The 55,355-nt window shown below is 58.6% G+C and carries 55 protein-coding genes (1 of these 55 cut by a window edge); 21 read left to right on the forward strand and 34 right to left on the reverse strand.

Annotation, left to right across the window (positions count from 1 at the left end; all coding sequences use genetic code 11):
- A protein-coding gene (locus AC2FIB_RS12610) for a 2,4-dienoyl-CoA reductase FMN-binding domain-containing protein (RefSeq protein WP_496735000.1) crosses the window boundary here: on the reverse strand, positions 1–1,565 show its 5' portion. The gene continues 463 nt to the left of window position 1, outside the view; the window shows 1,565 of its 2,028 coding nt (coding positions 1–1,565); the start codon lies at positions 1,563–1,565; its stop codon lies beyond the left edge, outside the window.
- A gap of 138 nt (positions 1,566–1,703) precedes the next feature.
- On the opposite strand from AC2FIB_RS12610, the gene AC2FIB_RS12615 reads away from it, so the two are divergent.
- Entirely contained in the window at positions 1,704–2,198 is a 495-nt protein-coding gene (locus AC2FIB_RS12615) for an RNA pyrophosphohydrolase (RefSeq protein WP_496734998.1), read from the forward strand.
- On the opposite strand, the gene AC2FIB_RS12620 is transcribed toward AC2FIB_RS12615, so the two are convergent.
- Positions 2,195–2,839, reverse strand: a complete 645-nt coding sequence (locus tag AC2FIB_RS12620; RefSeq protein ID WP_496842198.1) for an NYN domain-containing protein — start codon at positions 2,837–2,839, stop codon at positions 2,195–2,197. The two genes, AC2FIB_RS12615 and AC2FIB_RS12620, sit on opposite strands and share 4 nt — an antisense overlap.
- Positions 2,840–3,024: 185 nt before the next feature.
- On the opposite strand from AC2FIB_RS12620, the gene sigZ reads away from it, so the two are divergent.
- The 4 genes from sigZ (at position 3,025) to AC2FIB_RS12640 (ending at position 6,621) form a co-directional block, all read left to right on the forward strand.
- Positions 3,025–3,564 carry an RNA polymerase sigma factor SigZ gene (gene sigZ / locus AC2FIB_RS12625; protein ID WP_496734994.1) on the forward strand — a complete coding sequence of 180 codons (540 nt, stop codon included), beginning with the start codon at positions 3,025–3,027 and terminating at the stop codon, positions 3,562–3,564.
- Positions 3,565–3,628: 64 nt separating this feature from the next.
- Positions 3,629–4,339 (forward strand): glutathione S-transferase family protein, encoded by a 711-nt coding sequence (locus AC2FIB_RS12630; RefSeq protein ID WP_496734992.1) that lies wholly within the window; start codon positions 3,629–3,631, stop codon positions 4,337–4,339.
- A gap of 72 nt (positions 4,340–4,411) precedes the next feature.
- Positions 4,412–5,785: a radical SAM protein gene (locus tag AC2FIB_RS12635; RefSeq protein ID WP_496734990.1), complete on the forward strand. Its 1,374-nt coding sequence runs from the start codon at positions 4,412–4,414 to the stop codon at positions 5,783–5,785.
- Positions 5,782–6,621 carry a DUF547 domain-containing protein gene (locus AC2FIB_RS12640; protein WP_496734989.1) on the forward strand — a complete coding sequence of 280 codons (840 nt, stop codon included), beginning with the start codon at positions 5,782–5,784 and terminating at the stop codon, positions 6,619–6,621. Before AC2FIB_RS12635 ends, AC2FIB_RS12640 begins: the two co-directional genes overlap by 4 nt.
- An 8-nt stretch (positions 6,622–6,629) precedes the next feature.
- Here the strand turns inward: AC2FIB_RS12640 and AC2FIB_RS12645 are convergent, their stop codons facing one another.
- Both AC2FIB_RS12645 and nth read right to left on the reverse strand, forming a co-directional pair.
- Positions 6,630–7,619 carry an adenosine kinase gene (locus tag AC2FIB_RS12645; protein ID WP_282170192.1) on the reverse strand — a complete coding sequence of 330 codons (990 nt, stop codon included), beginning with the start codon at positions 7,617–7,619 and terminating at the stop codon, positions 6,630–6,632.
- The gene (nth, locus tag AC2FIB_RS12650; protein WP_496734987.1) at positions 7,616–8,260 is read right to left on the reverse strand and encodes an endonuclease III; all 645 of its coding nucleotides are present in this window, start codon (positions 8,258–8,260) and stop codon (positions 7,616–7,618) included. The genes AC2FIB_RS12645 and nth overlap by 4 nt, the downstream gene beginning before the upstream one ends.
- 118 nt (positions 8,261–8,378) lie before the next feature.
- Here nth and AC2FIB_RS12655 point away from each other — a divergent pair, with 118 nt between their 5' ends.
- The 3 genes from AC2FIB_RS12655 (at position 8,379) to AC2FIB_RS12665 (ending at position 10,788) form a co-directional block, all read left to right on the forward strand.
- Positions 8,379–9,230: a methylated-DNA--[protein]-cysteine S-methyltransferase gene (locus tag AC2FIB_RS12655; protein ID WP_496734986.1), complete on the forward strand. Its 852-nt coding sequence runs from the start codon at positions 8,379–8,381 to the stop codon at positions 9,228–9,230.
- A gap of 51 nt (positions 9,231–9,281) precedes the next feature.
- Positions 9,282–10,175, forward strand: a complete 894-nt coding sequence (locus AC2FIB_RS12660) for a cation diffusion facilitator family transporter (protein WP_496734984.1) — start codon at positions 9,282–9,284, stop codon at positions 10,173–10,175.
- Between the two features lie 178 nt (positions 10,176–10,353).
- The gene (locus AC2FIB_RS12665; RefSeq protein WP_496734983.1) at positions 10,354–10,788 is read left to right on the forward strand and encodes a glyoxalase superfamily protein; all 435 of its coding nucleotides are present in this window, start codon (positions 10,354–10,356) and stop codon (positions 10,786–10,788) included.
- 58 nt (positions 10,789–10,846) lie between these two features.
- Here the strand turns inward: AC2FIB_RS12665 and AC2FIB_RS12670 are convergent, their stop codons facing one another.
- Positions 10,847–12,286, reverse strand: coding sequence for an aldehyde dehydrogenase family protein (locus tag AC2FIB_RS12670; protein ID WP_496734981.1), 1,440 nt, complete (start codon positions 12,284–12,286; stop codon positions 10,847–10,849).
- A 206-nt stretch (positions 12,287–12,492) separates the two neighbouring features.
- On the opposite strand from AC2FIB_RS12670, the gene AC2FIB_RS12675 reads away from it, so the two are divergent.
- Positions 12,493–13,143, forward strand: a complete 651-nt coding sequence (locus tag AC2FIB_RS12675) for a peroxiredoxin (protein WP_058274981.1) — start codon at positions 12,493–12,495, stop codon at positions 13,141–13,143.
- A gap of 56 nt (positions 13,144–13,199) precedes the next feature.
- Here the strand turns inward: AC2FIB_RS12675 and AC2FIB_RS12680 are convergent, their stop codons facing one another.
- The 4 genes from AC2FIB_RS12680 to AC2FIB_RS12695 form a co-directional block, all read right to left on the reverse strand.
- The gene (locus AC2FIB_RS12680; protein WP_496842200.1) at positions 13,200–13,934 is read right to left on the reverse strand and encodes a glycosyltransferase family 25 protein; all 735 of its coding nucleotides are present in this window, start codon (positions 13,932–13,934) and stop codon (positions 13,200–13,202) included.
- Positions 13,935–13,992: 58 nt separating this feature from the next.
- On the reverse strand, positions 13,993–14,682 hold the full coding sequence (locus AC2FIB_RS12685; protein ID WP_496734978.1) for an outer membrane protein: 690 nt from the start codon (positions 14,680–14,682) through the stop codon (positions 13,993–13,995).
- Between the two features lie 150 nt (positions 14,683–14,832).
- A complete protein-coding gene (locus AC2FIB_RS12690) occupies positions 14,833–15,354 on the reverse strand; it encodes a helix-turn-helix transcriptional regulator (RefSeq protein ID WP_496734976.1) in 522 nt (173 codons plus the stop codon).
- 23 nt (positions 15,355–15,377) lie between these two features.
- Positions 15,378–15,650: a PepSY domain-containing protein gene (locus AC2FIB_RS12695; RefSeq protein WP_282119574.1), complete on the reverse strand. Its 273-nt coding sequence runs from the start codon at positions 15,648–15,650 to the stop codon at positions 15,378–15,380.
- 235 nt (positions 15,651–15,885) lie between these two features.
- On the opposite strand from AC2FIB_RS12695, the gene AC2FIB_RS12700 reads away from it, so the two are divergent.
- Positions 15,886–16,521: a DUF1326 domain-containing protein gene (locus AC2FIB_RS12700; protein ID WP_496734973.1), complete on the forward strand. Its 636-nt coding sequence runs from the start codon at positions 15,886–15,888 to the stop codon at positions 16,519–16,521.
- A gap of 30 nt (positions 16,522–16,551) precedes the next feature.
- Here AC2FIB_RS12700 and AC2FIB_RS12705 read toward each other — a convergent pair whose 3' ends face one another.
- The 5 genes from AC2FIB_RS12705 to AC2FIB_RS12725 all read right to left on the reverse strand — a co-directional run bounded on the left by AC2FIB_RS12705 (position 16,552) and on the right by AC2FIB_RS12725 (position 20,800).
- The gene (locus AC2FIB_RS12705; protein WP_496734971.1) at positions 16,552–17,037 is read right to left on the reverse strand and encodes a PACE efflux transporter; all 486 of its coding nucleotides are present in this window, start codon (positions 17,035–17,037) and stop codon (positions 16,552–16,554) included.
- Positions 17,038–17,295: 258 nt separating this feature from the next.
- On the reverse strand, positions 17,296–19,446 hold the full coding sequence (pnp, locus tag AC2FIB_RS12710; protein WP_496842202.1) for a polyribonucleotide nucleotidyltransferase: 2,151 nt from the start codon (positions 19,444–19,446) through the stop codon (positions 17,296–17,298).
- A 232-nt stretch (positions 19,447–19,678) separates the two neighbouring features.
- Positions 19,679–20,047 carry a DUF1761 family protein gene (locus AC2FIB_RS12715; RefSeq protein ID WP_496734968.1) on the reverse strand — a complete coding sequence of 123 codons (369 nt, stop codon included), beginning with the start codon at positions 20,045–20,047 and terminating at the stop codon, positions 19,679–19,681.
- Positions 20,044–20,466 carry an SRPBCC family protein gene (locus tag AC2FIB_RS12720; protein ID WP_282152313.1) on the reverse strand — a complete coding sequence of 141 codons (423 nt, stop codon included), beginning with the start codon at positions 20,464–20,466 and terminating at the stop codon, positions 20,044–20,046. Before AC2FIB_RS12720 ends, AC2FIB_RS12715 begins: the two co-directional genes overlap by 4 nt.
- Positions 20,447–20,800: an ArsR/SmtB family transcription factor gene (locus AC2FIB_RS12725; RefSeq protein WP_496842203.1), complete on the reverse strand. Its 354-nt coding sequence runs from the start codon at positions 20,798–20,800 to the stop codon at positions 20,447–20,449. Before AC2FIB_RS12725 ends, AC2FIB_RS12720 begins: the two co-directional genes overlap by 20 nt.
- A gap of 292 nt (positions 20,801–21,092) precedes the next feature.
- Between AC2FIB_RS12725 and AC2FIB_RS12730 the strand changes: the two genes are divergently transcribed.
- A complete protein-coding gene (locus AC2FIB_RS12730; protein ID WP_496705618.1) occupies positions 21,093–22,694 on the forward strand; it encodes a BCCT family transporter in 1,602 nt (533 codons plus the stop codon).
- A 123-nt stretch (positions 22,695–22,817) separates the two neighbouring features.
- Here the strand turns inward: AC2FIB_RS12730 and AC2FIB_RS12735 are convergent, their stop codons facing one another.
- Genes AC2FIB_RS12735 through AC2FIB_RS12750 form a run of 4 tightly spaced genes read right to left on the reverse strand, consistent with a single transcriptional unit; the run spans position 22,818 to position 30,410 of the window.
- On the reverse strand, positions 22,818–24,143 hold the full coding sequence (locus AC2FIB_RS12735) for an aspartate aminotransferase family protein (protein WP_496842204.1): 1,326 nt from the start codon (positions 24,141–24,143) through the stop codon (positions 22,818–22,820).
- The gene (locus AC2FIB_RS12740) at positions 24,140–26,518 is read right to left on the reverse strand and encodes a GcvT family protein (RefSeq protein WP_496734962.1); all 2,379 of its coding nucleotides are present in this window, start codon (positions 26,516–26,518) and stop codon (positions 24,140–24,142) included. Before AC2FIB_RS12740 ends, AC2FIB_RS12735 begins: the two co-directional genes overlap by 4 nt.
- A complete protein-coding gene (locus tag AC2FIB_RS12745) occupies positions 26,515–28,881 on the reverse strand; it encodes a GcvT family protein (RefSeq protein WP_496842206.1) in 2,367 nt (788 codons plus the stop codon). The genes AC2FIB_RS12740 and AC2FIB_RS12745 overlap by 4 nt, the downstream gene beginning before the upstream one ends.
- The gene (locus tag AC2FIB_RS12750) at positions 28,881–30,410 is read right to left on the reverse strand and encodes a trimethylamine methyltransferase family protein (RefSeq protein WP_496734960.1); all 1,530 of its coding nucleotides are present in this window, start codon (positions 30,408–30,410) and stop codon (positions 28,881–28,883) included. The genes AC2FIB_RS12745 and AC2FIB_RS12750 overlap by 1 nt, the downstream gene beginning before the upstream one ends.
- Positions 30,411–30,490: 80 nt before the next feature.
- Here AC2FIB_RS12750 and AC2FIB_RS12755 point away from each other — a divergent pair, with 80 nt between their 5' ends.
- Entirely contained in the window at positions 30,491–31,459 is a 969-nt protein-coding gene (locus AC2FIB_RS12755; protein ID WP_496734959.1) for a LysR family transcriptional regulator, read from the forward strand.
- Between the two features lie 45 nt (positions 31,460–31,504).
- Here AC2FIB_RS12755 and AC2FIB_RS12760 read toward each other — a convergent pair whose 3' ends face one another.
- From AC2FIB_RS12760 to rbfA, 7 genes are all read right to left on the reverse strand, one after another.
- Positions 31,505–31,930 carry a VOC family protein gene (locus AC2FIB_RS12760; protein ID WP_496721048.1) on the reverse strand — a complete coding sequence of 142 codons (426 nt, stop codon included), beginning with the start codon at positions 31,928–31,930 and terminating at the stop codon, positions 31,505–31,507.
- 223 nt (positions 31,931–32,153) lie between these two features.
- Positions 32,154–32,423: a 30S ribosomal protein S15 gene (gene rpsO / locus AC2FIB_RS12765; protein WP_039543122.1), complete on the reverse strand. Its 270-nt coding sequence runs from the start codon at positions 32,421–32,423 to the stop codon at positions 32,154–32,156.
- A gap of 144 nt (positions 32,424–32,567) precedes the next feature.
- Complete coding sequence (locus AC2FIB_RS12770; RefSeq protein WP_496734957.1) at positions 32,568–33,575, reverse strand: calcium-binding protein; 1,008 nt, start codon at positions 33,573–33,575, stop codon at positions 32,568–32,570.
- 95 nt (positions 33,576–33,670) lie between these two features.
- Entirely contained in the window at positions 33,671–34,174 is a 504-nt protein-coding gene (locus tag AC2FIB_RS12775; protein WP_496734955.1) for a DUF1643 domain-containing protein, read from the reverse strand.
- Positions 34,175–34,195: 21 nt separating this feature from the next.
- Positions 34,196–35,101: a tRNA pseudouridine(55) synthase TruB gene (gene truB / locus AC2FIB_RS12780; RefSeq protein WP_496842209.1), complete on the reverse strand. Its 906-nt coding sequence runs from the start codon at positions 35,099–35,101 to the stop codon at positions 34,196–34,198.
- 60 nt (positions 35,102–35,161) lie between these two features.
- The gene (locus AC2FIB_RS12785; RefSeq protein ID WP_496734952.1) at positions 35,162–35,899 is read right to left on the reverse strand and encodes a phosphodiester glycosidase family protein; all 738 of its coding nucleotides are present in this window, start codon (positions 35,897–35,899) and stop codon (positions 35,162–35,164) included.
- Positions 35,896–36,291, reverse strand: coding sequence for a 30S ribosome-binding factor RbfA (rbfA, locus tag AC2FIB_RS12790; RefSeq protein WP_058274960.1), 396 nt, complete (start codon positions 36,289–36,291; stop codon positions 35,896–35,898). Before rbfA ends, AC2FIB_RS12785 begins: the two co-directional genes overlap by 4 nt.
- Positions 36,292–36,382: 91 nt before the next feature.
- Here rbfA and dapB point away from each other — a divergent pair, with 91 nt between their 5' ends.
- On the forward strand, positions 36,383–37,192 hold the full coding sequence (gene dapB / locus AC2FIB_RS12795) for a 4-hydroxy-tetrahydrodipicolinate reductase (protein WP_113790900.1): 810 nt from the start codon (positions 36,383–36,385) through the stop codon (positions 37,190–37,192).
- A 6-nt stretch (positions 37,193–37,198) separates the two neighbouring features.
- Here the strand turns inward: dapB and AC2FIB_RS12800 are convergent, their stop codons facing one another.
- From AC2FIB_RS12800 to tmpA, 4 genes are all read right to left on the reverse strand, one after another.
- A complete protein-coding gene (locus tag AC2FIB_RS12800; RefSeq protein WP_496734950.1) occupies positions 37,199–38,059 on the reverse strand; it encodes a hypothetical protein in 861 nt (286 codons plus the stop codon).
- A 98-nt stretch (positions 38,060–38,157) separates the two neighbouring features.
- Positions 38,158–38,826 carry an ureidoglycolate lyase gene (locus tag AC2FIB_RS12805; RefSeq protein WP_109313582.1) on the reverse strand — a complete coding sequence of 223 codons (669 nt, stop codon included), beginning with the start codon at positions 38,824–38,826 and terminating at the stop codon, positions 38,158–38,160.
- Positions 38,823–39,413, reverse strand: a complete 591-nt coding sequence (gene tmpB, locus AC2FIB_RS12810; protein ID WP_496734949.1) for a (R)-1-hydroxy-2-trimethylaminoethylphosphonate oxygenase — start codon at positions 39,411–39,413, stop codon at positions 38,823–38,825. The genes AC2FIB_RS12805 and tmpB overlap by 4 nt, the downstream gene beginning before the upstream one ends.
- A complete protein-coding gene (gene tmpA, locus AC2FIB_RS12815) occupies positions 39,410–40,546 on the reverse strand; it encodes a 2-trimethylaminoethylphosphonate dioxygenase (RefSeq protein ID WP_496734948.1) in 1,137 nt (378 codons plus the stop codon). Before tmpA ends, tmpB begins: the two co-directional genes overlap by 4 nt.
- A gap of 99 nt (positions 40,547–40,645) precedes the next feature.
- Here tmpA and AC2FIB_RS12820 point away from each other — a divergent pair, with 99 nt between their 5' ends.
- The gene (locus AC2FIB_RS12820; RefSeq protein ID WP_058274954.1) at positions 40,646–41,500 is read left to right on the forward strand and encodes a LysR family transcriptional regulator; all 855 of its coding nucleotides are present in this window, start codon (positions 40,646–40,648) and stop codon (positions 41,498–41,500) included.
- Between the two features lie 4 nt (positions 41,501–41,504).
- Here AC2FIB_RS12820 and AC2FIB_RS12825 read toward each other — a convergent pair whose 3' ends face one another.
- A complete protein-coding gene (locus tag AC2FIB_RS12825) occupies positions 41,505–41,687 on the reverse strand; it encodes a DUF1674 domain-containing protein (RefSeq protein WP_170550772.1) in 183 nt (60 codons plus the stop codon).
- Between the two features lie 89 nt (positions 41,688–41,776).
- Between AC2FIB_RS12825 and AC2FIB_RS12830 the strand changes: the two genes are divergently transcribed.
- The 7 genes from AC2FIB_RS12830 to AC2FIB_RS12860 all read left to right on the forward strand — a co-directional run bounded on the left by AC2FIB_RS12830 (position 41,777) and on the right by AC2FIB_RS12860 (position 50,237).
- Positions 41,777–43,033: an RsmB/NOP family class I SAM-dependent RNA methyltransferase gene (locus tag AC2FIB_RS12830; RefSeq protein WP_496842211.1), complete on the forward strand. Its 1,257-nt coding sequence runs from the start codon at positions 41,777–41,779 to the stop codon at positions 43,031–43,033.
- Positions 43,034–43,123: 90 nt separating this feature from the next.
- Complete coding sequence (locus tag AC2FIB_RS12835; RefSeq protein ID WP_496842212.1) at positions 43,124–44,863, forward strand: heparinase II/III family protein; 1,740 nt, start codon at positions 43,124–43,126, stop codon at positions 44,861–44,863.
- Between the two features lie 22 nt (positions 44,864–44,885).
- Positions 44,886–46,475 carry a bifunctional phosphoribosylaminoimidazolecarboxamide formyltransferase/IMP cyclohydrolase gene (purH, locus tag AC2FIB_RS12840; protein ID WP_496842213.1) on the forward strand — a complete coding sequence of 530 codons (1,590 nt, stop codon included), beginning with the start codon at positions 44,886–44,888 and terminating at the stop codon, positions 46,473–46,475.
- On the forward strand, positions 46,475–46,945 hold the full coding sequence (lspA, locus tag AC2FIB_RS12845) for a signal peptidase II (RefSeq protein WP_496734940.1): 471 nt from the start codon (positions 46,475–46,477) through the stop codon (positions 46,943–46,945). The genes purH and lspA overlap by 1 nt, the downstream gene beginning before the upstream one ends.
- Positions 46,946–46,995: 50 nt before the next feature.
- Positions 46,996–47,514 carry a DUF3035 domain-containing protein gene (locus AC2FIB_RS12850; protein ID WP_109313574.1) on the forward strand — a complete coding sequence of 173 codons (519 nt, stop codon included), beginning with the start codon at positions 46,996–46,998 and terminating at the stop codon, positions 47,512–47,514.
- Positions 47,515–47,595: 81 nt separating this feature from the next.
- The gene (locus AC2FIB_RS12855) at positions 47,596–48,936 is read left to right on the forward strand and encodes a M16 family metallopeptidase (RefSeq protein ID WP_496734938.1); all 1,341 of its coding nucleotides are present in this window, start codon (positions 47,596–47,598) and stop codon (positions 48,934–48,936) included.
- Complete coding sequence (locus tag AC2FIB_RS12860; RefSeq protein WP_496734936.1) at positions 48,933–50,237, forward strand: M16 family metallopeptidase; 1,305 nt, start codon at positions 48,933–48,935, stop codon at positions 50,235–50,237. The genes AC2FIB_RS12855 and AC2FIB_RS12860 overlap by 4 nt, the downstream gene beginning before the upstream one ends.
- A gap of 6 nt (positions 50,238–50,243) precedes the next feature.
- Here the strand turns inward: AC2FIB_RS12860 and AC2FIB_RS12865 are convergent, their stop codons facing one another.
- The 4 genes from AC2FIB_RS12865 to deoC all read right to left on the reverse strand — a co-directional run bounded on the left by AC2FIB_RS12865 (position 50,244) and on the right by deoC (position 55,246).
- Positions 50,244–50,975, reverse strand: coding sequence for a cyclic nucleotide-binding domain-containing protein (locus AC2FIB_RS12865; protein WP_496734934.1), 732 nt, complete (start codon positions 50,973–50,975; stop codon positions 50,244–50,246).
- 87 nt (positions 50,976–51,062) lie between these two features.
- A complete protein-coding gene (locus AC2FIB_RS12870; protein ID WP_282119546.1) occupies positions 51,063–51,878 on the reverse strand; it encodes an SDR family oxidoreductase in 816 nt (271 codons plus the stop codon).
- Between the two features lie 24 nt (positions 51,879–51,902).
- The gene (locus AC2FIB_RS12875; RefSeq protein WP_496734932.1) at positions 51,903–54,236 is read right to left on the reverse strand and encodes an aldehyde dehydrogenase family protein; all 2,334 of its coding nucleotides are present in this window, start codon (positions 54,234–54,236) and stop codon (positions 51,903–51,905) included.
- Positions 54,237–54,247: 11 nt separating this feature from the next.
- Positions 54,248–55,246 (reverse strand): deoxyribose-phosphate aldolase, encoded by a 999-nt coding sequence (gene deoC, locus AC2FIB_RS12880; RefSeq protein ID WP_496726335.1) that lies wholly within the window; start codon positions 55,244–55,246, stop codon positions 54,248–54,250.
- Positions 55,247–55,355: the final 109 nt, after the last annotated feature.

Below are 55,355 nucleotides of genomic sequence, written 5' to 3' on the forward strand. Positions count from 1 at the left end.
GTAACGCTGTGGCCGTCTTCCAGCAGGAATTCGGACACATCAAACCCGATGCCGCCGGCACCGATCACGGCGACTGACTTACCGACATCCGCCTTTTCGCGCAGTACGTCGATATAATTGATGACGTTGTCCCGATCCTGACCCGGGATTTTCGGATCGCGCGGAATGACACCGGTAGCGATAACCACCTCGTCAAAGCCGGTCAGGTCGTCAGCGCTGACTTCGCGGTTCAGCTCTACCTTCACACCCAGATCGGTCATCATGGTGCGGTACCAATCGACCAGTCCCCAGAACTCTTCTTTGCCCGGAACCTGCTTGGCCATGTTCAATTGGCCGCCAATCTCCGAGGCGCGATCGAACAGGGTCACGTCGTGTCCGCGCTGGGCTGCGGTCATCGCGGTGGATAATCCCGCGGGGCCGGCGCCGACAATGGCAATCGTCTTTGGCGCTTCAGCTGTGGTGATTTCCAATTCGGTCTCATGGCAGGCGCGTGGGTTCACAAGGCACGAGGTCAACTTGCCGCTAAAGGTGTGGTCCAGACACGCCTGGTTGCAGGCGATGCACGGCGCAATCTGTGCCGCGTTACCTGCAATTGCCTTGTTGACGAAATCTGCATCGGCGAGCATCGGACGGGCCAGAGACACCATGTCGGCGCAACCCGTCGACAGGACCTCTTCGGCGACCTCGGGTGTGTTGATCCGGTTCGAGGTGATTACCGGAATCGACACCTTACCCATCAGTTTTTTCGTTACCCAGGCAAAGGCCGCGCGCGGAACGCTGGTGGCGATGGTCGGAATGCGTGCTTCGTGCCAGCCGATGCCGGTGTTGATGATCGTGGCACCGGCCTCTTCGATACGCTGGGCCAGTTCAACGACCTCTTCATGGGTCGAGCCATTGGGGATCAGGTCGATCATCGACAGGCGATAGATGATAATGAAATCGGTGCCCACGGCTTCACGCGTGCGGCGAACGACTTCGATCGGCAGGCGCATACGGTTCTCATAGGACCCGCCCCAATGGTCGGTACGCTTGTTGGTGTGTTTCACAATGAACTGGTTGAGGAAATATCCCTCGGACCCCATGATCTCGACCCCGTCATAACCCGCTTTCCGGGCTAGAACGGCAGCGTTCACGATGTCGCTGATCTGTTTCTCGATACCTTCCTCGTCCAGCTCATTCGGCGGGAAGGGCGAGATCGGGGATTTCACCGGGCTGGGGGCCACACATTTCGGACCATAGGCATAGCGACCCGCATGCAGGATCTGCATGGCGATCTTGCCGCCCGCCTCATGAACGCGCTGGGTCACGATGGAGTGGTTCGCGACCTCTTTGTCATTTGTCATCATCGACGCGCCGGGCAGCACCGATCCTTCAAGGTTCGGACCAATCCCACCTGTCACCATCAGCGCGACGCCTCCGCGTGCCCGGTCAGCGTAAAACTCGGCCACTCGGTTCCAGTCGCCGGTTTCCTCAAGACCTGTGTGCATCGACCCCATCAGGACGCGGTTCTTCAAAGTGGTAAAGCCCAGATCCAGTGGGGCCAGCATATTTGGGTACGCAGTCATGGCGAACTCTCCCTCCCGATTTGTCGACGCTAGATTGACCTTCGCGTCAACGTTGTCACGCGAAACCTAACGTCACACCCTTTGCTGGCGCCTTGGGGCTTGATACAGACGTCTCAAAGCACATTCACGAGGCTGCACATGACCCCCGAAGAGATCGCCAAACTGCCCTATCGCCCCTGCGTGGGGCTTATGCTGATGAATACCGAGGGCAAGATTTTCGTCGGTCAGCGCAATGATCGCCACAAGGATGCATGGCAAATGCCTCAGGGCGGCGTGGACAAGGGCGAAGATCCACGGGATGCAGCTCTGCGTGAGCTGTGGGAAGAAACCGGCGTAACCTCGGACTTGGTCGAGATCGTGGCTGAGACGGACGGCTGGCTGCCTTATGATCTGCCACACGACATCGTGCCGAAAATCTGGAAGGGCCGTTATCGCGGGCAAGAGCAGAAATGGTACCTGCTGCGATTTACCGGCCAGGACGACCAGATCGACATCCAGACCGAGCACCCGGAATTCATCAAGTGGAAATGGCAGGAGCCCGGTCAGCTGATTGACGAGATCGTGCCGTTCAAACGTGAGGTTTACCGACAGGTGGTTGCCGCCTTTGCCGATTACTTGGGCTTTGGGCGCTAACCAAAGCCTTGGGGCTTGAAGCGAACGCGTGCGGCAGGTCCTTTGGGGTCCAGTTCGAACAAATCGTCGCGCGCGGTCAGGTATCCGCGCCAGTTCTTTTCGGGATACGTACTGATCTTGATATCGTGTAACCGACGCATACGCACGTTTAGATCGGCGATGGGTATGCCTTGCCCATTCTGGCTGCCCTGAGAAATTACAGTCTGGATTTTTCTGTCGAGGTCGGACGCCTCGGAGGCTCGGCTTTGCTGAAGCTCAACAAACACAGTGCAATTATCCCGAACGTGCTGTGGTGCTTTGGCTTCGCCAACGCCGACTGTCCTGACGCCGAATTCGCGTAGCCGCCGATGCAGGTGCGTAAAGTCGCCGTCCGAGCTGACGATCACCATGGCATCGATGCCCCGGTTCAAGACGAACTCGATTGCGTCGATACATAATAGAATATCTGAGGCGTTCTTGCCCGTGCCGCTATGGATCAGGTGATATTCGCTGGCCTCATGCCACGCCGAAGAAACCTGAGCATTCATATAAACCCGTGCGACGTCGATACGCCCATATTTCTGAGCGATCCGGCCAACGTCTTTTTTGTAAGTGGCGCTGATATTGTCGCCGTCCACCAAAACAGCTACGCGAAGTGTCATAAAAAATCCGGAATTAATTTAATTGGCGATGAGATACATCGACACTGAGGCAAATTTTTGGCGTTGTAGCTGGCAACCTCGCCTTGCCAAAATCGCGCCGGCAGACCTGCAAAATCGGTTCCTACAAACGTGCGGAGTACGAGCAGGTGGTTGCCGCCTTTGCCGATCACCTGTCATAAAGCGGCATGCAGATTGAAGACATCTGGCCCAAGTACCGCGCGCGCCTGAAGGCGTTTCTGCATTCGCGTGTGTCCAACACCGCGGATGTGGAAGACCTGTTGCAAGAGATCTCGGTCAAGGTCTTCACCGGTTTGCCCAACCTGAAAGACCCTGCCAAACTGCAGCCGTGGTTGTTTCAAACGGCCGAACGCACGATCATCGACCATTACCGAAAATCCGGCCGTGTCGAGGCGCATCCGGATGATCTTTGGTATCACCGGGATGATCCGGAAACGCGTCAGGATCTTGAGGGATGCGTCGAACCTTTCATTCGCGGATTGCCGCAGGAAACCGCGGACATGCTGATGGCAATCGACATCAATGGCGTGTCCCAACAGGATTATGCACAGGCGCAAGGGCTGGCCTATTCAACACTCAAATCCCGGGTTCAAAAGGGCCGGGCAGAGCTGCGAAAAGCGTTCGAAGATTGCTGCAATATCTCGGTGGATGTGCGGGGCAATATCTCAGACGTTCAGATAAAACCAAAATCCTGCAAAAAATGTTGATTTGATCGTCGTCTTTTTGGCGCGGGCTTCGTCTGACAGATGAAACCAGCAAAAGGAAAGACAAATGATCCGTATCATCAGTTTCAAAATCTGCCCCTTCGTTCAGCGCGTCACTGCGCTGTTTGAAGCCAAGCAGGTGCCCTATCAGATCGACTATATCAGCCTCAGCGACAAGCCGGACTGGTTTCTGCACCTGTCGCCGACAGGTCAGGTTCCGATTCTGGTGACCGAAGGTGGCACGGCACTGTTTGAGTCGGACGCGATTGCCGAATACCTCGACGAAGTGACCGCGCCGCTGCAGCCCGACCTGACACCGGAACAGCGCGCCCTGAGCCGCGCGTGGAGCTATCAGGCCAGCAAGCATTATCTGGTTCAGTGCAGCGCAATGCAAAGCGCGGATCAGGCGATCTTTGCGGATCGGACGACCAAGCTGAACGCCTCGTTCGCAAAGGCGGAAAAGCAGCTTGGGGACGGCCCGTTCTTTACGGGTGAGGCGCTGGGCAATGTTGATATGGCGTGGTTGCCGTTGCTTCATCGCGCTGCAATTGTGGCTGATCACAGCGGGCACGATATGTTGGCTGACTATCCCAAGGTGAAAGCGTGGCAACAAGCTCTGCTGGCAACTGGTATCCCTGAGAAAACCGTGTCCGAGGATTTTGCCACCAAGTTTGCGGACTTCTATCTAGCAGAGCGGACGTGGTTGGGGCGGGGTGCGAACCTGAACGAAGCACTTGCAACCGCTCCGTTGAAACAATCCGGCGGGTGCTGCGGGTGATTCACTCACTAAGCCGCACGTTGGCGTGAGGGGGCGTGGCCGCATCTGATCGACCTGTCTAGCTTGACGGGTATGAAGGACACGGCCCCAACTCTCTCTTCTGTAAAACCCGCCGGACGCAAGTTTACCGGCACCGACCGTCGCGCGCCTTTGCGCGGCGGTCTGCAAGGGTGCGGCGAATATGGCGCAGGGCAGACGGCAGGCCGGTTCTACCCCATCGCCTGCGTCGCGCTTGAGGTCACACAACGCTGCAATCTGGATTGCACACTGTGTTATCTCTCGGACCGGGCCGAGATGACCTATGACCCACCGCTGCCGGTTCTGTTTGCGCGTCTTGCAACGATCCACAGCCACTATGGCCCCGGTGTCTCGGTCCAGTTGACGGGGGGTGATCCGACCCTGCGCAAGGTGGAAGATCTTGAGGCGCTGTGCCGCGAAATTCGCCGCCTGGGCATTCGGTCGTGCCTGATGACCAACGGCATTCGCGCCAGCCGGGCGTTTCTGACGCGGCTTGCGGCGGCGGGGTTGGATGACGTGGCCTTTCACGTCGACATGACGCAGGAGCGCAAGGGGTTCAACAGCGAGACTGAGTTAAATGTGGTGCGCCGCGCCTATATCCGGCACACGCGTGGGCTGGGCCTGCGGGTGTTGTTCAATACAACCGTTTTCGGCGGCAACTTCGATGAATTGCCTGCGCTGGCGCGGTTCATGCGAGACTGCCCCGAGGTCGCCTTTGTGTCCTTTCAGATGCAAGCCGATACTGGGCGCGGGGTGTTGCGCGAGCGTCCCGACGCGATCACGCAGGACAGTGTCATGCGTGCCGTCGAGGTCGGATATGAAACGCCCCTGCATTTCGACACGGCTGCCGTAGGGCATTCGAAATGCAATCGCTATGCAAGTGTTGTGACTGCCGGTGGGCGCGCGGTTTCGGTTCTGTCCGCCAAACGCCTGACACAGAAAGTGATCGCCGCGCTAAGCCGGGCCGACCAATCAACCGACGGCCATATCGACACTCGTGACAGCGTCCGGCGTATGGCACGGCGCAACCCTCTATTGGCGCTGCGGGCGGGCTTGCATCTGCTGAGATGCGTGCTGCATTTGGGCAGAGGTTTATTGCGGGGACCTGTCCGTCGGCAGTCAGTGTTTATCCACAATTTTATGGCCGCCGATGCGCTCGAAGAAGACCGCTGTGCGTCTTGCGTCTTCATGGTCGCTACTGCGAACGGGCCGATGTCCATGTGCGTTCACAACGCGCAGCGTGACATGCATCTGGCCGCGCCAGACCGGGTTGACGGGCCGTCTGGACCAAGCTGGTGGAATGCCGCCGTTCCCCGCCTGTCGGGTGGACCCGATCTGCCGGATCTGAGCGATCCCGGGCTGGCCCCACTCAAGCGGCTCAAGGGGCAGTTGCGGGCCACGCGCCGGAACCAAAAGGACGTATCATGAGAAAACTTCTGATCCTGCTGTTGCTTCCGGTTTTGACCGCATGCGCAAGTGTCGAGCGTCTGGCCTTGCCCGCCCCCGAGGCATTGCCAGGACAGACCCTGACCAGATTTGCGTCCCCGCCGGGCGAAAAGGTTGATCACCGCGACTGGACAGCTTTCCTGCACCGTTATGTCGTAGCCGACGGGAAGGGCGTGAACCGGGTAACTTACGGGCAGGTGACACAGGCAGATCGCGCGCGCCTGGACGAATATCTGGTCGATCTGCAAGCCATTGACCCCGCGCGGCTGACACGTGATCAGCAACTGGCGTATTGGATAAACTTGTACAATGCGCTGACGGTGGATGTGGTTCTTGAAAACTATCCCGTTGCTTCGATCCGCGACATCAAGGATGGGCCATTATCGATTGGGCCGTGGAATCAACCTCTGGCGCGGGTGGCCGGGCAGGAGTTGACCCTCAATGACATCGAACACCGCATTATTCGGCCCACATTCGGCGAACCGCGCATCCACTATGCGCTGAACTGCGCCGCTGTGGGCTGCCCTAACCTGATGGATCGCGCCTGGCAGGCCGAGACATTGGAGCGCGATTTCGCCGCTGCCGAGCACGCCTATATCAACGATCCGCGTGGCGTGCAGTTCGACCAACGCGGCGGATTGATCCTGTCAAAGATCTTTATCTGGTTCCGCGAGGATTTCGGACCGAATGAAAAATCCGTGCTGGCCTACATCGCGACCGCAGCGGAACCCGAGCTGCGCGCCCGTCTTCAGCAGACGCCGCGTGTCAAAGCGTATCAGTATAACTGGGCTTTGAACGACGCGGCGGCTGGATCTTAATCAGCGGATTACAGCAACCCTTCGGCGCGCAGCAGGTCCTGCATGTTCGCCTCGGGGCGCGGGCCGATGTGACTGATGACCTCGCGGGCGCAGATATTGCCGATCTTGGCGCAGGCTTCGTGATCGCGGCCTGTGGCCATGCCAAACAGGAAGCCGGCGGCAAACTGATCGCCCGCACCGGTTGCGTCCACGGGCACGACTTTCTCGACCGGTACGTCGACGCGTTGCCCGTCGCTTAGGACAGTCACGCCGTCGCCGGAGCGGGTGCATACGACAAGCGGGCAGATCGCGGCGGTTTTGGCCAGCGCCTCTTCCAGATCGCCGGTTTCGAACAGGGATTTGATTTCGGCCTCGTTGCCGATGACGAAATCAAGTTCGTTTTCGATCAGCAGCAGGAAATCGACACGGTGGCGTTCCACACAGAAGGGGTCGGAAATGGCGATACCCGCCTTGCCGCCACCTTTGTGGCACGCGCGCGCGGCCTCTAGAAACGCAGCTTTGCCCTTTTCCTTGTCGAACAGATACCCCTCAAGGAACATGATCTGGCTGTTGCCTGCGACGTCATCCGATACGTCCTGCGACGACAGTTCCGAGGAAATCCCCAGATAGGTATTCATTGACCGTTCCCCATCGGGCGAGACAAAAATCATCGAGCGCGAGGTCGGCAGTTCGCCACCCGGAACCGGAGGGTTCACGAAATCAACGCCGTCCTCGTTCATCGCATCCGCGTAAAACCGGCCCAGAGCGTCATCATGAACCCGCCCGATAAACGCTGAATCCAGCCCCAGCGCACCTGCGCCGGCGATGGTGTTGGCGACCGAGCCACCCGGCGTCTGTACGCGGCCTTCCATCGAGGCATAGAGGACCTCGCCACGCTCCTGCTCGATCAGCTGCATGATGCCTTTTTCAATGCCCATCAACTCCAGGAAACTGTCGTCGGCTTGGGAAATCACGTCCACAACTGCGTTTCCGATGCCGGTCAGTTGGTAGGTTTTCATAGGTTCTTGTCCTCAAATTCGCAGAGATCGCGGATGATGCAGGTGCCGCACATGGGTTTGCGCGCCTTGCAGTGATAGCGGCCATGCAGGATTAGCCAGTGATGCGCATGCAGCTGAAAGTCGGTTGGGATATTGTCTTCGATGGCGCGTTCGACGGCGTCCACATTCTTACCGGGGCAAATGCCGGTGCGATTTCCAACACGGAAGATATGCGTGTCCACCGCCTGTGCCGGATAACGCCACCACATGTTCAGAACCACATTGGCCGTCTTGCGACCGACACCCGGTAGCGATTGCAATGCTGCACGGGAATTGGGTACCTCGCCGTCATAGTCGTCGACCAGAATACGGCTGAGCTTAATGACGTTCTTCGCCTTTTGCCGAAACAGACCGATGGTTTTGATGTGTTCAATCAGACCTTCTTCGCCCAGATCCAGCATCTTTTGCGGCGTGTCGGCGATCTTGAACAACGCACGGGTGGCCTTGTTCACACCGACATCGGTTGCCTGCGCAGACAGCGCCACGGCGACGACCAGAGTATAGACGTTGACATGCGCAAGCTCGCCCTTGGGTTCGGGGTCGGCTTCCTGAAAGCGCGTAAAGATCTCGCGGATCCGGTGATATCCGAGTTGTTTTGCCATCCGCGTCTTAATGCCGTTCGGGGCGCGTCGATACAAGTCCAAAGCTAATGCGCAAGTTCCGGGTCGCGAGGGCGTAACCTGCGCGCTATGGTTTGGTCAAGAATATGAGGTAATAGCCATGAACGTCCAGACACCGGAAAGCGGATACCACTACAACGTCATGCGCCGCGCGATCGACCTGATTGATCAGGGAGGCGAGGGCCTGAGCCTGGAAGAGCTAGCCCGCCAGATGGATATGAGCCCGGCGCATTTCCAGCGCCTGTTCTCGCGTTGGACCGGGGTGTCGCCGAAACGCTACCAGCAATATCTGACCCTGGGCCACGCCAAGGCATTGTTGCGGGAACGGTTTACCACGTTGGAAACCGCACACAACGTCGGCCTGTCCGGCAGTGGCCGTCTGCACGATTTGTTCCTGAAATGGGAATCCATGAGCCCCGGCGAATACGCGCGCAGGGGCGTCGGGCTGACCATCTATTGGGGCTGGTTCGAATGCCCCTTTGGCCCGGCACTGGTCATGGGAACCGATAAGGGTATCTGCGGCATGGCTTTTGGTGCTGAAACCGGTGAAGAGGCCGCGATGGAGGATATGATCTCACGCTGGCCCAAGGCCGAGTTCATAGAAGATCCAATGCGTCTGCGCCCTTGGGTTCTAAGTGCTTTTGGCGCGGCAAGCGACCGGTTGGAACCTACGCCGCTGTACCTCATTGGCTCGCCCCTGCAAATCAAGGTTTGGGAGGCGCTGATGCATATCCCGTCAGGCCAGGTCACTACCTACTCTGAGATTGCGCAACGTGTGGGATCGCCGCAAGCCGTGCGTGCCGTGGGAACCGCGGTTGGTCGCAACCCGGTTAGCTGGCTGATCCCATGCCACCGGGCGCTCCGCAAATCCGGTGGGCTGGGTGGCTATCACTGGGGCTTGCCGGTCAAACGCGCAATGCTGGCATTCGAGGCCGCTCAGGCCGACGCATAGTCACGCCAAAAACAAACTTTGCGCTGCTGCATCCTGTGATAGTGAGATTCTATGAAGCAGGACAGCAGGCAGATCACACAGACATTCGCGGCGTGGGCCATTCCGGTTTCGGTAGCGGTTTTGCTGCTGAAACTGCTGGCCTGGTGGGTGACTGGCTCGGTGGCTCTGCTATCGGATGCCCTGGAATCAGTGGTGAATGTGGCGGCTGCCCTGCTTGCATTTTTCGCGGTGCGTATATCTGGCATGCCGCCAGACAAAAAGCACCCGTTCGGGCATAAGAAGGCCGAGTACCTGTCGGCCGTGGTCGAAGGGACGCTGATTGTTCTGGCCGCGCTGCTGATCATTCGTGAAGCCGTTTTCGCATTGCCTGATCCGCATCTGGCCGGGGAACCGTTCCTGGGCATTGCCATAAATGTGGGCGCGACGTGCCTGAATGGTATCTGGGCGTTTCTGCTGTTGCGGGTTGGGCGACGAGAATCCTCACCGGCGTTGGAGGCGAGCGGAAAGCACATATTAACCGACATTATGACCTCGGTCGGTGTTGTTGTCGGGTTGCTGATAGCGATGGCGACAGGTTGGTTGATCCTTGATCCCATTATCGCGATTCTGGTGGCCGTCAATATTCTGTGGGAGGGGTGGAAGGTTATCCGCAGCTCGGTCGACGGGTTGATGGATGCTTCGCTGATCGACGGAGAATTGACGTCTGTCCGCGAAACAATCGAAGCCAATTTAGGCCCGGCGCTTGAGTATCATGATCTGCGCGGTCGCAGGTCAGCCAACATGATTTTCGTTGAGTTTCACCTTGTCGTCGACGGTGCCATGTCGGTCGCGGCCGCGCATGACATCTGCGACGATATCGAGGCGGCCCTGAACAGGAAGTTTCCGGGGTCAGTCTTTGTCATCCATCTGGAACCGGACAGCGAGTTGAAAAGTGCCAGAGCCTGATTGACAGACACATCCGCCAGTGCGAAATGTCGCCCTCAGGTTCGGGTCCCCTGCCGTTCGCAGCCATTTGGCATTGGTGAAACCCGGTTGATGAACATCTGTTGCCCTTTTCTGGCGCGCGGATGGTAATGCGAACTCCGTCCTGACTTGGCGCCCGTTTAAGGAAACGAGGCAAGAAATGACACGTTCAAACAATATTGCTCCACTTGAGGAGCTAAAAGCGCAGGCAAAACGACTGCGCGACAGGCTGCGCGGTGCGGGGGTTACGCTCTCGCATAGTGAATCGCTGGAATTGCTGGCGCATCAACATGGGGTGCGCGATTGGAATACGTTGCACGCCATGGCCGGAAATCGCATGCATTTGCGTGTTGGTGACCGGGTTGAAGGGTTCTATCTGGGTCAGCCGTTCAGGGCGGAGATCCGTGGTATGACCCTGTTGGGTGACGGGTCGCATCGGCGCGTTACCTTACACTTTGACACCCCCGTGGATGTCGTTCAATTCGACAGCTTCTCGGCCTATCGGCAACGCGTAACCGGTGAGATTGGTTGGGATGGCCGATCCACGCGACATACCTCGGACGGCCAACCGCAACTGATCGTGCGACCTAGGTAAAGAAAAAGGCGCGGCGGATAACCACCGCCGCGCCCTTTTGTTAAGTTCTAGTCTGGCGTCACTCTGCTGCCCAGCCACCCACGGCTTTGACCTCAAGGAAGTCCTCTAACCCCCACAAGCCGCCCTCGCGCCCGTTTCCGGACTGTTTCATGCCGCCAAACGGTGAACCTGCACTGCGCGACTGGCCATTCATTTCAACCATGCCGGACCGCAGTACCCGCGCCATTCGATTGGCCCGCGCGCCGTCTTGTGTCTGAACGTAATTGGTCAGGCCGTATGGCGTGTCGTTGGCAATCTCCACCGCCTCTTCTTCAGTGTCGAAGGGGATCATAGTCAGGACGGGGCCAAAGATCTCTTCGCGCGCGATGTTCATCTGGTTATTGGCGTCGGCAAAGACGGTCGGGCGTACATAATAGCCCTTGTTCAACCCCTCGGGACGCCCGGTGCCTCCCGTCACCAATCGGGCTCCTTCGTCGATACCTTTCTGGATCAGGTCTTGAATTTTGGTCCACTGAAGCTCGTTCACGACGGGACCGATGTGACGTCCTTCTTCCTGCGCGCTACCGACCGAAACCATGCTGGCCACCTCGGCCGCGGTTTCCACGGCCTGATCATAGATCGGGCGTTGAACCAGCATGCGGCTAGGCGCATTACAGCTTTGGCCGGTGTTGTTCATCATGTGCAGAACGCCGCGTTTGACAGCCTTTTCATCGGCATCGGCAAAGACCACGTTTGCGCCCTTACCGCCCAGCTCCAAGTGTACCTTCTTCAAAGTATCGGCAGCGCTTTTCGAGATCGCTGTGCCTGCGCGCGTCGAGCCGGTAAAGCTGACCATATCCACATCCGGATGCGCCGAAAGCTGGGAACCGACGCCCACGCCATCGCCGTTGACCAGATTGAACACACCGGCGGGGAAGCCGGCCTCATCCATCATCTCGGCAAAAATCATTGCGTTCAGCGGGCTTTGTTCGGAGGGTTTCAGAACCATGGTGCAGCCTGCAATCGCCGCCGCGCCAACCTTGAGCGTGACTTGGTTCATCGGCCAGTTCCATGGCGTGATCAGGGCGGCAACACCGACGGCCTCATAGATGATCCTGTCATTGGGCGCGTGATCGCCCAGCGGGCGGTCGAATTGGAACGCTTTGGCTGCGCGCACAAAGTTAGCAAGGTGATACATGCCCGCACCGGATTGCTGGGTGCGTGCCATGTCGATCGGCGCGCCCATCTCAAGCGACATCGCCTGTGCCAAATCCTCGGACCGGGATTGGTAAATCTCGATCAGTTTCTCGACCAGTGCGATGCGATCTTCGACCGGTGTGGCCATCCAGCCGGGCAGGGCGGCCTTTGCGGCAGCAACTGCGGCGTCGGTATCAGCTTGCGCGCCCAGTGAGATCACCGCGCAGGGTTCCTCGGTCGAGGGGTTGATCACCTCGAAATCATTCGCTGCAGATGGGGCGACCCATGTTCCGTCAATGTAGAAATTGCGTTTCTCGATCATCACGTATCCTCCTGATCCCGTGGCCCGGATGGCGGGAATTTGCGCCACTCTGGCACCGGCATATCGGTGTGGCAAGGCGCAATTTGATCAAATTAATTTCCTCAAAAATGAATACCCTTTCAAGCAGCTAATGGTTTAACAATGGCGCAGAGTTATTAGGTTTCCAGCAACCGACTCGGTTTGTTTCACAAAAAAGGAGATGCCCCATGGGTTTGCGCATCAATGACACCGTTCCGAATTTCACTGCAGAGACGGATCAGGGCACTGTTCAGTTCCATGACTGGATCGGTGACAGCTGGGCGATCCTGTTCTCACACCCCAAGGATTTCACGCCGGTCTGCACTACCGAGTTCTCGGCCGTTGCGCAGCTGAACGACGAATGGGCAGCCCGCAACACCAAGGTGATGGGCGTCTCAGTCGATGGCGTCGAGGACCACAAGAAGTGGAAGAAGGACATCGAGGCGTATGGCAACGCCAACCCCGGTTTTCCGATCATCGCTGATGACGGTCTGGCCGTGTCCAAGGCGTTCGACATGCTGCCCGCCGAGGCATACCTGCCCGATGGCCGTACGCCTGCCGACAGTGCAACCGTGCGTTCGGTGTTCATCATCGGCCCTGACAAACAGTTGAAACTGTCGATGACCTACCCGATGACCGTGGGCCGAAATTTTGCCGAAATCCTGCGCGCGCTGGATGGTCTGCAGATGAGTGCCAAGGGCGTGGCCACCCCCGCGAACTGGGTGCCGGGCGAAGACGTGATCATCCCGCCGGCCGTGTCGAATGATGAGGCAAAAGAAAAGTTCGGTGAGTTTGAAACCATCTTTCCGTATCTGCGTAAAACCAAAGCGCCCAGCTAAAGTAGCTCGGGCAGGGCGATAAGTTCTGCCCGATTCCAATCCGCCTTCAAGGGTGACTAAGCTGCGTATCGTTGAGGGTGCTGATACAGTTTCCGACGGTAGGCAGCGCGTTTGAACTCACGCGTTAGCTTGTCGGCCAGCGGCGGGCTTGCCTGTATGGTCGAACCGCCGATTTCTTGTGCGACTTCCTGATTGCCGCTTCCTTGCAAGGAAAGGATCGGCTGCCCAGTCACCCAGTGCATTTGCAGGAACGTGTCGACCGGTCGGTCAATCTGGTCGGTTACGGCAAGCAACCGCTCAGCCGCACGCCGCCCGACCACCTGGCAGACGCATTGCAAGCCAATGACTTTTGGCAGGATCAGACGCAATCCATTTTGCTTAATAAGCGTTCGTGCCGCATCCTCGCGTTGTTTCACGGGAATTCGGATATAGTGATCCGGGGTTGCAAGCGGATCCAGCATCTCTAACGCATAGGCCATACGACACGGATCTATGCGCAAATCATCCTCGGTAATGATAGCGCGGTCGATCTTTTCATCAACGAGCTTGCGCCAGATTCGCCGATGGCTCGCGAAAATTCCGATCTCCGCAGGGCGTAGCGGAAAAGGGTATCTGGGGCGATACAAATCGCCCGGAAACAATTGTACATCCGCGATTTGAGCGGGGTCCTTCCCATTGACGGCCTCGAAGAGTTCCGCGTTTGGCAGACTGGCACACAGCCTTTCGGCATTGGGTCGCCGCGCTGCGCTAGCTGTCATATGGATGACAAAAGTCCTCATGCCACAGTGCATAGAACACAGGGGCGGGAGGGGGAAGAGAAACCCGAAAGAAACACTTCCCCGTGATCCATCAGAAACCGTAACGCAGGCCGACATTGACGCTGAAGGCGTCGATGTCATCCTCGACAGTCCCCGTGGACGCGCCGTTCGGTGCCAGACGCGCCGAGGAAACGTCGAATGCGCGGGCATATCGGGTGTCCAGGGTCAGGGAGGTGTTTGGGCTGATCTCATAGGCTACACCGGCAATAATTTGCGCAGCAAAGGTGGTGTCGGTGTCGTTCAGTTCGACGCCCGGCCCGTAGACAAAGTCCAGATCAGAATAGGTGGCACCCAGACCCAGACCGACATAGGGCGTGAAGGCCCCTGCCTGTTTGAAATCGACCAGCACATTGGCGAACAGCGATGTCTGCGACACGTCACCCGAAATGTTGCCTTCTGCGCCGGGTCCGTTGCCTGAAAAATTGACGCCATCCACGTCGTTGTCGCGGTAGGACAGCTCCAGCTCGATCCGGGTGCCAAACTGATCGTTCGACCACTGCGGGATCTCTTTGCCGACCGCGATGCCCAGCCCATAGCCGCCATCGAAATCGGTATCCACTGACTGCGACGATCCATTGATTGTGCCGCTAAAGTCGCTGTCCTGCAGCTGGCTGTACCCGGCAAAGCCCTGAAGATAGAGACCATCCGACAGGCTCTGCGCGGCCAGCGCGGACGCGCTGATCGTCAAAGCTGTCGAGGCGAGAAGAAGACGCGTAACCATGACCATGTCCTTTGTTCCACATTTGTTATGGCGCACATGTGGGCAGTAGAGGCAGGAATGAAAGGCAACAGCCCTTCACTTCAATTCACAGGATATTGGGAACGTGTGAGTGAATAAGATCAGCACCGAGCTAAAACTTTGGTTCACGTTCTATGTGGTCGAATTCGGCTTTTCAGAACTGTTTGTCAGCAAAGGTTCGGAAAGCAGCTCATCAATGAAGTAGCTCAGCAATTGCACGCGTCCCGTGACTCCTGCCTTGCGATACACCGCGGCGCATTGCGCTTTGACCGTGCCTTCTTTGGTTTGCCGCAATGTCGCGATGTCCGCAATGGACAGACCCTTGATAGACAACAGGGCAACGTCGCGCTCGGCATCACTCAGGTTCCACTCAGTGAATTGAGAGACAATGAGTTGAGCAAACGCGCCCTGCGCGACATTCAGCTGTCGCTGCATGTCGCGCACACGCCTGTTCTGGGACCTGATCAGTGCAATCGTCGCGGCAAGGCCGCCGATCAATGCCAGCGCCAGAACCAGTTCGAAACTATGCAGGTGGCGAAAGCCCGCGCTTTCCCCACCAGTCCAGTCCAACATCGCGTCGGTCACGAAAAAGGCGGCGCAGACGGCCTGCACCACCAGAAGGAGCCAAAGCAATGACGTTTGTGAAAGCTTCATGAGGCTCCTGAGAGTTTGTCGGGTCAGTCATCGTCCTTTTCGAGTTCGATGGCAGTTACCACGCCGTCGGTCTCGGACAGGACAAGTTCAGTTTCTACGCCATCCTTGATGAGTTCAACCTCGATCTCACCGTCTTCGAATTCGATCTCTTCAATCTGGTATCCCTGCGCCTCTAGGGTCGTGCGGATATCAGCCTCACTGGTGCCCAGTTTGTCGCCCAGTCCGACATTGGCCAGTGCAAGAACCGGCGCTGTTGCAATCAATCCGGTCAGTGTCAGCAGTTTCAAGGTTTCCATTTTACATCTCCTTTTTGTGTCTCGGTGACGGGATGGAACTGGGGGCAAGCCGAGTGCGCTGCGATTGGCTTTTGGTTGAAACGCAGGGAATTGGACCAAGGTTTATCCCGGAAAATGCGGATTCAGGTCGCCTGGTTCTGCATTTGCCCGAATTGTGCTAGGGTTATGCGGGGGAAATCTACAGGCATTTAAACACGGCGTCGGGCGTTCAGACTGTGTAAAACAGGAGAAGACGATGGAATTCACAGATTGGTACGTTGAAGGCGAAGCATTCGGGAACTGCAATTGCGGCTATGCCTGCCCTTGCCAGTTCGAAGAATTACCAACCCATGGAAATTGCCGCGGCTTTGAGGTGCTTGAGGTTTCCAAAGGGCATTTTGGCGACACCGACCTTGCTGGCACAAAAGCTGCGCTGATCTACGCCTGGCCCGGCCCGATCTTTGAGGGCGGCGGCCAGATGCAGGTGATCATCGACCCAAGCGCCTCGGACGCGCAACGGGCCGCATTGGAAAAGGTCTTTCACGGTGAAGAGACCGAGGAAATGGCAACCCACTGGCATGTCTTCCGCACGATGTGCGACACCGTTCACGAGACCCTGTATGTGCCGATTGATTTTGAGATGGACATGGATGGGCGCACCGCCAAAGTCTCAATCGGTGAGGTGCTGAGCTCAACCGGCCGTCCCATCGAGGCCCCACATGGTGGTGGCCCGCATCGTGTACGGATCGACATTCCCGGTGGTATAGAATTCACCCTGGCCGAGATTGGCAGTGCATCGACCAAGGCAGATGCGGCGATCAAACTGGATTTGAACGACAGTTATGGGCAGTGGCATGTGATGAAACACGGGCCGTCTGGCGTGGCGCACTGACGTTCTGGGTATTTGACTTGTCAGCAAGGATCAGGCTGCAGGGGCTTCACCGGTCAGATGTTCGCTTTGGCCAGCTTCGTTCTTTTCCAAGCTTGGCTTAATCGGCCGCACGCGATCATAGATGATGTGGAACAGGTAGGTGTAAACCGTATAAGTCAGTGTCAGACCGACATTGAGCGCAAGCGCTGATCCCAGAGAATGCCCACCAACCATCATCAAAAGTGGGCAGGTGATCATGACTGCCGTAACCTCATGCAATGTGGCATGAAGAACGCGCACCGATTGGGGGCGTTTGCAGGCCAGCCGGGCCGTTTTGTCCCGCTCAATCAGATCAAAAATAGTATTGAAGAACGGGCACCAGATCATGATCACAATCGACAGCATGGCGATCATAGCGAACCCGTGCACCATCGATGCGCCGGTCAAATAAGCGTATACGGGTGAGACAAATGCGATCCCGATCAGCTCGAAGCTGCCGGTCTGGATGACGCGTTCCTTGAAGGTCCTCAGGGTCATGTCACGCCTTTCAAAACACAGGATCACGGTTCAGCCGAGCGGATTGCCCGGCTGCTGAAATACGGGTGGTCTTAAGGGATGGATTGCTTCCCTAGCGTAACCTTTCATGAAGAAATACATCTGACTGTGAACTCGCACACATTCAGATATTTATGGCAATAATTGACCGATCCGTCCTTGGCTGGGCGGTCATAGCTCGAAACGAAAAAAGGCCCCGGCGTTTCCACCGGGGCCTTGATCAATTGAAAGAAGAACAGATTACTCTGCGCTTTCCTCTTTCTTTTCTTTCTTCTCGGAAACGATCTCTTCGCCGGTTTCCTGATCGACCACTTTCATCGACAGGCGGACTTTGCCGCGGTCGTCAAAGCCCAGCAGCTTGACCTTTACTTCCTGACCTTCCTTCAGAACATCCGACGGATGGTTCAGGCGGCGGTTTTCGATCTGGGACACGTGGACCAGACCGTCGCGCTTGCCAAAGAAGTTCACGAAGGCACCGAAGTCGACGATCTTAACGACTTTACCGGTGTAAACTTGGCCTTCTTCCGGCTCGGCGACGATCGAGTGGATCATCTCATACGCCTTCTTGATCGATTCACCATCGGGCGAGGCGATCTTGATGACGCCGTCGTCGTTGATGTCGACCTTAGCGCCTGACACTTCGACGATTTCGCGGATGACCTTACCGCCCGAACCGATCACTTCACGGATCTTGTCGGTCGGGATGTTCATGGTCTCGATGCGCGGGGCGTGGACCGAGAAATCGTTGGTCTCGGACAGGGCTTTGCCCATCTCACCCAGGATGTGCATTCGGCCGTCCTTGGCTTGCGCCAGGGCTTTCTCCATGATCTCGGGCGTGATGCCTGCGACCTTGATGTCCATCTGCAGCGAGGTAATGCCGTTTTCGGTGCCCGCAACTTTGAAGTCCATGTCGCCCAGGTGGTCTTCGTCACCCAGAATGTCGGATAGGATGGCGTATTCGCCGTCATCTTCCAGGATCAGACCCATGGCCACACCGGCAACCGGTGCTTTCAGCGGAACGCCCGCATCCATCATCGACAGCGAACCGCCACAGACCGACGCCATCGAGGACGATCCGTTGGATTCAGTGATCTCCGACACGATACGGATCGTGTAGGGGAAGTCGGTCGCCGCCGGCAGAACCGCCTGCAGGGCGCGCCATGCCAGCTTGCCGTGGCCGATCTCACGACGGCCCGGGCCACCTACGCGGCCAACTTCACCAACCGAATACGGAGGGAAGTTGTAGTGCAGCAGGAAGTTCGATTTGAAATTGCCATGCAGCGCATCGATGAACTGCTCATCGTCGCCAGTGCCCAGCGTGGTTACAGCCAGCGCCTGCGTTTCACCGCGGGTGAACAGGGCGGAACCGTGGGTCCGGGGCAGCATCGAGGTTTCTGCAACGATCGAACGGATATCGGTGGTCGAACGACCGTCGATCCGCTTGCCGCCTTTGACGACGTCGCCACGCAGAATGCCAGCTTCCAGCTTTTTCATAGCCGAACCGAGGTTGCCGTCTTCCAGCTGCTCTTCGGTCAGCGCTGCTTTGATCGCTTCACGCGCAGCGGCAACAGCGGTGGTGCGCTCTTGCTTGTCGGTGATCGCGAAAGCGGCGCGCATCTGCTCTTCCCCAGCAGCTTTGACTGCGGCGGACAGCTCCGAGTAGTCGGGCGCCTGGAAGTCGAAGGGCTCTTTCGCGGCGTCTTCGGCCAGCGAGATGATCAGGTCGATGACCGGCTGAATCTGTTCATGTGCGAATTTGACCGCACCCAGCATTTCGGCCTCGGACAGCTCGTACGCTTCCGATTCAACCATCATTACGGCGTCTTTGGTGCCGGCAACAACCAGGTCCAGGCGCTGTTCAGGGTTCAGGCGCAGGTCCTGCATGTCATCGACGGTCGGGTTCAGAACGTATTCACCGTCCTCAAAACCAACGCGGGCACCGGCGATCGGACCCATGAACGGCGCGCCGGAAATAGTCAGCGCAGCCGAGGCAGCGATCATCGCAACCATGTCAGGGTCGTTGACCAGATCGTGGGACAGCACGGTGCACATCACCAGAACTTCGTTTTTGAAGCCGTCAACGAACAGCGGGCGGATCGGACGGTCGATCAGACGCGCGGTCAGCGTCTCTTTTTCGGTCGGGCGCGCCTCACGCTTGAAGAAGCCACCCGGAACCTTACCGGCGGCATAGTATTTTTCCTGATAGTGGACGGTCAGTGGGAAAAAGTCCTGACCCGGTTTTTGCGCCCGCGCAAAGGTCACGTTCGCCATGACGCTGGTTTCGCCCAGTGTCGCGATCACGCTGCCGTCGGCCTGACGGGCAACCTTGCCGGTTTCCAGTGTGAGCGTCTCTTCGCCCCACTGCATAGATTTTTTCGTTACATCAAACATATGCGTATCCTAGATGGGAGCACTCCCGCCCCTGCGGGTCTCCCGTTTTGCATGGCGGCCCCATTGCCGCCGATCCCATTTTAGCTTTCGTCTGAGTGCCGGGATCAGGGCACAACGTCTCAGATACCGCGCGCATACATGAGATTGGTGTAGAAGGAAAGGGGAACCGCGCAGGGCCGGTTTAGGACCGCGCAGCTTACGCCCGATCCATTTTGGACCGGGCCAGAGCCGTTCAAAAGAGTGCGTGCGCGAGGATCATCACCACGCCGCATCCCAAAGCATAGCCAGTGTCGACCATGATCGCGAACGCGCTTTTTTGCGCCCAGGCCCCGACCGAGGCCGTCTGCGCCGCCACTGCAAGGATGGCCAGAAGGGCAACGCCCAGGCTGTTGGTGGTTTCGGTGAGCGCGATCACGGTGGCCAGCAAGATCAGGAATACGATCTGCGCGGCCATCTGAGGCAATGGCGGCGCAGACGGCGGTGTCGGATCAATCCGCGTTCCTTCGGCCCAGCGTTTCTGGAATCCGACCGGCCCATAGACCAGCCATCCCAGCAGAAAGGCCGCGATCACCCCCGCTGCAAGGGCCAGCCAGTTGATCATAGCGCTGTCTCCAGCGCTGCAAGGATCGCAGTCCATCCGCCCTCATGATTGTCGCGGCTTTCCTGTGATGGGAATCGGACGTGATGCAGTCGCAATTCGGTCCCTGCATCGGTTGGCGTGAAATCCAGCGTCACGGTGGAATCATCCTGACTGTACGGAGAATTCCACGTAAATTGCAGCCGGTTCGGGCGGTCGATGACCTTGTATTCGCCCTCATGTGGCAAATCCCCGGCCTCGGGAGCGCGCATGATGATCTTGAACCGTCCTCCGACCTTTGCATCGGAATGCGCCTCGGGCACGGTCATACCCGGCCCCGGCAGCATGAATTTGGCCAGCATATCCGGGTTCAGCCAGGCGTCGAACACCTTTTCAGGTGGGTGTGGGATTGCGCGTGTAATTTCAAGCGACAGATCCGTCATCTTCTGGGTCCTCCAAAGCAGTTTCCAAAGCGTCCAGCCGAAGCGCCCAGATCGAACGCAAACCGGCAAACCATTCATCCACGGCTGACAAGGGATCCATTCGAACCTCGATCAAATGCTCGCGCCATTCCGTCCGGCGCCGCACCAGTTCGGCGTTTTCCAACACCTTGATGTGCTTGGATACCGAATTGAGGCTCATATCGAATTGCCGCGCGATGTCCGTCACCCGCAAGGGTCCCTGCTGCGCAAGCATCGTCAGGATCGCACGGCGGGTCGGGTCGGACGCGGCCTTCAGTACCGTGCTCAGATCAGGGCGACTCTCTCGTTCAACCATATGGATGAATTATGTCCTTCTTCTGCTTCAGTCAACCATTTGGGTGAATAACACGGATAAAGCCCCTTGGCCAGAAGTTGGGACCAATGGTCCCGGTGCCGCCCAAAGTTGTTAATCTAGCCAGATAAATTCACTAACGGGAATGCGTTTGGTGAAATTATGTCGTCAGTGTAAGCTGTTATCACGAAGCCCGCGGTCGAATTGACGGAGAAGCGCCAAGGGACAAAATCTCGTTTCCGTCCGCTGGTCGAATACCTTGGCGTTTGCACTTAGCGAACAGAAGGGCAGACGAATGGCACAAACCAAGAAAATGCTGGATCCGGACCCCCGGATTTACGACTTCGAGACCGAATACGAGCTTGGGCAAGACAACGTCCGGCCATTCGGTCTGGACATCCACAACCCGGTCTTTTTGATCTCGAGCATCCTGATCTTTGCGTTCGTTCTGATCGCTTTGGCCAACCAAGAGGGTACCGCGGCACTGTTTGGCTGGCTAAGACCATGGCTCACCAGCACGTTTGACTGGTTCCTGGTCCTGTCGGTCGACGCAATCACATTGTTCTGTCTTGTTCTGATCGTGCTGCCGGTTGGCAAGGTGCGGATCGGTGGCAAGGACGCAAAGCCCGACTATTCCTATGCCGGATGGATTGCGATGATGTTCGCGGCTGGTATCGGCATCGGGCTGTTGTTCTTTGGAGTGATGGAGCCCGTCTATTACAATTTTGCCGAAGACGGCAACGCGGTACCACTGGGCATCGACATCGCCGTTCCGGGCAATGAATATGCTGGAGTCGTCGGTACAATCCATCACTGGGGGCTGGAAGGCTGGGCGGTCTACGCCGCTGTTGGTCTAAGCCTGGCCATCTTTGCCTATAACCTTGATCTGCCCCTAACTTTGCGTTCGGCTTTCTATCCGATCCTGGGCGAACGTGTCTGGGGTTGGTGGGGCCATATCATCGATACTCTGGCGGTGTTTGCGACGCTCTTTGGCCTGACCACCTCGTTGGGTCTTGGTGCGCAGCAGGTTGCGGCGGGGTTGAACGAGGTGTTTGGCATCGAACCCAGCCCAACCGTCACAGTCCTGCTGATCATCGGTATCACGTTGATTGCGTTGGGTTCGGTCCTGATGGGGATGGATGCTGGCGTCAAACGGTTGAGTGAAATCAACATGATCATGGCCGTCGGCCTGTTTATCTTCGTGATTGTTGTTACTGGCGTCGGCACGGCCATCGCACGGTATTTCAACGTGATGGTGGATTATGTGTACCACCTGCCGGCGCTGTCGAACCCGTTCGGACGCGAAGACACCAGTTACTTCCACGGCTGGACGACCTTCTATTGGGCCTGGTGGATCGCATGGTCGCCTTTTGTGGGCATGTTCATCGCCCGCATCTCAAAAGGTCGTACAGTGCGCGAGTTCATCCTTTGCGCCCTGCTGGCACCGACGGCTGTTTGTGCCTTGTGGATGTCGACCTTTGGCGGTGCCGCCATCGACATGTTGAACGCAGGTGGAGCCGAAGGTGTACGTGCCACAGTGATCGACAGCTACGCCCCTGAAGGTGCGCTGTTCGGATTCCTCAAGGAGCTGCCGCTTTACGGTATTGTTGCGCCAATCGCCCTGGTTCTGATTGTGGTGTTCTTTGTTACCTCGTCGGATTCTGGTTCGCTGGTGATCGATACGATTACTGCGGGTGGCAAGATGGACGCACCGGTGGTTCAGCGGGTGTTCTGGTGCACTTTGGAAGGTCTGGTCGCCATTGCGCTGTTGCTTGGCGGGGGCCTCTCTGCACTGCAAGGTGCTGCGGTTTCCACAGGTATCCCGTTCACCTTGGTGGTTCTGATCATGTGCTACTGCTTGTGGCTAGCGCTGAAATCAGAAAAAGCCAAGATGTAGGGGCTTGATCTGATACATTCCGGACGCCCGCCTTTTGGCGGGCGTTCTTTTGTCGCCGGACAACCGAAAAAGCCCGGATACTTCGCGGACAAAAAGCAAGGCGAAGGCTAAAGGCCCTGTAGCTTAGACTTCCGCGACACTCACTGCAGTTTCGAGCGCTTGATCAAGACTGTTCGCCACTTGATCCACGTTGTCCAACGACAAACACAACGGTGGCACCATCCGCAGGCATTGTTGAAACGGACCGGATTTCGACAAAATAATTCCTTGTGCGCGGCAGGCTTCGAAAACTTCTGTGGTCATGTCCTTGTCCGGCGTTTTGCTATCCCGGTCTTTCACGAATTCCAGCGCAAGCATAAGGCCTTTCCCGCGAACATCGCCGATGACCTTATACTTGTCTTTCAAGCCATGCAGCCTTTCCAGCAAGGCGGCCCCTACAACGCGGGCGTTTTCCTGCAACCCTTCGTCCCGCATGACAGCAAGAACCGCACGGGCTGCGGCAGCCGAGGTCGGGTTAGCCCCATAGGTGTGGAACATGAACCTTTCCGCCATCGGTTCCGCAATATTTTTCTTGGCCACAACCGCCCCGATCGGGAAGCCATTTCCAAGACCTTTTGCCATGACGACGATGTCGGGCACGACGCCGTCCGCTTCGAACCCCCAGAAGTTTTCGCCAGTGCGGCCAAAGCCGGATTGCACCTCATCCGCGATGTAAAGACCTCCTGCCGCGCGCACGCGTTCGGCTGCGCCGGACATATATCCGGGCGGCATTTCAATAATGCCGCCATAGCCCTGCACGCTTTCTACGAAAATACCCGCCACCTGACCGGAAGTGGCTGTGGCGATGGTGCGGTTGATCTCGTCCAAATAGGGCTGGGCCCCTTGTCCAAAGATACCGCGATATTGGTTGGGTTCCGGCACGAAGGCCACGTTGCCGGGCATGCCCGGGTGGCGCCAGCCCGAGATACCGGTGATCGATTGCGCTGCAGCCGTTGGCCCGTGATAAGCGGTGCGCAAGGCAAGCAAATCCAGATTGCCGGTATAATTGCGCGCCATGGTCATCGCCAGATCAACCGCCTCGGACCCTGAGTTGGTCAGATGTACCACCCAGTCATGTCCTTTGGGCATCGTCGCGGCCAATTCTTCGGCCAGATGCGCAGGTGTCGGGTGATAGAACATTGTCGTGCAATGGGTCAGCTCTTGCGCTTGCGCGGCCGCCGCTGCCACCACGCGCGGATGCGAATGTCCGACCGAGATACAGACATTCATGCCCAGCAGATCGGTGTATTTCCGACCATCCGTATCCCAAAGGTATTGTCCCTGACCTTTCTTGAAAACGATAGGTTCGCGAAACGGTGTGAACCGCGTTAGTGAGGCCGCATAGTACTGGTCCCGTCGCGCGGCTGTGTTCGAGAAGTCCCAATCGGTGTGAAGGGCGTGGTCGGTCATTTGGAACCTCCGGTTTTCAGGCGTGAGTTTTCGGGGTCAAAGGGGGCCTCAGGCAGGATCGTTGCCGCACGATGTTGACCCAGGATTGAAATGGTCAGCCCCTCGCGCGCGGCAGGGTCGCGCAGATAGGCCAGGGCCAGAACTTTACCGGTCCGGTGGCCATAGGCACCCGAGGTGGCAATGCCGACCGGGAAACCGTCTTTCCAGATCGTGTGCGCGTAGAAAGGATCTATCTCACCGGCCTCGACCTCAAGCAGCACCATGTCCCATTCGTTGTCACGGGCCAGTTCTTCGCGTAGGTCCTTGCGGACAAACGGGGTCAGACCTGCCTCAAATGGGCTGCGTTCGGTCGTCAGATCACTGCCCCAACTGCGATAGCCTTTTTCAAGACGCATGGAGTTTGCAGCATAGGCTCCGTAGAATCTCAGACCATGAAGTTTGGCGATCTCTTCAAGCGTCATGAAAAGTTGCACGGCATGTTCTTTAGCCACGTGCAGTTCCCAACCGCATTCGCCCAGATAGGACACTCGCAAGGCGCGCAGGGAAATCCCGCCTACATAGGTCTCTTGCGCGGTGAGCCAGGGCATATGGTTCAACTCGGGCAACACATCGGCGGATTTGGGTCCCATGACGCCGATAACTGCCAGATCCTCAGACACGTTTCGAACGGTGACGTCAAAGCCTTTGGCAACCTGTGTCAGAAGATCCTGGTCGATCTGCTCGGCCGCGGCGGCGCTGGTCAGATAGGCGTGATCCTCGGCCAAGCGTGTGACGGTGAACTCTGACAATACGCCGCCTTTGGGTGTCAGCGCATGGGTCAGGCCGATCCGGCCCGGCTGGATGGCGCGGTTTGCGCCCAATGCTTGTAGGAAGGCCGCGATATCGGGGCCGGTGACGTCGAATTTCGAAAATACCGACAGGTCGCCCATGGCGACGCGGTTGTGCGCGGCCTCGACCTCTTGCGCCACGGGTTCGAACCAATTGGCGCGGCGGAAGGTTTCATCGGCGATTGCTCCGGGCGTGTTTGAGAACCAATTTGGACGCTCCCACCCATAAGCCGCGCCCATCACCGCGCCACGCTTAATCATCAGGTCGTGCAGCGGAGACAGCCGCAGGCCGCGCCCTGCGGGCCGTTCCTCATGCGGATAGTGCACTCCAAATTGCAGGCCGAAACACTCGACGGCTTTGGCAACCCGATAATCGCGATCTGCCCAGGACCCAAAGCGGCGCGAGTCCACGGCCAGCGCATCCATCGGCGGCGCGCCGTGGGTCATCCAATGCGCAAGGAACCAGCCCGCGCCGCCGCCTTCCATGACGCCCATCGACGAGCCGGTCAAAAGCCACGCGTTTTGAAGCCCATGCGCAGGCCCGATCAGCGGATTGGCGTCGGGCGTGAACGTGATCGGGCCGTTGATCACCGATTTTACACCACCGGTTTCCAGCGCCGGAATCCGATCCATCGCGGCCATGATGATATGTTCCACACTGTCCAGATCCGGCGGCATCAGATCCGCGCCAAACTCCGGTGGCACACCATCGACCGACCAGACCTTGGCGTCTTTTTCATACGGCCCAAGGATCAGCCCATCGCGTTCCTGCCGCACATACCAGCTTTCTTCAGGGTCGCGAATGATCGGCAGCTCTGGCAATCCCTCTTTGATCCGAGATGACACGGCCTCCACCGTGTCCGTCACCAGATATTGGTGCAGCACCGGAACAGACGGGATGTTGAGGCCCATCATATGCCCGATTTCCCAACCCCAGGTGCCTGCAGCGTTGACTACGTGAGTGGTTTCGATGATCTCTTTCGCAGTCTCAATCCGCCAATGGTCCTGCTGACGCTCAATCGCGGTGACTGCGCAATTGCGTATGATCCGAGCCCCGCCACGCCGGGCAACCTCAGCCATTGCGTGGGTCGCCAGCGTAGGGTCTACATGGCCGTCATCAGGTTCATAAATCCCGCCGATCAGCCCATCCAGTTTGGCCAGAGGGAAGAGCTCGGCGATCCTGTCGGGCGTCAGCACCTCCAGCGGGTAGCCGGTGAATTCAGACAGACCGGCCACATGGCGAAACTCGTCCATCCGGTCGGGGTTGCGTGTGATCCGCATCGCACCCGAGCGGTGAAAGCCGCAATCGCGTCCAGTTTCCTGAGGCAAGATATCGCGATAGAGCCGGACAGATGTGGCACGCAATTCCTGAATGGTGGGATTATGCGCGAAATGGGTACACAGGCCTGCCGCATGCCAGGTCGAGCCGTGGGTCAGGTCGTTTTTTTCGACCAACACCACATCAGACCAGCCCGCCTTGATCAGATGATACAGTAGTGACACGCCCATCGCACCGCCACCGATGATGACAACCTGCGCCTTGATCATGCGCGCATCCTTTCGCCTGAGGGATCAAAGGGCGGTCGGAGCAATGGCTGCGCCAGATAGTCCTGCCCGGCAACCCGAACCGTGAATTTTCGATGGCATGTCTGGGTCAACGTCTCGCCCGGTTGGACCGCGACCATGGCGAAACACAGGTTCAGCCCCGTACGCGGACCGCGCCCGCCCGAGGTTGTCAGCCCCACATGGGTGCCATGCTCGAACACCGGTTCGTCATGCAGCATCAGGGCATTGCCGAGAACTTGCAGAAGGATCAGGCGTTTTTGCAGACCATTGGCCTTTTGCTGTTCCAATGGGGATTTGCCGAGAAAATCCTTGGACCAATCAATGGTGAACCCCAGACCGGCTTCCAGCGGAGTGATCTTGGGGCCAAGTTCATGCCCCCAGTGCTTGAAGCCCTTCTCTAACCGGCAGGCATCCACCGCATAGTGGCCCAACGGGCGTGCGCCTGCCCCGTGCAGTGCAGCGAACAGTTGCGGGGTTTGACCGTTGAGCACGGTCAATTCCCAGCCCAATTCTCCTACAAAACTAACGCGCGTGGCGCGGCAAGTAATGCCTGCCATTTTGGCGGTGGCGGCATGGCCAAATGCCATTTCTGGAAGGCTGCCAAGACCCTGTAGCAGCGTCCGGCTGCCACCTCCCATTACACCGATTGTGCAGAATGCTTCGGTCAAATCCTTTACAGACACATCGCCCTTCAAATGCCTGCGCAGGAACATCCGATCGCGCATCCGCGTGGCGGCACCTGAGGTCAGATAAAACGCATCCCTACCCAACCGCGTGATGGTCACATCCATTTCGATCCCACCGCGCGCGTTAAGTATCTGCGTATAGACAGCCCGACCAAAGGGCACGTCCAACTGCGCGGTCGTCAGGAGGTTCAATGCCTTCAGAGCATCCGGCCCGGTGATTTCCAGTTTGGTAAACGGGCTTAGGTCAATCAGCGCAGTGCCCTGATCCAAGGCTGCCGCTTCGGCCTCAACCAGCGGCCACCACCCCTGATCTGTTGTCGAATAGGGCTGTGCCGGTCCGTAATACAGTCCGCGTTCCCAACCAGCCGTCAGGCCAAAATGCGCCCCAGCCTCAGCCCAGCAATCGTGCAGTGCTGTGGTGCGCAGACCTCGGCCGGCGTTGGGCTGTTTGTATGGCCAATGCAAAGCGAAAAGATCCACGACGGCCTCGTCCATGCGCTCGGCCATATGTTCAGCGCTGGCTGTTTGCGGGTCGACCCGGACGACATCGACCTCCCACATGTCCATCGGGGGGTGGCCGTCGACCATCCAATCCGCCAGCGCCCGCCCAATCCCCGCCGAAGACATGACCCCGACCGAGTTCATACCCGCAGCCACAAACAATCCATCGACCGAGGTTTCACCAACAAGCGGCCTTGTGTCCGCGGTAAAGCTTTCCGGGCCATTCATGAAGTGTTGAATGCCGACCTTTTCAAGGCTGGGGCACAGCTCTAATGCGGCCTCCATGAAAGGGGCAAATTGATCCCAATCCTCGGCCAGTTCAAGAAAGGGTCGGTCGCCTTCGGGGCCGTATGCGTCCCAGCATTTGGCGTTGGGTTCAAAGCCGCCGATCACAAGCTTGCCCGCATCGCCCTTGATGTAGATGCCCCGGTCCAGATCGCGGATCACCGGAAACGGGTTGGGCAGGTCGGGCACGGGTTCGGTCACCACATACATGTGCTCTACCGACTGCAAGGGCAACGCTACGCCAACGCTGGCGGCCAGCTCGCGCGACCAAGCGCCAGTGGCAATGACGACCTGATCAGCGTCCAGCTCCGTCCCATCGGTCAGGGTTACACCCGTGATCCGCTGACCCTTTTTCCGCAGGAACTGAACCCCGGTATGTTCGCGGATTGAAACGCCACGATCCCGTGCACCTTTGGCGTATGCCATGCACAAATCGACCGGATTCACATTGGCGTCTTCCGGCACATGCAGCGCACCGACATGGTTCCTCAGATCAAGGTGTGACAGGGGCACGTCCGACGCTGCGATCACCCGCGGCGTCAGGCCCAGCGTCTGGCCCAGATCCGCAATCCGGCGCAGCTCGTCCATGCGGGCAGGGTCGCGGGCCAGCCAATAGCCAGAGGTTTGGCGATATCCAGTGTACATGCCAGTCTCGGCCTCAAGGATCGGAAAAACCTCAAGTGCGGCCATTGCCAACCGGGTCATGTTTGGCGTTGCACGCAGCGGACCGACAATCCCCGCCGCATGCCAGGACGTGCCCGAGGTCAGCTGATTGCGCTCCAGAACAGTGACGTCATTCGAACCGCGTTTGGCCAGGTGGTAGGCCAGGCTGAGGCCAATAGCGCCACCACCGATGATCAAGATACGGTTCATCAGAAGTAATCCTGATCTGGCTTCTCGGCCTTACGCTGCGCGATATAGTCCTGCAGCGCGGCGTTGATGTCGGGGTCGAGACCGGGGTCTTGATACGCGTCAAGCCGCTCTTTCCAGATTGCATTGGAGCGGGCTGCGGCATCTAACTCTCCGGCCGCGTGCCATTGTTCGAATGAATTGTCATCCGGGGTCCAGGGCCGGAACAATGCGGACATGAAATTGGCCTGCGTATGCTCAGACCCTAAGAAGTGCCGCCCCGGGCCGGTCGCGGCAATTGCCTCCATCGCCTGAGCGTTCTCGCTCATGTCGATGCCATCGAAGAACCGTCCGACTTTGCCGCACAGATCATGATCCAAGATCGTTTTTTCGAACGAGGTCACCAATCCACCTTCGAGCCATCCAGTTGCATGGTTGATCAGATTGGCACCCGCGAACATCGACATCATCAGGCCCCATGTGGCCTCTTGCTGGCTCTGGGCGTCCGGAACTTTTGAGGCGCTGAGCGTGCCAACCGTGTGCAGCGGCACCCCCAGCCTGCGGGCAAGCTGCCCGGCAGCCAAAACCATCAAGCCAGCCTCGGGCGTGCCAAAGGTGGGTGCGCCGGACTTCATCGACATGGTCGAGGCAAAACTGCCCATCATGCAGGGCGCCCCGGGGTTTATCAGTTGGGTCAGCGTCATCGCTGCCATGGTCTCGGCCAACACCTGAGCCAACGTTCCAGCCACGGTGGACGGCGACATGGCCCCGGTCAGAACCCAAGGAGTGCAAGCGACCGGTTGCCCGGCCCGGGCATAGGTTTTCAACGCGCCCGACATGTGACTGTCCATCACCAACGGCGCATTTGTATTCGAGACACAATACAAGACGGCGTTTTCCGCCACGAAGTCTTCGCCGAACACAATCCGTGCCATGTCGATTGCGTGGCCCGCGCGTTCGGCCCCGATAAAGGCCCCCATAAAGGCGCGGTCAGAATGGCGAATATGACCATAAAGCATGTCGAGATGGCGTTTATTGGCCGGTAAATCCACCGGTTCGCAAACCACGCCGCCCGAATGGTGCAGCCAGGGCAGGCTGTGATGCAGCTTGACCAGATCGACGAAGTCCTGATGCGAGGCATAGCGCCGCCCGCGGTCCAGATCGTGCACAAAGGGCGGACCCCAGGCCGGGCATAGCACGCTGGCGTTGCCGCCCAGCTGAACGTTGTTGGCCGGGTTTCGGGCATGTTGAACGAACTGAGCCGGCGCTGTTGCCATGATCGTTTTTCGGCAGAACCCCGGCGCGAACCGCACACGCGAGCCGTCTACGTCACAGCCTGCATCGGCAAAAATGCCCAGAATTTCTGGGTCGTCCTGAAACTCCATCCCGGTTTCGGCAAGGATTGTATCAGCATTGGCCTCGATCTGTTCCAACCCTGCCTCGCTGAGGACATTGAAGGTCGAAAGCTTGCGCAGAATAAACGGCGCGCGCGCCTCGGGAAGAGTGCGAGGTCCAGCGGCCCTGCGGCGTCGAGATGAGAGCGAACGTGTCATGGCCAAAGCGTTGACCGAGTGCTTGACGTAAACCAAGAAAATTCCAACAGTATAACGATTATTTATACTAAGGATGAGCAATGCTGGATCATCGTAAACTCTCACCAAGTCTGATGCGTTCACTTGAGGTTTTCGTCGCCGTTGCGGAAACGGGACAAATGCGGGCTGGCGCAAAACTTCTGAATCTGTCGCAGCCAGCAGCGTCCCAGCACGTCACGGCGCTGGAAAAGGCATTCGGCACTGTGCTTTTGGATCGCAGTACGCGACCGGCGCGGCTGACCTATGCGGGTGCGCGTTTGCACGGAAGGGCGCAGAAAATTCTGGATGCACTTTCCGACATGGAAACGGAACTGCGCCACGTTGGCCAGAAATCCCTGACCTTGCTGCGGGTCGGCATTCAAGCCTCGATCGCCACGACGCTGACGCCCTCTTTGGTCGATTTCGCGCAGCGTGAGTTCAATGTCGAAGATATTACCCTGCATGCCGGCCAAAGCGGCAACCATGAACACCTGCTGCGGACGAAACAAGCGGACCTCGCGATCACATCTAACCCGTTTCTGGATATGGATGGTCTGGAGCGTCATCACGTTCTGACCGAACGATACCTTCTGGTCCTGCCAGAAACATATGACGGCCCGACGGACAGCCTGGAGGCGATCCAAACGCGGCTTCCTTTGGTTCGGTTCGGGGATACAACCAACGCGGGCCGCCAGATTGCGCAGCATCTGCGCCGATTGCGGTTTGAGCCCGACAAGGTCATCCAGGCGGACCGCTCCAGCATGGTTACGTCCTGTGTTTCCGCAGGCCAGGGGTTCAGCCTTTTGACGCCGACATTGCTGATTGATGGTCTGGTTGAGAATATGAGTCTGCAGTTGAAAGATCTTCCGGTCTCGGGCCTTTCACGCACTTTGACAGTTGTCGCCAGAAAGGAAGAGCTTCAGAGTTTTCCGGAGGCGCTTGCAGACATGTCCAGGCAGAAATTGGTGCAGCGCATCACCGGCCACATGGGCGACATCGGAGCCAAAAGCGTAGAGTACGATATGGATTAGCGCGCCGTCACAAGCTGAACAGCGCGGGGAGCTTCAGGCTCAGGTTCAGCCTAAAGTCGCTACCTGTTGGTGAACTTCGACAACATTGCCTTCGGGGTCGCGAAAGAACACTTGGTGCCACTCTTTCGAAAAGGCTGTGCCATAGTCCGAATAAGGAACCGCGTTTTCATCAAGTATCCTCAAGACCGCGGCAAGATCATCCGTTCGGAACGCAATGTGTCCGCGGCTCACTGGATTGATGACCTGATCATTTTTGAAAGCGACGTCAAAGTCCCGTTCCGCAAGGTGCATCTGCATGCTGCCGTCCGTTGCAAAGCGGATCTGGCCGTCATAACCCGAGTCTTCGGTTGCTTCAGAGCGCGGGAAATTCTGCTGCGGAATATCACCCAAACCCAAGACGTTTGTATAAAAGTCGTGTAGGCGGTCAACGTCGTCTGCCACCAGGTTAATATGATGAAATTCCAGCTTCATTTGGTTCCATTTACTTGTCGTCACACACTGGATGTGTGCTTAGGGGACTGAGGTATTGAGCAGCTGTTGATCAGGTCCCGGGATAGTGCCGACAGAGTTTGTGAACTGCAAGCCGGATTGAGCCCCACCATACCGCTACTCCGAGCGCGCGTTCCCTGATTCAACAAAAAACGCCCGCCAATTAGGGCGGGCGTCTAAAATCCAAAAGCGGCAGAAACCGGTATTAGCGGCGGATGCCCAGCTTTTTGATCAGATCCTGATAGCGCGCTTCTTCTTTGCCCTTCAGGTAGTCCAGCAGCTTACGGCGCTGGGCGACCATTTTCAGCAGACCACGACGACCGTGGTTGTCTTTTTTGTGGGTCTTGAAGTGCTCGGTCAGGGTGGTGATGCGCGAGGTCAGGATGGCAACCTGGACTTCTGGCGAACCGGTGTCGCCGTCCTTGGTGCCGAATTCTTTCATGACGCGTGCTTTTTCAGCGGCAGTAATCGACATCGGGGTCTCCTTTAAAAGGTTAGAGTTGATGGCGCAGGCCGGGATGTCGTCCAGCACAGGCCCATGGAGAAAACCGCACCGATTCCGATGCGGATGGGCGCGTATAAGCGGATTTCAGGCAAATGGCAAAGGGATTCTATTGCTTCAACTCAGCGCATTGAGCTGCGACAGTTCCTGACCGTTGATCAATTGGATATCGTCCAGGGTCAACCCTTTGGCACCCAGCAGTTGGGCGACGTCTTGTCCGTCGACCATGACACGGGTCAGGTTTTCGTTTTCAGTGTCTGTTTCAATGTTGATCTCCGGATCTTCCTCGCCTTCCCACGAGATCAACAGCTTGTCTTGCCCGGGCTCAAAATCCATGACCTTGACGGCGTCGTCGTCATCCTCGGGGTTCAGGTGGATGCTGTCAGCGCCTTCGCCTCCGGTCACGATATCACCGCTATGGGCAACAATTGCGTCGTCGCCGGCACCGCCATTCAGAAAATCCACGGAGTCCTCGTTTTCGCCATCCTCACCAGTCAGAACATCGTCACCGTCGCCGCCAAACAAGACGTCTTCACCTGCGCCACCAGCAAGCTCATCGTCGCCATAGCCCCCATGCAGCGCATCCTCGCCCGCGCCTCCGGTCAGCGTGTCGTTATCCTGACCGCCGTACAAATCGTCATCCCCATCGCCACCGTCCAGCCTGTCGTCGCCGAAATGACCAAAAAGCTTGTCGTCGCCATCATCACCGGACAGGACGTCATCGTTACCTTCGCCATGCAAAACATCATCGCCTTCGCCGCCCTGGATTGTATCAACGCCATCGCCGCCATGCAGGGTGTCATCGCCCATGCCCCCCAGCACAGTGTCGTCGCCACCATAGCCGTTGATCTGGTCGTCGCCATCTTGCCCGGTCAGAATGTTTGTGTCGTTGTCCCCGGCCACAACCAAATCGCCTTCGAATTCCGAGACTGTGGTCCCGGTCGAGGCCTCTTCGACTTCGTCGATGTTTTCACCAATCTCAAGATAACTGCCGTCAGAGACCTCTTGCGGTTCATCTTCGATAATCTCGTCTTCTTCGGTGTCGTCGTCAGCCTCGATAATACCGCCCATCGCATAGGCTGCTCCGCCCATTGCGGCCAGGCTCAGCAATCCGAACAGAAACATGGCAACCCTCCGAGAACGCACCGCTCCGAGGATGAAATATCCCATGTGATCAGTTAGTTGGTCAAAGCCAAGCTGAACTTGTGGTTAACCGTTGGTCACCAAGGTTCGGGCTGTTGGGTATAGGCGATGTAAAGCGGGTGTTTGGGATGCCCACCCTTGGTCAGCCCCAGATGAAACAGCGGCTGCCTAGTGTCGCGCAGAAGGGATTCAACTGCCGGGCCGCGGTCCAGATGCGCACCATGGGTGCCCCATGCGGCGATGACCTGATCGGCCCATTGAACACCATCCAATATGGCCGCGTCGTTCTCGGGTCCTACCGGGTCGGCAGCAGCGCGCATCTTGCGCGGGTCGGTGTCGCGCCATGCGAAGATGTTGGTTACCTGAAACGCTCCGAACTCCAGCGCCCGCGCGCGGCGTTCGCAACGTTCCACCGTTGGGTCGTTCTGAACCTCGGTCGCGGTTGACGGGTTCAGCATCACAAACAGCGCTTTGCGCCCCGCAGGATCCCAGATACGGGTCAGGCTATAGCGATATTTCTCGCAATCGGAATAGATGGCGGTTGAGGGCGCGTCGCCCTTAGTGTGCGTTCGGGTAATCATGCCCTTCGCCTAGCACGTGGCTTAGGTAACGAACACCCGGCTGGGGTGCAATTCGCCCGATTTGTAGATCCCCACCGCCACGGCCTTGCCGTCCAGCGAAGCCCAGGCTTCATCGCCGTATTCCACGTCCGAGGCCAGAACCATGCCCGGATTTCCGTTGCGCAGGCGGGTTGCGCCTTCGGGTGTGCATTTCAATTCAGGCAGATCGGCGAGACCGGTTTCCAGCGGGTGCATGTAGTCGTCCAGTGCGGTTGTCTTGGCCATTTCATCGATCTGTTCGATGCTCAACCCGTCTTCAACCTCGAACGGGCCGGACCAGACGCGGCGAAGAACTTTGACATGGCCGTGGCATCCCAGCGCCGCGCCCAGATCACGCGCGATCGAGCGGACATATCCACCCTTGCCGCAAGTCATTTCTAGCACAACGTGGTCTTCGTCGGGGCGGTCGACCAGAATCAACTCTTCCACCCAAAGTGGGCGGGCGGATAGCTCTACTTCCTCGCCATCGCGCGCCAGTTTATAAGCACGTTGCCCGTCAATCTTCACGGCCGAGAATTTGGGCGGGACCTGCATGATATCGCCCAGAAACGGGGTCAACGCCTGTTTGATGTCGTCATCCGAAGGGCGCGCATCGCTTTGTGCGATCACTTCGCCCTCGGCATCGTCGGTATTGGTTGCCTGACCCAAACGGACGGTGAAGGTGTAGGCTTTCAGCGCATCGGTGATGTAGGGAACGGTCTTGGTCGCCTCACCCAAAGCCACGGCCAGAACGCCTGTTGCTTCGGGGTCAAGCGTGCCTGCATGGCCCGCTTTCTTTGCATCCATCGCCCACCTAACCTTGTTGACCACAGCGGTCGAGGTCATGCCCGCGGGCTTGTCCACCACCAGCCAACCGGAAATGTCGCGACCCTTGCGTTTGCGTCCCATTCTACACCCTGAATCTTACCGAGGCGCGCGACCTAACGGATCGTTCTGCCACTGTCAATTTCAGGGCGTATCTTCGACCACACCTACAATAGGGCCAAGCGAAAACCCGACATCCGACCGATTTCCGGCGCGTTCATACATACGAGAGATATTGCCGTCGAAGAACAGGGCATTCGGCGTTTCAAGGACATCGCGGAACAGGCTGCCGAACTCGTGAAAGGTGACATAGTCATCCGAGATCGCGAATACTGCCCGTGCCCCATCCGCGCTGGTACCAACGCCGTTGCGCACATAGCGCGAGGTCGAATCGGGCAGGAAGCGCGGGTGCAGTTCACCATCTATGACCAGCATCGGGCCGGATTGCGTGGCGAAACGGCACTGCGGGGCCTGATCCACATAATCCAATGTCTCAAACACGTCGGCGCGGCCTTCGCGGATGCAAAACACTCCGTTCGGCAACAAACCGAAATTGCCCGGCCCGGCATTGGGGATCACGCGCATCTGTTCCTGACCGTCTTCGACGTAATGCCCGACTGGCGAGCGGTCGTCATGATACATGCCCGCGTTCATAGCAAATGCCAGACGCTTTCCCTGTGGGGCTAGGGTCTCGTTCACAGATGAGAAATGGCCCAACACCTTACCGTCTTCATCATTGAGGAAAAGGCGCAACTCTTCGCTGGCGGCATCCACCTCGCAGATGGTGTACCGCTTGTCCTCATGGGTCACCTTCTCGCATGTGACCGCTGAGGCCTGCGCGGCCCAGAAGACCGCGCCCAAAATGACAAATGCGCGGATCACTCGTCCAGATCGCGGCGCACCGCGTCCTGATCGAACATGCGGCGCGTGTCATCCATTCGGTCAAAGGTGTCATCCAGCCGAAACCGCAGATCAGGTGAGAATTTCAGACCGACCTTCTTGCCGACCGCCCGCCGCAATTCACCCTTGTTGCGGGCCAGCAGCGCGATCACATCCTCCTGCCCCTTGCCGCCCAAGGGCAACACATAGGCGGTGGCGATCTTCAGATCGGGCGAGGTGCGCACCTCACCGACGGTGATTGACATGCGGTTCAGGTCGGGGTCGTGGACATCTCCGCGCGCCAGAACCTCGGACAGGGTGCGGCGGATCAGTTCGCCGACACGAAGCTGTCGTTGGGACGGGCCGGGGCCATCGTGGAATTTGTTCTTTGCCATATCCCCGATCTAAGCCCAAAGCAGGGCTTTGCCAAGCGGGCGCGAACGGGGTAGGAGGCTTTGAGCCGAATTCAACAAAAGGACCAACGCAATGACCCATATTCCGGGGATTGTCATCACAGGGGCTTCGGGCCGTATGGGGCAGATGCTGATCAAAACCGTGACGGACAGCGATCAGGCGCGTTTGGTCGGTGTGGTTGAGCGGACGGGCCATGACTGGATCGGTCAGGATGTGGGCGAGGCGATGGGCGGTCAGGCGCTGGGCGTCACCGTCACAGACGACCCGCTAGAGGCGTTTTCGCAGGCGCAGGCGGTGATTGACTTTACTGCGCCCGAGGCGACGCTGGAGTTTGCCGCACTGGCCGCGCAGGCACGGTGCGTCCACGTGATTGGTACCACTGGCATGTCGGATGAGCAGATCGCAGCGCTGGAACCGGCCTCTCGCCATGCGGTCATCGTGCGGGCGGGAAATATGAGCCTTGGCGTCAACCTGCTGGTGCAGCTGACCAAAAAGGTCGCCGCAGCGCTGGATGAAGATTTCGACATCGAGATCATCGAAGGGCACCATCACCACAAAGTCGACGCGCCCTCGGGTACTGCACTGATGCTGGGCGAGGCCGCCGCCGAAGGGCGCGGGGTTGATCTGGCCGATGTGTCCGATCGGGGCCGCGACGGAATTACCGGCGCGCGCAAGCGGGGCGATATCGGGTTCCATGCCATTCGCGGCGGTGACATCGTGGGCGAACACGACGTGCTGTTCGCAGCCCCCGGAGAACGCATCGTCCTGCGCCATCTGGCCACTGACCGCGCCATCTTTGCCCGCGGCGCTTTGAAGGCGGCCCTGTGGGGACAGGGCAAGGCGCCCGGCCAATACGACATGGTGGATGTATTGGGGCTGTAAGGGATTTTACCTGAACGCGGCGATTCCCGGCGGTTCTGAATGTCCCAAGCCGATATGCGCGAACAGAGCATCCAAACGCTGGTCCCATGTCGGGAACTGACCTGTCAACGCATAGGTCAGACGCTCTGCTCCGATTGATATGCCTAACGGTGCGGCCTCGCCGCCGATGATGATCTCTCCGATTTCGGTCCAGTTGGCAGATGGTGGATAGGACTCGGGTGCGGGTTCAGTTTGATTGCCGACGCGGTAATAAACGCCCATCGTGACCAAATAATCCTCGCCAAACGGATCTGGATAGAAATAACCTGAGGCGTCGCGGGCGGCCAATGCCTCGGCCTCATCGCGCAGCAGGACCTTTTGCGAAAACGGCAAGTTCATCCCATCCAGAACCGGGCGCACGTCATCGGCCTGAGGCACGCTGACAAAAGCAATGCGGGATGGGTCAAGGCTGAACTCTTCAGTCAGAAGACGCACCATAAGTTCCGTGGTGTCACGCCCGCTGACCGCGCCTTCTGGATGGCAGCCAACCTCGTGAAACAGGGGCAGGACATCGGGGCGGTTTTTTTCTTCCACATCTGCGACGCGAGCCAGCGGTTGTATGACGAAAGCGTTTGGTTGCAATTTCTTTTGCTCGAAATCGTGCCGCAGCCCGCCATTATAGTCGACGTTCCCGGTGACAATCGAAAAAGGCTGTGACTCGGAAAACCCGAGCTTGGCGAACGCGGCTTTGAGATCAGCCAGTGTTTCGGCGAACTTTGCCTCGAACGCATCATTCTGGCCAGTTGCGCCGACAGCAAATCGCGGTAGCGCCGCACTCGCAGTGGCTGCGGTGCCTAGTTGTACCAATTTCCGACGGTTCAATCCCATCTGCGCCTCCCTTATGCACACACAGGGTGAGTATCGCAGAAGTTTGCGGTAAAGGTTAAGGGAATCTGAAAAGCGCCGCCCGGAAGAGACAGGTTTGGCTACAGATCGCGTATCTTGTCCGCGCGCAAGGGGCAGGCAAGGTAAACGCCGAACTCTTTGCCGATATCGGCGCTGACCCGGGCGTGCACCCGGCCCTGTCGATCAAGGAAGCGCTGGTTGTCTTCGACGGGGAATATCCCTTCGTGCCAGATGCCGGGATGAATATAGAGGCCACGCGTGCCGTCACACCAGAATGCGACCACTTTTTCTGGCGTCAGGTTGTCGCCGGGCAGGGCGACAGGCACGATGAAGGGCTTGTTGTCCAGCGGCCAGAACATCTGCCCGCCATCGGGGTGGTAGTTCATGTGCCACAGTAGAACCTGATCGCGCGGTGCCGTCTGCAGGTCGGTCTGCGCCTGTTGTGGATCAGCGGACCAACCCAGAACATAGTGGCCTTTGACGGCCTCGTTCTCACCATAAAGCACGTCACCCTGCCAATCGCATTTGAACGTGCCTTCGACCCAGCCGCCCTCGTCGCCGGTGCCTTCGTCAATCTGGCGCCAGCCCTGCTGGGGCCAGCGAGCGATTTCAATCTCGAAGGTATCGGGGTCATCAACCAGACAGCCATAGCCTTTGACCGACGTGTCCGTGGCCCGGATCAGCGGAACCTCGTGCCAGGGAAGGGACGGTTTTGAACTGGCCTCGAAGATATATTCCGGCGCGCTCATGATGTGCCCAGATGCCTGTCGACCATGCGCTGTACCATCGGTGCGAAATGGGTGAAATCCGGCGTTTCCATGTCAGCCCGCTTGCCTGCCTCGTCCAGATAGCGCACCTGAATGATTTCTTTCAGGTTCGGATTACTCTCGAACTCTGCGACCTCCTCAGCGCTCATCGGCCCGCCCTGCAATTCCAGCGTATGGACCGAAGCGGTGGACAGGCGGTTGAAATATTCAGGCTTGGTGGCGCAGAGATACCGCTTGGCTGCCACGTGATAGCGGCAGCAATCGGTGATGACCGAGGGGAAGAACTGTTCCAGCACCTCAGCGCCTGCATCCTCGTGGTGGCGATCCTCGGTGTCATCCGGGTGATAGGTGCCGAACTCGGAGGTGAAATGACCGATATCGTGCAGCAATGCGCCGACGATGATTTCCTCGGGCTGGCCGTTCTGCTCAGCGATCGTTGCACCTTGAAGCATGTGTTCGGCCATGGTGACGGGCTCACCCAGATATTCCTCACCGCCGCGGCGGTCGAAGATATCGCCGATGAAAGCCACGATATTGTCCTGGCTCAGGGTCGAGAAATCGGGCTTCATTCTGCGGCCTCCGGTTGGCTCATTTCCATCGCGGCCAATGTGGACAGCAACCCGTCCTTGTCGGCGTAACAGCCCTGCAACCAGCGTGAGCCCGCACCGGAATAGCCCAGACGCGCGTGCAGCACGCGTGTGTTGTCGACGATGAAACTCTCGCCTGGTTCCAGTTTGAACGACACGCCCATGGCGGGGTCATCGATGATCTCGCCCAATTGGCGATAGGCGGCGTAATAGGCCTCCATCTGGTCGAACGGCACGTCGACGAACGGCGCGGATGAGCGGTTGTTGAACCGGATACCGACCAATTCACCATCCGGTGACAGCTCAATCATCGGGCGGCGTGACCGTAGGCAGATACCGTCCGAGCCCTTGTATTCGAACCGGGCGGGATAGCCTGCAAGCAAGGCAAAGCCTTCCGGGTTCTGTTCGCGCAGCTTTTCAGCGGCGCGGAAGCCGTCAACCACGATGGAATCACCACCCTCGGCGCTGTTTTCCAGACAATAGAGGATTTGCAGCGTCGGAACCGGATCACGATAGGGGTTGTCGGTATGCGCCTGCAGACCAAGGCCGGTATAGGCGAGGTTGGTCGGGTTCACCTCGGTCCGGACCTCGAAATAGGGGCCATAGTTGGTTTCGCGCACATAGCCGAACAGATCAGCGACTTTCAGCAAGGATTCCGGTTCGGTCGGGCCGCCGGTCAGCTTGGCAAAGCCGTATTCGGCCACCGCGCCCAGCCAGCCGCGTTTGGCGCTGGGATTGACGTGGACCTCATCCCAATCAGCGCTGGGCGCGTCGATGCCGCGTTCCCAGGTGGTGATGCCGGGGGCTGTCCGACCGGCAGGAAGGCTGTGATCGCGGTCATAGCTGTGCGCGGCCAGCCAGTCGGCGGGAAAGGTGACGGTCTTGCCTTCTGGCTGAAAGGTGACTGTCAGATCACCATTTCTGATTTCGGCGGCACTAACCGAAATGTCTGAGGGGATATCACCGATGGTGATCAGACGTTGGCCATTGCCGGGCGCGCGCGTTTCGGGGTCCAGCGCGTTGTCGCGTAGCCAGATGGCGTGAAAGCGAGCCTTTGTGCCGGTGTCGAATTCTACGGTCACAACCGAGGCGTCATGGGTGGCAGAGCGCAGCATGGGGGGTCTCCTGTTCAGCGCGGGCTTTGGTTGAGGAGATACGCCTCTTGTGGCATTACGACAATTAATCCTTCTTTCTGCTGAGGCTTGGAAAAACTTATGGCTAAGAAAAAGATCGGGTTGCCGCCCTTGGATTGGCTGCGCGTTTTCGAGGCGGCGGGGCGTCTGGGCGGGTTTTCGGCAGCGGCGAGGGAATTTGGTCTGACACAAGCGGCGGTAAGCCAGCGGATCGGTAACCTAGAGGCCTGGCTAGGGCGCACGTTGTTTGTGCGTGAGGCGCGTGGCGTGTCATTGACTGTCGAAGGGGAAAGCTATCTGCCACTGGTGCAAGACAGTTTGCAGGCGCTTGAACGCAATACCGAGGATCTGTTTGGAAAATCCCCGCGCGAATTGCGGGTGGCCGGTTTGTCATCGCACATCCATGCGCTTGTGGTGCCAAGTCTTGCCCGGTTTCAGGAGGTGCAGCCGAAGGTGCGTGTCCTGACCGATTCCGTGGCGCGGCGGTCGTCGCTGGATGAAGAGCGGACATGGCTGCAAATCCGCTATGGTCGCGGTGCCTGGCCCGGGCGGGATTCCGAATTGATCGCAGCCGAAGTGTTGGTGCCGATGGCGGCTCCGGGTGTTGAATGGGGCGCGCCTTTGATTGATCTGCGCGGAGAACGGCCGGGGTGGCGAGACTGGGCGCGAAAGGCTGAGCAGGGCGATGTGACGACGTCGACCATTAGCTTCGATTCAATGGAACACGCGTTGTCCGCGGCACGTCAGGGCATGGGCGTAGCGTTGGGGTCGGTGCCACTGGCCAAGGCGGATCTACAGGACGGGCGGTTGCGCCGGTTGCACCTGCCCGAGCTGAAAACGAAAGATGGGTATTGGCTGACATGGCCGGAAGAACGGGCGAAATCAAAGAAGCAGCGCGCTCTGATAGCGGATTTTCTGGAAGCTCTGCGGGGATAGGCGATCAGAAATCGATCGCGATGCCTTTCTTCTCCCAATCGCCATAGCGGGCCGGGTCAGGACCGTCGCGACCGCCCAGTTCCTTTGGCATCTCTTTCGCTTTGGCCTCTGCCTTGCGACGGCGCTCTTCGGCTTCGGCCAAGGCGCGCTGGGCGGCAGGCGGCAGGTCTTTGCGGTCGTCACTCATGACTTCGGGTTCCTTTCCGTGCATGGGCTTGATATACGCCCGCGTCCGCCATTGGCAATGCGGGCGAGGATTTATTCAAAGGCGATTCCATGTCCGACAACGCAACAGCCGCCCGACGCAGCGCAATCTATCTGCTGGATCAGATACTGGGCGAAGGACGCCTGCTGTCCGAATGTCTGGCCGCCGGTGCGCTGGACCGGTTGGCCCCTGAAGATCGCGCGCGGGCGCAACGTCTGACGCTGGAAACCTTGCGCGGGTTGGAGCGTGCGGATCGTCTGCTGGAAAACCACCTGAACCGTACCCCCGCTTTGACTGTGCATAATGCCCTGCGCCTTGGCGCGGTCGAGCTGTGCCACGGTGAAGCGGCACATGGTGTGGTGAATTCAATGGTCGACATTGTAGGGCGTTCACGCAAGCACGGACGGCTGAAAGGCCTGGTGAATGCCGTGTTGCGTAAAGTGGCCGCCGAAGGGCCCGAAGCATGGCCCAAAATGCGCGTGCCGCGTTTGCCCGAATGGCTGCGTGATCCGCTGATCATGGCCTGGGGGGAGGATGCAATCGCGGGAATGGAAAAGGTGCAATTTGCCGGCGCACCGCTTGACCTGACTGTGAAGCCGGGTGCCAGTGGACCGGGTGAAGTCCTGCCGACCGGTTCGACGCGGCTGCATGATGCCGGTCAGGTCACTGCCCTTCCGGGCTATGGCAAAGGTGATTGGTGGGTGCAGGACGCGGCGGCCGCTATTCCAGTGTGCATACTTGCCCCGAAATTGGGCGAAAAGATCCTCGACCTTTGCGCCGCTCCGGGTGGAAAAACACTGCAACTAGCGGCGGCTGGGGCCGATGTTACGGCGCTCGACGTTTCGGAAACGCGATTGGCGCGGGTGCATGAGAACCTCAAACGCACCGGGCTGAAAGCCACTGTCGTCGCGGGCGACGCGCTTGAACATCAGGGCCAGTATGACGCCATCCTTTTGGACGCGCCGTGTTCTGCCACGGGAACGATCCGCAGGCACCCTGACTTGCCTTTTGCCAAAGACGGATCGGAATTCGGTGAGCTGATCGAGCTGCAGGCCCGGATGCTGGCCCACGCCTGGAGCTTGCTGAAACCTGGCGGGCGGCTGGTCTATTGCACTTGTTCTCTCCTGCCGGATGAGGGCGAGGTGCAGGTCGAAGAAGCGCTGGACCAACACCCCGATATGTCGGTGGATCGGGAGGCTTTGACCATTGCCGGAATCGAGTCCGAATGGATCACCGAGGAAGGCGGCCTGCGTCTGCGGCCCGATTACTGGGCTGATCTTGGTGGAATGGATGGGTTCTACATCGCACGCTTGAACAAATCGGCGTAGAAGCACGCTTTTCGATGACTTGACGATCGCCCCGGTCTATCGTTGGGTCTCAGGCGCCAGCAGAGCGCAAGGGGCAGAGTAACGAGCGTCATGTCGAAGACAGATACCATGACCAATCAGTGGACACGGTTTCAGAACCGTCTCTATGCACGCATCAGCCAGCGTCGCAAAGCGGTCTCGGGGTTTGTTGGCGAGCCGGAACCACGCACGGTCGGCTCATTTGCGCGCGGGCGTCAGTTGGTCGCCGGAAATCTGCTGTTCGCAGGCTATCTGGTCGAAGCTCAGGATACCGAGCTGTGGGATGTGACCGCGCCCAGTACCGGGTTTGACAATGAACGCCACGGCTTTGCCTGGCTCGACGATCTGGCGGCTGTTGGCGATATGCGCGCGCGTGAAAAGGCCCAGCGGTGGGTCTGGGGCTGGATTAACGCGCATGGCCGCGGTCAGGGGCCGGGCTGGGCACCTGATCTGACCGGTCGGCGCGTCATACGCTGGATTAACCATGCGATTTTCCTGTTGCGCGGCGCAGATGAACATCAAAGCAGGATGTTTTTTCGTTCGTTGGCCCAACAGACATGGTTTTTGTCCAAGCGCTGGAAGGCAGCGACTCCCGGTCTTCCCCGGTTTGAGGCGCTTGCCGGGCTGGTGCAGGCTGGTCTGGCGCTGGAGGGGTTGGAGCAAATGGCTGATCCTGCCCTTCGTGCTTTGGCACGCGAGTGTGACAGTCAGGTAGACGAACAGGGCGGTATCCCAACCCGCAACCCCGAAGAGCTGCTTGAGGTCTTTATGCTGCTTTCATGGACCTCGGCCGCGCTCAGCGCGTTGGGCCGGGGCACGCCCGGGGCGCAGGCAAGTGCCATCAAACGCATGGCCCCCACCTTGCGCAGCCTGCGCCATGCGGACGGAGCTTTGGCCCGGTTTCACGGCGGTGGGCGCGGTGTCGAAGGGCGTTTGGATCAGGCACTGGCGCAAAGCGGTGTCAGGCCACATCACACCACGGGGCTGTCCATGGGATTTGCCCGACTTTATGCGGCCAGAACCAGCGTGATTGTGGATGCCGCCACTCCACCCAAGGGGGCGGCGTCATACAACGCCCATGCTTCGACCCTCGCTTTCGAACTGACGTCGGGCCGCAGACCACTGGTGGTCAATTGCGGATCGGGCGAAAGCTTTGGGACGGAATGGCGGCGTGCGGGTCGGGCGACGCCGTCGCATTCGACACTGTGCCTTGATGGGTATTCAAGCGCTCGGCTGGCGCCACCGACGCAGGGAGCCGAACGCGAGGCACTGGTGGATGCGCCGCATGAGGTTCCCATTGATTTCGAGGATGCCTTTGAAGGCACGCGATTCATGGCCGGGCATGACGGGTATACCAAGGTCTTCGGATTGACACATGCGCGTACCTTTGAGCTGCGCTTTGATGGGCGTGAGCTGGCTTGCGAGGATATTCTGCTGACGGCCACCGACAAGGCGAAGCGCCAATTTGACAAGGCGATGGACGCCTCGGGCCTGAAGGGCATCGCCTTTGACATCCGGTTTCACCTGCATCCGGACGTGGATGCGGCACTGGATCTGGGGGGCGCTGCGGTGTCGATGGCGCTGAAAAGTGGTGAGATCTGGGTTTTCCGCCATGACGGCGTCGGAAAATTGTCTGTAGAACCAAGCGTTTATTTGGAAAGCGGGCGTTTAAAACCACGCGCGACAAAACAGATCGTTCTATCTGGCCGCGCAATGGAGTATGCGACGCGCATCCGGTGGACGCTGAGCAAGGCCCAGGACACAGCCTATGCCGTGCGGGATATACACCGGGACGAGCCCGAGTTTGACTGACGCCAAAAGGACCTTTGACCCCATGACCGATCTTCACCCCGTGCGCCGCGCGTTGCTTTCCGTTTCCGACAAGACCGGGCTGATCGAGCTGGGAAAGGCACTGGCCGAGCGTGGGGTCGAGTTGCTGTCGACCGGCGGTACAGCCAAAGCACTGCGCGATGCAGGGCTTGCGGTGAAGGATGTCAGCGAGATTACCGGCTTCCCTGAGATGCTGGATGGCCGCGTGAAAACGCTGCATCCGATGGTGCATGGCGGGTTGCTGGCCCTGCGCGACAATGACAGCCACGTGGCGGCGATGGAGGAACATGGCATCGGCGCGATCGACCTGCTGGTGGTGAACCTCTATCCGTTCGAGGCCACGGTAGCCAAAGGTGCGGGTTACGACGAATGCATCGAAAACATCGATATCGGTGGCCCGGCGATGATCCGCGCGGCCTCGAAAAACCACGCTTTTGTGAATGTGGTTGTGGATGTTCAGGATTACGACGCACTGCTGGCTGAGCTGGCGGCTAACGATGGTCAGACTTCCTATGCGTTCCGTCAGAACCTGGCGCAGACAGCCTATGCTCGTACCGCCGCCTATGACGCGGCCGTGTCGAATTGGATGGCCGATGCGCTGGTCGCCGAGGCCCCGCGCCGTCGCGCCTTTGCCGGAGAATTGAAGCAGACCTTGCGTTATGGCGAAAACAGCCACCAACAGGCGGTCTTCTACACCGATGGCACCAACCGCCCCGGTGTCGCGACAGCGGTGCAGCATCAGGGCAAGGAACTGAGCTACAACAACATCAACGACACAGACGCGGCATTTGAACTGGTGGCCGAATTCGATCCGGCGCAAGGCGCAGCCTGCGCGATCATCAAGCATGCCAACCCCTGCGGTGTTGCCAAGGGCGCGACATTGATCGAGGCCTATAAGGCCGCGTTTGATTGTGACCGCACTTCGGCCTTTGGCGGGATCATTGCGCTGAACCAGCCGCTGGATGCCGAAACCGCGCAGGAAATCACCGGAATTTTCACCGAAGTTGTGATCGCTCCGGGTGCGTCGGATGAGGCCAAGGCAATCTTTGCCGCCAAAAAGAACCTGCGTCTGCTGACAACCGATGGCCTGCCAGACGTGACCACAGGTGGCAAAACCGCCCGTCAGGTAGCCGGTGGCCTTCTGGTGCAGGATAAGGACAACGGATTTGTTGGCCTGGATGACCTGAAGGTCGTCACTAAGAAATCCCCGACCGAGGAACAGATGCGCGATCTTCTGTTTGCGTGGAAAGTGGCGAAACACGTCAAATCCAATGCCATCGTCTATGTCAAAGACGGAGCAACCGTGGGTGTGGGTGCCGGGCAGATGAGCCGCCTGGACTCGGCGATGATTGCAGCGAAGAAAGCCGAGCGTATGGCTGATGTTCTGGGCTTGGCCCAACCACTGACAATCGGTTCCGCCGTGGCGTCGGATGCGTTTTTCCCGTTCCCGGACGGTCTGATGGAAGCGGCCGAGGCCGGCGCGACCTGTGTTATCCAGCCCGGTGGTTCGATGCGCGATGAAGAGGTGATCGCAACCGCGGATGAGGCCGGGTTGGCCATGGTCTTTACCGGCATGCGCCACTTCCGCCACTGATGCGCTTTCGTCTGCTTCTCTGGGCCGCACTGGCTGCGTTACTGATCGACCAGATCAGCAAGTATCTGGTCGTTCACGTTATGCGTGTGGCTGATGGGAACATTGATGTTCTGCCGCCTCTGCTGGTGTTCAAATACGGTGAGAATCGGGGCATCAATTTCGGCTTGTTTCAGGGCAATACCGATGCTGCCCGATGGGCGTTGATCGGTATTTCCATGGTCATCGCAATCGGTGTGCTGATCTGGCTTATGCGCACAGCGCCGTCAAAACTGATGCTGGTTTGCGGCGGATTGCTGATTGGCGGGGCGTTGGGCAACGTCGTGGATCGCCTGCTTTATGGTTATGTTCTGGATTTCCTGAACATGTCCTGTTGCGGCATCAACAACCCTTTCGTGTTCAACCTTGCTGATGTGTTCATTTTTGCGGGAGCGATTGGTCTGGTGCTGTTCGAAGGCAAAAAGGCCTCGTGACGTGCCATTTGAAATGCGATAAAAGCGCCTGAAACAGGCTGGAGACTCTGATGCGGCTGCCGCGTTCCATATTTGCTTTGACATTGGCCTTTGCGGCTGCGGGCTGTTCCGATATCGGATTGCGCCACTTGGAAGCGCCCGGGCAGGGGCCGGACGAATTCTCGGTCCTGCCTGTCAAACCACTGACTCAGCCCAAGGATTACGCTTTTCTGCCTGCGCCCACGCTGGGTGGTGAGAACCTGACCGATCCAAACCCTAAGGCCGAAGCTGTCGTTGCCCTTGGGGGGAACGAATCTTCGCTGAACGCAAATACGGCCATCCCGTCCACGGACGCCGCCCTTGTGACGGCCTCAAGCCGGTATGGGGTTCCGGCGAATGCCCGGCAGGTGGTTGATGCCGAGGATGCAGAATTCCGCAGAAAGCAGAGCCGCCTGACGCGCTTGCGCTTGTTCAACGTTGATCGGTATTCGCAGGTCTACCGCCGCGAAACGTTGAACCCCGACCGTCAGAATGAGGCAGCACGCCAAGCCGGGATCGAAACACCATCGGCGCCACCGGTAGATGAATAATCTTTAACTTTTCGTCATTGGCCTTGAACCCGCGTGGCGCCACCGTAGTTTGAACAGCATAAATCAAACGGAGGACGCCCTATGGTTCGGGCCCTGGCATTGTCGGCAGCCCTGATGGCCGCAACCCCTCTTGCTGCAAGCGAGGGGCACGAAGCGGTCACGACCTTTACGTTGGACAACGGCATGGATGTCGTCGTGATCGAGGATCACCGCGCGCCTGTTGTGCAGCATATGGTCTGGTATCGCGCAGGGTCAGCAGATGAGCCCGTGGGATCATCGGGCGTGGCGCATTTCCTGGAACACCTGCTGTTTAAAGGCACTGACACTTTGGCCCCGGGCGAATTTTCGGCCACTGTTGCGGCCAATGGCGGCACCGACAACGCGTTCACTTCGTATGATTATACCGCGTATTTCCAACGCGTTGCCGCCGACCGGCTGGAACTGATGATGCGGATGGAAGCGGATCGGATGCGCAATATTCGCCTGAGCGAAAATGATATTGTCACCGAACGCGACGTGATCCTTGAGGAACGCAACCAGCGCACCGACAACAGCCCGCGCGCCCTGTTTGGCGAACAGATGAGCGCGTCGCAGTATCTGAACCATCGCTACGGCGTGCCAATCATCGGCTGGCGCCACGAGATGGAAACGCTGGACATGGAGGACGCGCTGTCCTTCTACCAGACCCACTACGCGCCCAATAACGCCATTCTGGTCGTCACCGGTGATGTCGAACCTGACGAGGTCAAATCGCTGGCCGAGCAGTATTACGGCGTGATCCCCGCCAACCCTGAACTGCCCGAACGGGTCCGGTCGCAGGAACCGCCGCAAACGGCAGAACGCCGTCTGACATACAAAGACGCGCGCGTGTCGCAGCCCTATGTGCAGCGCAGCTATCTGGCACCCGAGCGTGATCCGGGCGAACAGGAGAAAGCAGCCGCTCTGTTTTTGTTGGCAGAACTGTTGGGCGGAAGCACAACATCCTACCTGAACGAAAAGCTGCAGTTCGAGCAGCAGAAGGTTGTCTACACCGGGGCGTTCTATCGGGGTGTTTCGCTGGATGATACGACCTTCGATCTGATCGTCGTCCCGGCAGCAGGCGTTTCCCTGCAAGAGGCCGAAGATGCAATGGATCAGGTGGTTGCCGACTTCATCGCTGAGGGTGTGAACGAAGAAGACCTCGATCGGATCAAGATGCAGCTGCGGGCGTCGCAGACCTATGCGCGCGACAATGTGGATGGGATTGGCAACCGCTATGGCCGCGCGCTGACCAGCGGCCTGGCAGTTGAGGACGTGCAGGCTTGGCCCGATATTCTGCAAGCCGTCACTGGGGATGAGATCATCGCCGCTGCCCGCGAGGTAATACAACCGGAAACATCGGTCACCGGATGGTTGATGCGCGATGACGAGGTGACGCAATGAAACGGATATTCGCAACCCTGATCGCGTTTGTTGTCGCTCTGCCCGCGTGGGCCGATATCGAGATCGAAGAGGTTACTTCTCCTGGTGGTATCACCGCCTGGCTGGTCGAGGATCACTCGATCCCCTTCACCGCGCTGGAGCTGCGTTTTCGCGGCGGCACATCGCTGGATGACGCGGACAAACGCGGTGCGGTCTACCTGATGAGCGGCCTGATTGAGGAAGGCGCAGGCGACATGGATGCCCGCACCTATGCGCGTGAGCTGGAATCGCTGGCGGCCTCGTTCCGGTACAATGCAACTGATGACACAGTGTCGATCACCGCGCAGTTCCTGACTGAAAACCGGGACGACGTGATCGACCTGCTGCGCACCACAATTCACGAACCCCGCTTTGATCAGGATGCGGTGGATCGGGTAAAGGCGCAGGTACTGTCCGGCCTTAAATCCGATCAAACCGACCCGAATGACATTGCGGGTCGTAACTTTGCGCGCATGGCCTATGGCGATCACCCCTATGGCACAGAAGGCAAAGGCACGATCGAAAGCGTGACAGCCCTGACGCGCGAAGACGTGGTCACAGCGTATCAGGATGTCTTTGCCAAAGACCGGATGTATATAGGCGCGGTGGGTGACATCACCCCCGAAGAATTGGGCGCGTTGCTGGATAAACTGCTGGCCGACCTACCGGAAACAGGCAAGCCGATCCCTGAACGTGCCGATGTGTCCATTCCTGGTGGCGTGAGCGTGGTCGAGTTCGACACGCCGCAATCTGTGGCCCTGTTCGGACATGCGGGCATTGACCGCGATGATCCCGATTTCTTTGCCGCCTTTATCCTGAACCACATCCTTGGCGGGGGCGGGTTTGAAAGCCGCCTGATGCAGGAGGTAAGAGAGAAGCGCGGCTTGACCTATGGCGTCGGCACTTACCTGGTGCCCAAGGATCTGGCCTCGGTCTATCTGGGATCCGTGTCATCCAGCAATGATCGCATTGCCGAAGCGGTCGAAGTGATCCGTGACGAGTGGGCACGGGCCGCATCCGAAGGTGTGACCCAGAAAGAACTGGACGATGCCAAAACCTACCTGACGGGCGCTTACCCGCTGAGGTTTGACGGCAATGGCCAGATTGCGGGGATCATGGTCGGGATGCAGATGGAAGACCTGCCCATCGACTATATCGCCACCCGCAACGACAAGGTGAATGCGATCACGCTGGAAGAGATCAACCGGGTCGCCAGCGAATTGCTGGACCCTGACGGGCTTCATTTCACCATTGTCGGCAAGCCCGAGGGTCTGGACGGCTAAACCCGTTCAGGCCGCGACGGGCCGTTTCTGTGCCCGAAGCGTATGCTTGTTGCTGCTCAGAAGCTTTTGCCGCGCGTGCCTGAAATGCGCGGCTTTAAGCGCGTCGTCGATATGCCGGTTGCGGCGTAGCAGGCGCGACAGACGGAAATTGTCGAACACCAGGCAGGTTGTCGGCTCTGAGGCGATGACGGTGGCCGTTGCGGGTAGGCCAAGGCCGAATGTCAGCTCTCCCAGTGTCTCGTCCGAGCCGCAAATATTGATGACCTGACCATTTTGAAGGATGGTTGTTCGCCCGCTCAGGACATAGCCAAGGAAATCTGTTGTTCTGGCTTCTTCGATCAGAATGTCGCCTTTGGCGAACTCCTGAACCGACGCAGTGTTCAATAGCTTTCGGGCATGATGCGGTTTCAGTGACCCAAGATGGTGCGAGATGAACTGGCGCTCGGCTGCGGAAAAGCGAATGAGATGCCGCGAAAGGTATCCGCGCAGCAATCCGATGACCGAGATCGCGATATAGGCCATCTGTATGATCGAACCGGCAAGATTGAATTCTTCAACCATGCTGATCAGAACGCAGGTTGCAGCAACGATAACCAGAACCGGGTAGAGCACGCCATTGCCGCGGACTATGCCGATTTGCAGTAAAAAGTAGTTCAGAATGTAAAGGCCAGCCCCGGCCACGCCGATCATGGTGGCCAATTCGACAAACTCGGTAAATTCAAATGGACTATTCAGCATGTAAAGACCCACCCTCGCAATGAATGGGTCTTACGCTGTGCCAATTAAGTGAAACCGTAAATGAACAACCTCACAGGTTAATGGGTTTTATGAGCGTGCTTTCGCCTGCGCGCGCAACATTTGCCCCATCATCTGTCCGAACTTGCCAGAACCACGCTGGTACAACGCGCCATCGACGGCCAGAACCGTGCCGCTGATATAGCTGGCCAGATCAGAGCTGAGGAACATACAGGCGTTCGCCACGTCCTGCGGCTGACCCCAACGGCCCAGGGGGACGTCCTTACGCAATGCTTCTCCGGCATCCGGCGTGGGGGCCAAACGCTTGGCCCCTTCAGTGCCTTCGATAAAGCCCGGCACGACCGAGTTCACGCGGATACCCTCGACACCCCATTCCATCGACAGGGTGCGGGTGATCTGATCAACGCCCGCCTTGGCGGCACAGACATGGGCCTGGCCTTCGTAAGGCAGGTAGGATTGCGGGGCCGAGATGTTGATGATGCTGGCACCCGGACGCTTGAGGAAAGGATAGGCCCCCTTCATCACGTGGATCGTGCCCATCAGGTCGATATCGATCACGGTCTTGAAAGCATTGACCGACATCTCTGCCGCGAGCGCCGGAAAATTACCTGCTGCGCCCGACACCAAAACGTCGAAGTCACCGAATGCATCGTAGAACTGTTTGAGGCCCTCAGCGACTGCCTCCGGGTCACGTACATCGAACGCCACACCGATGGCGTCTTGGGCCCCCGCAGCTTTCAGCGCAGCAACGGTGTCATCGACCTTTTCCTGCGACCGGCTGGCGACCGCCAGTTTGGCACCCGAGGCCGCAAAGGCCTCGGCAATGCCGCGATTGATACCGCTGGTTCCGCCGATGACGACGACGGTTTTTCCTGAAAAGTCCATGTAGGCCTCCCTTGGCGGGGAGCCCTACTCGCCGTAGGGCACCCAGATGTTTTTGACTTCGGTCGCAGCCTGCAGGAAGCGGCGGGAATGGTCCACGCCCCAATCGATTGCCGTCGCGTTATTCACCCAGGTCCGTTTCAGGTTCCCGGCCGAGACGACCTCGATCTCTTTTGAAAGATCGGTGGACGAGAAGGACCAGACTGCATCGACGTTCAGGTGCGAAGCCAGCGGTTTCGCCAGTTCCGCGTGGCTGCCGGTCAGGATGTTGACCACACCAGCAGGCACGTCTGAGGTTTCGAGAATCTGGTAGAAATCAGTCGCTGCCAGAGGGTAGGGCTCTGAGGCCACCAGGACTGTCCGGTTCCCCATCGCAATCGCCGGGGCCATGGCCGAGACCAGACCCAACAGAGGTGCCTCATCCGCGCACAGCGCGCCGATGACACCCACGGATTCCTTCATGGCTATCGCCACGCCACGGATCGGAACGCCGTGCACCTGACCGTCATATTTGTCGGCCCATGCGGCAGCGGTGAACAGGCGCTGGATCGAGGCTTCGACCTCTTTCGCGCCGTCCTTTTTGCCGGTCATTGCGTCGATGCGAGCGGCAAACTCGTCGGCGCGAGCCGAGAGGTTTTCGCCGATGTAATACAGGATCTGTGCCCGCAGATGGCCGGTGGTCTTGGACCAACCTTTGGCCCCTGCCGCAGCTTCAACCGCATTGCGGACGTCCTTGCGATTGGCGAGGCCCACGTGGCCCAACAGCCCGGATTTACCCCAGACGGGTTTCGAATAGCCGCTATCGGGCCGTGCCTGCTTGCCTCCGACATACATCTTGGCGGTACGGTCAATCGGATCGACCGGAGCGCCATCACCAGTGCCTACTTCGACCTTCGCCAACGGCTTAGCTTTGCCTTTGGGCTTGGTGTACGCGGTCAAGCCTTCCCAGCCGCCTTCACGGCCAAAGCCGCTTTCGCGCACACCGCCGAAACCAGCAGCCGCGTCGAACAGGTTGGTGGCATTCACCCAAACCACGCCCGCGACCAGCTTGGGCGCGATATCCAGTGCAAGGTTAACATTCTCGGTCCACACGGTCGCGGCCAGCCCGTAACGGGTGTTGTTGGCCAGCTCCACCGCCTCTTCCGGCGTGCGGAAAGTTGAGGACACCAGAACCGGGCCAAAGATTTCTTCCTGCATCAGTGGGTCGGAAGTTTCGAGACCCGAGATCAGTGTGGGTGGGTAATAACATCCGTTCGCAGGCAGATCGCACGCGGCTTGGTGCACGTGACCGGCGGTGTTGCTTTCGACCATGCTTTTGATGGTTTGCAGTTGGACCGGGTCTACAACCGCGCCCACATCAATGCATTTATCCAGCGGATCGCCGATGCGCAGCGAGTCCATCCGTGCGCGCAGTTTGTCGTGGAAACGGTCCGCGATGCCTTCTTGGACCAGCAAGCGGGACCCTGCGCAGCAAACCTGACCCTGATTGAACCAGATCGCATCGACCAGACCTTCTATGGCACTGTCGATATCGGCGTCGTCAAAGACGATGTAGGCTGACTTGCCGCCCAGCTCCAATGTCAGTTCCTTGCCGGAACCCGCGGTTGCTTCACGGATGCGGCGGCCCACAACTGTCGAGCCGGTAAAGGCGATCTTGTCCACGTCCGAGTTCACGATCATCTCACCCACTGCGCCGTCACCAGTGACGATGTTGATTACGCCTTTGGGCAATCCAGCTTGTGTGCAGATATCGGCGAACAACAGGGCTGTCAGCGAGGTGTACTCGGCAGGTTTCAAAACCACCGTGTTGCCCATGGCCAGGGCCGGGGCAATCTTCCACGACAGCATCAGCAGCGGGAAATTCCACGGAATGATCTGCCCGCAGACGCCCAACGCCTCAGCATCGGGCAGTTCGCTTTCCATCAGCTGCGCCATGCCCGCGTGGTAGTAGAAATGACGCTGCGCCAACGGGATGTCGATGTCGCGTGATTCACGGATCGGCTTGCCGTTGTCGAGGCTCTCAAGCACCGCAAACAGGCGCGAATGCTTCTGCAACAGGCGCGCGATGGCATAGAGGTACCGCGCACGGCCTGCACCGCCCAGCTTCCCCCATTTCGGTTGCGCCTTTCGGGCGGCAGAAACGGCAGCATCCACATCGGCCTGTCTGGCCTGCGTCAGCTTGGCCAAAACCTCTCCGGTCGCCGGGTTGCGGCTGTCGAACCCTTTGCCGGGTTTGGTGAACGCACCATCGATATAGTGACCGAACTTGTCGCCCTGATCGACCAGCCAGGCCAGAGCCTCGGCGGCACTTTCGGGGGCAGGGCCGTAATCCATGGTTTCGAATATCTCTTTGACTGTCATTGTTTTTGTCCTCAGCCCATGGAGTGACGGTAACCGGCGGAGTATGCGCCAGTTACATAGTGTTCCAACTGTCGCTCGATATCGCCCAACAAGGACGACGCGCCAAAACGGAACAGGTCCGGCTCCAGCCAGCGGTCGCCCAGTTCGTCCTTGATCAGCGACAGGTAAACCAGCGCGTCCTTGGCTTTCGAGATGCCGCCTGCCGGTTTGTAGCCGACCCGGTATCCGGTGCGGTCATAGTAGTCGCGGATTGCGCGGATCATCACCAAAGACACGGGCAGGGTGGCGTTGACGCTTTCCTTGCCGGTCGAGGTCTTGATGAAATCCGCCCCGGCCATCATGCAGACCAGCGAGGCGCGCGCGACATTGCGCAGGCTGCCCAGTTCGCCGGTGGCAAGGATGGCTTTGACATGCGCATCACCGCAAGCCACGCGGAACGCCTTCATCTCGTCATACAAGGCTTGCCAGTCGCCCGACAGCACGTGACGGCGTGAAATCACGATGTCGATTTCCTCGGCACCGGCTTTCACGCTTTCTTCGATCTCGGCCACGCGCAGATGGAATGGCGACAAACCTGCCGGGAAGCCGGTGGAAACCGCAGCAACAGGGATGCCGGTGCCATGCAGAGCGTCCACGGCGGTTTCGATCATGTCGTGATAGACGCAAACGGCCCCGGTTGTGATCGGCGGCATATCCAGCGCTTTCAGAACCGAAGGTGCAACGGGTTGCCGTGCCTTGGCACACAGACGGCGCACACGTCCGACCGTATCGTCACCCGACAGGGTGGTCAGGTCGATCATCGTGACCGCCTTCAACAGCCACGCGGCCTGATACTCTTTTTTGACAGACCGACGACCGGGCAGGGTCGCGGCGCGGCGTTCAATGGCCGAAGTATTGACCTGCACGGCGCGTACCCAGTCCAGATCCAATTCCATTCCAGGGTTTCTAGGCTCGGTCACTTGCGGCAGATGCGCGGTGCGCACGGGGCTTTCTGAGCTCTGCGTTTCCATCTTCACATCCTTTGGGAGGTTTGCGCCAAATTCGCACGGCTTGGCGCTAATTGGAAGGCATAGCGGCCTTCCGTGTGCAATTTTTTTGACCAAATGGACAAATTTGAGG

Source organism: Ruegeria sp. YTSA072, assembly GCF_059610285.1.

Excerpts from the sequence above, each read along its gene's own strand:
- AC2FIB_RS12860 (WP_496734936.1), top strand. The coding sequence starts at position 48,933 with ATGAAACGGATATTCGCAACCCTGATCGCGTTTGTTGTCGCTCTGCCC.
- AC2FIB_RS12865 (WP_496734934.1), bottom strand. The coding sequence starts at position 50,975 with ATGCTGAATAGTCCATTTGAATTTACCGAGTTTGTCGAATTGGCCACC.
- AC2FIB_RS12870 (WP_282119546.1), bottom strand. The coding sequence starts at position 51,878 with ATGGACTTTTCAGGAAAAACCGTCGTCGTCATCGGCGGAACCAGCGGT.
- AC2FIB_RS12690 (WP_496734976.1), bottom strand. The coding sequence starts at position 15,354 with ATGAAGCTTTCACAAACGTCATTGCTTTGGCTCCTTCTGGTGGTGCAG.
- pnp (WP_496842202.1), bottom strand. The coding sequence starts at position 19,446 with ATGTTTGATGTAACGAAAAAATCTATGCAGTGGGGCGAAGAGACGCTC.
- lspA (WP_496734940.1), top strand. The coding sequence starts at position 46,475 with ATGCGCTTTCGTCTGCTTCTCTGGGCCGCACTGGCTGCGTTACTGATC.
- AC2FIB_RS12805 (WP_109313582.1), bottom strand. The coding sequence starts at position 38,826 with ATGAGCGCGCCGGAATATATCTTCGAGGCCAGTTCAAAACCGTCCCTT.
- AC2FIB_RS12730 (WP_496705618.1), top strand. The coding sequence starts at position 21,093 with ATGGCACAAACCAAGAAAATGCTGGATCCGGACCCCCGGATTTACGAC.
- dapB (WP_113790900.1), top strand. The coding sequence starts at position 36,383 with ATGACCCATATTCCGGGGATTGTCATCACAGGGGCTTCGGGCCGTATG.
- AC2FIB_RS12875 (WP_496734932.1), bottom strand. The coding sequence starts at position 54,236 with ATGACAGTCAAAGAGATATTCGAAACCATGGATTACGGCCCTGCCCCC.
- AC2FIB_RS12675 (WP_058274981.1), top strand. The coding sequence starts at position 12,493 with ATGGGTTTGCGCATCAATGACACCGTTCCGAATTTCACTGCAGAGACG.
- AC2FIB_RS12615 (WP_496734998.1), top strand. The coding sequence starts at position 1,704 with ATGACCCCCGAAGAGATCGCCAAACTGCCCTATCGCCCCTGCGTGGGG.
- AC2FIB_RS12680 (WP_496842200.1), bottom strand. The coding sequence starts at position 13,934 with ATGCACTGTGGCATGAGGACTTTTGTCATCCATATGACAGCTAGCGCA.
- deoC (WP_496726335.1), bottom strand. The coding sequence starts at position 55,246 with ATGGAAACGCAGAGCTCAGAAAGCCCCGTGCGCACCGCGCATCTGCCG.
- AC2FIB_RS12725 (WP_496842203.1), bottom strand. The coding sequence starts at position 20,800 with ATGGTTGAACGAGAGAGTCGCCCTGATCTGAGCACGGTACTGAAGGCC.
- tmpB (WP_496734949.1), bottom strand. The coding sequence starts at position 39,413 with ATGAAGCCCGATTTCTCGACCCTGAGCCAGGACAATATCGTGGCTTTC.
- AC2FIB_RS12705 (WP_496734971.1), bottom strand. The coding sequence starts at position 17,037 with ATGACCCTGAGGACCTTCAAGGAACGCGTCATCCAGACCGGCAGCTTC.
- truB (WP_496842209.1), bottom strand. The coding sequence starts at position 35,101 with ATGGGACGCAAACGCAAGGGTCGCGACATTTCCGGTTGGCTGGTGGTG.
- AC2FIB_RS12755 (WP_496734959.1), top strand. The coding sequence starts at position 30,491 with ATGCTGGATCATCGTAAACTCTCACCAAGTCTGATGCGTTCACTTGAG.
- tmpA (WP_496734948.1), bottom strand. The coding sequence starts at position 40,546 with ATGCTGCGCTCTGCCACCCATGACGCCTCGGTTGTGACCGTAGAATTC.
- AC2FIB_RS12775 (WP_496734955.1), bottom strand. The coding sequence starts at position 34,174 with ATGATTACCCGAACGCACACTAAGGGCGACGCGCCCTCAACCGCCATC.
- AC2FIB_RS12670 (WP_496734981.1), bottom strand. The coding sequence starts at position 12,286 with ATGATCGAGAAACGCAATTTCTACATTGACGGAACATGGGTCGCCCCA.
- AC2FIB_RS12645 (WP_282170192.1), bottom strand. The coding sequence starts at position 7,619 with ATGAAAACCTACCAACTGACCGGCATCGGAAACGCAGTTGTGGACGTG.
- AC2FIB_RS12620 (WP_496842198.1), bottom strand. The coding sequence starts at position 2,839 with ATGACACTTCGCGTAGCTGTTTTGGTGGACGGCGACAATATCAGCGCC.
- AC2FIB_RS12685 (WP_496734978.1), bottom strand. The coding sequence starts at position 14,682 with ATGGTTACGCGTCTTCTTCTCGCCTCGACAGCTTTGACGATCAGCGCG.
- AC2FIB_RS12760 (WP_496721048.1), bottom strand. The coding sequence starts at position 31,930 with ATGAAGCTGGAATTTCATCATATTAACCTGGTGGCAGACGACGTTGAC.
- AC2FIB_RS12855 (WP_496734938.1), top strand. The coding sequence starts at position 47,596 with ATGGTTCGGGCCCTGGCATTGTCGGCAGCCCTGATGGCCGCAACCCCT.
- AC2FIB_RS12770 (WP_496734957.1), bottom strand. The coding sequence starts at position 33,575 with ATGTTTCTGTTCGGATTGCTGAGCCTGGCCGCAATGGGCGGAGCAGCC.
- AC2FIB_RS12835 (WP_496842212.1), top strand. The coding sequence starts at position 43,124 with ATGTCGAAGACAGATACCATGACCAATCAGTGGACACGGTTTCAGAAC.
- AC2FIB_RS12630 (WP_496734992.1), top strand. The coding sequence starts at position 3,629 with ATGATCCGTATCATCAGTTTCAAAATCTGCCCCTTCGTTCAGCGCGTC.
- AC2FIB_RS12660 (WP_496734984.1), top strand. The coding sequence starts at position 9,282 with ATGAAGCAGGACAGCAGGCAGATCACACAGACATTCGCGGCGTGGGCC.
- AC2FIB_RS12695 (WP_282119574.1), bottom strand. The coding sequence starts at position 15,650 with ATGGAAACCTTGAAACTGCTGACACTGACCGGATTGATTGCAACAGCG.
- rbfA (WP_058274960.1), bottom strand. The coding sequence starts at position 36,291 with ATGGCAAAGAACAAATTCCACGATGGCCCCGGCCCGTCCCAACGACAG.
- AC2FIB_RS12715 (WP_496734968.1), bottom strand. The coding sequence starts at position 20,047 with ATGATCAACTGGCTGGCCCTTGCAGCGGGGGTGATCGCGGCCTTTCTG.
- AC2FIB_RS12820 (WP_058274954.1), top strand. The coding sequence starts at position 40,646 with ATGGCTAAGAAAAAGATCGGGTTGCCGCCCTTGGATTGGCTGCGCGTT.
- AC2FIB_RS12745 (WP_496842206.1), bottom strand. The coding sequence starts at position 28,881 with ATGAACCGTATCTTGATCATCGGTGGTGGCGCTATTGGCCTCAGCCTG.
- AC2FIB_RS12655 (WP_496734986.1), top strand. The coding sequence starts at position 8,379 with ATGAACGTCCAGACACCGGAAAGCGGATACCACTACAACGTCATGCGC.
- nth (WP_496734987.1), bottom strand. The coding sequence starts at position 8,260 with ATGGCAAAACAACTCGGATATCACCGGATCCGCGAGATCTTTACGCGC.
- AC2FIB_RS12830 (WP_496842211.1), top strand. The coding sequence starts at position 41,777 with ATGTCCGACAACGCAACAGCCGCCCGACGCAGCGCAATCTATCTGCTG.
- AC2FIB_RS12735 (WP_496842204.1), bottom strand. The coding sequence starts at position 24,143 with ATGACCGACCACGCCCTTCACACCGATTGGGACTTCTCGAACACAGCC.
- AC2FIB_RS12700 (WP_496734973.1), top strand. The coding sequence starts at position 15,886 with ATGGAATTCACAGATTGGTACGTTGAAGGCGAAGCATTCGGGAACTGC.
- sigZ (WP_496734994.1), top strand. The coding sequence starts at position 3,025 with ATGCAGATTGAAGACATCTGGCCCAAGTACCGCGCGCGCCTGAAGGCG.
- AC2FIB_RS12825 (WP_170550772.1), bottom strand. The coding sequence starts at position 41,687 with ATGAGTGACGACCGCAAAGACCTGCCGCCTGCCGCCCAGCGCGCCTTG.
- AC2FIB_RS12800 (WP_496734950.1), bottom strand. The coding sequence starts at position 38,059 with ATGGGATTGAACCGTCGGAAATTGGTACAACTAGGCACCGCAGCCACT.
- AC2FIB_RS12740 (WP_496734962.1), bottom strand. The coding sequence starts at position 26,518 with ATGATCAAGGCGCAGGTTGTCATCATCGGTGGCGGTGCGATGGGCGTG.
- AC2FIB_RS12850 (WP_109313574.1), top strand. The coding sequence starts at position 46,996 with ATGCGGCTGCCGCGTTCCATATTTGCTTTGACATTGGCCTTTGCGGCT.
- AC2FIB_RS12635 (WP_496734990.1), top strand. The coding sequence starts at position 4,412 with ATGAAGGACACGGCCCCAACTCTCTCTTCTGTAAAACCCGCCGGACGC.
- purH (WP_496842213.1), top strand. The coding sequence starts at position 44,886 with ATGACCGATCTTCACCCCGTGCGCCGCGCGTTGCTTTCCGTTTCCGAC.
- AC2FIB_RS12665 (WP_496734983.1), top strand. The coding sequence starts at position 10,354 with ATGACACGTTCAAACAATATTGCTCCACTTGAGGAGCTAAAAGCGCAG.
- AC2FIB_RS12720 (WP_282152313.1), bottom strand. The coding sequence starts at position 20,466 with ATGACGGATCTGTCGCTTGAAATTACACGCGCAATCCCACACCCACCT.
- rpsO (WP_039543122.1), bottom strand. The coding sequence starts at position 32,423 with ATGTCGATTACTGCCGCTGAAAAAGCACGCGTCATGAAAGAATTCGGC.
- AC2FIB_RS12750 (WP_496734960.1), bottom strand. The coding sequence starts at position 30,410 with ATGACACGTTCGCTCTCATCTCGACGCCGCAGGGCCGCTGGACCTCGC.
- AC2FIB_RS12640 (WP_496734989.1), top strand. The coding sequence starts at position 5,782 with ATGAGAAAACTTCTGATCCTGCTGTTGCTTCCGGTTTTGACCGCATGC.